At 47.5% G+C, this 57,671-nt stretch carries 47 protein-coding genes (2 of these 47 cut by a window edge); 28 read left to right on the forward strand and 19 right to left on the reverse strand.

Annotated features, from left to right (window positions below; genetic code table 11):
- The 10 genes from ABV409_RS14970 to ABV409_RS15015 form a co-directional block, all read left to right on the forward strand.
- Window positions 1-6,741, forward strand: the 3' portion of a protein-coding gene (locus ABV409_RS14970; protein WP_353878431.1) for a DUF6443 domain-containing protein. It extends 141 nt beyond the left edge of the window; 6,741 of the gene's 6,882 nt are visible here — the last part of the coding sequence; its start codon lies beyond the left edge, outside the window; the stop codon is at window positions 6,739-6,741.
- Window positions 6,742-6,756: 15 nt separating this feature from the next.
- Entirely contained in the window at window positions 6,757-7,401 is a 645-nt protein-coding gene (locus tag ABV409_RS14975; protein WP_353878432.1) for a hypothetical protein, read from the forward strand.
- A 313-nt stretch (window positions 7,402-7,714) separates the two neighbouring features.
- The gene (locus ABV409_RS14980) at window positions 7,715-11,185 is read left to right on the forward strand and encodes a T9SS type B sorting domain-containing protein (protein WP_353878433.1); all 3,471 of its coding nucleotides are present in this window, start codon (window positions 7,715-7,717) and stop codon (window positions 11,183-11,185) included.
- Window positions 11,186-11,261: 76 nt separating this feature from the next.
- Window positions 11,262-11,954 carry a hypothetical protein gene (locus ABV409_RS14985; protein WP_353878434.1) on the forward strand — a complete coding sequence of 231 codons (693 nt, stop codon included), beginning with the start codon at window positions 11,262-11,264 and terminating at the stop codon, window positions 11,952-11,954.
- A gap of 2 nt (window positions 11,955-11,956) precedes the next feature.
- On the forward strand, window positions 11,957-12,343 hold the full coding sequence (locus ABV409_RS14990; protein ID WP_353878435.1) for a hypothetical protein: 387 nt from the start codon (window positions 11,957-11,959) through the stop codon (window positions 12,341-12,343).
- Between the two features lie 6 nt (window positions 12,344-12,349).
- Window positions 12,350-12,814: a hypothetical protein gene (locus ABV409_RS14995; protein ID WP_353878436.1), complete on the forward strand. Its 465-nt coding sequence runs from the start codon at window positions 12,350-12,352 to the stop codon at window positions 12,812-12,814.
- Window positions 12,814-14,061: a hypothetical protein gene (locus ABV409_RS15000; RefSeq protein WP_353878437.1), complete on the forward strand. Its 1,248-nt coding sequence runs from the start codon at window positions 12,814-12,816 to the stop codon at window positions 14,059-14,061. The genes ABV409_RS14995 and ABV409_RS15000 overlap by 1 nt, the downstream gene beginning before the upstream one ends.
- Window positions 14,058-14,381, forward strand: coding sequence for a hypothetical protein (locus ABV409_RS15005; protein ID WP_353878438.1), 324 nt, complete (start codon window positions 14,058-14,060; stop codon window positions 14,379-14,381). The genes ABV409_RS15000 and ABV409_RS15005 overlap by 4 nt, the downstream gene beginning before the upstream one ends.
- Window positions 14,365-14,832 carry a hypothetical protein gene (locus ABV409_RS15010; RefSeq protein WP_353878439.1) on the forward strand — a complete coding sequence of 156 codons (468 nt, stop codon included), beginning with the start codon at window positions 14,365-14,367 and terminating at the stop codon, window positions 14,830-14,832. Before ABV409_RS15005 ends, ABV409_RS15010 begins: the two co-directional genes overlap by 17 nt.
- Before the next feature lie 5 nt (window positions 14,833-14,837).
- The gene (locus ABV409_RS15015) at window positions 14,838-15,974 is read left to right on the forward strand and encodes a type II secretion system F family protein (protein WP_353878440.1); all 1,137 of its coding nucleotides are present in this window, start codon (window positions 14,838-14,840) and stop codon (window positions 15,972-15,974) included.
- A 13-nt stretch (window positions 15,975-15,987) separates the two neighbouring features.
- On the opposite strand, the gene ABV409_RS15020 is transcribed toward ABV409_RS15015, so the two are convergent.
- The 14 genes from ABV409_RS15020 to ABV409_RS15085 form a co-directional block, all read right to left on the reverse strand.
- Window positions 15,988-16,338 (reverse strand): ribose-5-phosphate isomerase, encoded by a 351-nt coding sequence (locus ABV409_RS15020; protein ID WP_353878441.1) that lies wholly within the window; start codon window positions 16,336-16,338, stop codon window positions 15,988-15,990.
- Window positions 16,339-16,373: 35 nt separating this feature from the next.
- Entirely contained in the window at window positions 16,374-17,171 is a 798-nt protein-coding gene (locus tag ABV409_RS15025) for an SDR family NAD(P)-dependent oxidoreductase (RefSeq protein ID WP_353878442.1), read from the reverse strand.
- The gene (locus ABV409_RS15030) at window positions 17,168-17,716 is read right to left on the reverse strand and encodes an NADPH-dependent FMN reductase (protein ID WP_353878443.1); all 549 of its coding nucleotides are present in this window, start codon (window positions 17,714-17,716) and stop codon (window positions 17,168-17,170) included. Before ABV409_RS15030 ends, ABV409_RS15025 begins: the two co-directional genes overlap by 4 nt.
- An 80-nt stretch (window positions 17,717-17,796) precedes the next feature.
- Window positions 17,797-19,077 carry a DcaP family trimeric outer membrane transporter gene (locus tag ABV409_RS15035; protein WP_353878444.1) on the reverse strand — a complete coding sequence of 427 codons (1,281 nt, stop codon included), beginning with the start codon at window positions 19,075-19,077 and terminating at the stop codon, window positions 17,797-17,799.
- A 28-nt stretch (window positions 19,078-19,105) separates the two neighbouring features.
- Window positions 19,106-21,013: a carboxymuconolactone decarboxylase family protein gene (locus ABV409_RS15040; protein WP_353878445.1), complete on the reverse strand. Its 1,908-nt coding sequence runs from the start codon at window positions 21,011-21,013 to the stop codon at window positions 19,106-19,108.
- A gap of 28 nt (window positions 21,014-21,041) precedes the next feature.
- A complete protein-coding gene (locus ABV409_RS15045) occupies window positions 21,042-21,632 on the reverse strand; it encodes a nuclear transport factor 2 family protein (RefSeq protein ID WP_353878446.1) in 591 nt (196 codons plus the stop codon).
- A 324-nt stretch (window positions 21,633-21,956) separates the two neighbouring features.
- A complete protein-coding gene (locus tag ABV409_RS15050; RefSeq protein WP_353878447.1) occupies window positions 21,957-23,333 on the reverse strand; it encodes a carotenoid oxygenase family protein in 1,377 nt (458 codons plus the stop codon).
- 120 nt (window positions 23,334-23,453) lie between these two features.
- The gene (locus ABV409_RS15055; RefSeq protein ID WP_353878448.1) at window positions 23,454-27,116 is read right to left on the reverse strand and encodes a bifunctional metallophosphoesterase/BamA family protein; all 3,663 of its coding nucleotides are present in this window, start codon (window positions 27,114-27,116) and stop codon (window positions 23,454-23,456) included.
- A 2-nt stretch (window positions 27,117-27,118) separates the two neighbouring features.
- The gene (locus ABV409_RS15060) at window positions 27,119-27,724 is read right to left on the reverse strand and encodes a Pycsar system effector family protein (protein ID WP_353878449.1); all 606 of its coding nucleotides are present in this window, start codon (window positions 27,722-27,724) and stop codon (window positions 27,119-27,121) included.
- A 91-nt stretch (window positions 27,725-27,815) separates the two neighbouring features.
- Window positions 27,816-28,169, reverse strand: a complete 354-nt coding sequence (locus ABV409_RS15065) for a hypothetical protein (RefSeq protein ID WP_353878450.1) — start codon at window positions 28,167-28,169, stop codon at window positions 27,816-27,818.
- A 180-nt stretch (window positions 28,170-28,349) separates the two neighbouring features.
- Window positions 28,350-28,946, reverse strand: a complete 597-nt coding sequence (locus tag ABV409_RS15070; protein ID WP_353878451.1) for a Crp/Fnr family transcriptional regulator — start codon at window positions 28,944-28,946, stop codon at window positions 28,350-28,352.
- A gap of 9 nt (window positions 28,947-28,955) precedes the next feature.
- Window positions 28,956-29,546 carry a Crp/Fnr family transcriptional regulator gene (locus ABV409_RS15075; RefSeq protein WP_353878452.1) on the reverse strand — a complete coding sequence of 197 codons (591 nt, stop codon included), beginning with the start codon at window positions 29,544-29,546 and terminating at the stop codon, window positions 28,956-28,958.
- A 151-nt stretch (window positions 29,547-29,697) separates the two neighbouring features.
- A complete protein-coding gene (locus tag ABV409_RS15080) occupies window positions 29,698-30,297 on the reverse strand; it encodes a Crp/Fnr family transcriptional regulator (protein WP_353878453.1) in 600 nt (199 codons plus the stop codon).
- Between the two features lie 146 nt (window positions 30,298-30,443).
- Window positions 30,444-31,058, reverse strand: a complete 615-nt coding sequence (locus ABV409_RS15085; protein ID WP_353878454.1) for a GNAT family N-acetyltransferase — start codon at window positions 31,056-31,058, stop codon at window positions 30,444-30,446.
- A 96-nt stretch (window positions 31,059-31,154) separates the two neighbouring features.
- Here ABV409_RS15085 and ABV409_RS15090 point away from each other — a divergent pair, with 96 nt between their 5' ends.
- Complete coding sequence (locus tag ABV409_RS15090) at window positions 31,155-34,388, forward strand: FG-GAP-like repeat-containing protein (RefSeq protein ID WP_353878455.1); 3,234 nt, start codon at window positions 31,155-31,157, stop codon at window positions 34,386-34,388.
- Between the two features lie 7 nt (window positions 34,389-34,395).
- Here ABV409_RS15090 and ABV409_RS15095 read toward each other — a convergent pair whose 3' ends face one another.
- From ABV409_RS15095 to ABV409_RS15105, 3 genes are all read right to left on the reverse strand, one after another.
- Window positions 34,396-34,800, reverse strand: coding sequence for a DUF6326 family protein (locus ABV409_RS15095; RefSeq protein ID WP_353878456.1), 405 nt, complete (start codon window positions 34,798-34,800; stop codon window positions 34,396-34,398).
- 17 nt (window positions 34,801-34,817) lie between these two features.
- On the reverse strand, window positions 34,818-35,192 hold the full coding sequence (locus ABV409_RS15100; protein ID WP_353878457.1) for a hypothetical protein: 375 nt from the start codon (window positions 35,190-35,192) through the stop codon (window positions 34,818-34,820).
- An 82-nt stretch (window positions 35,193-35,274) separates the two neighbouring features.
- Window positions 35,275-35,856 (reverse strand): Crp/Fnr family transcriptional regulator, encoded by a 582-nt coding sequence (locus ABV409_RS15105; RefSeq protein WP_353878458.1) that lies wholly within the window; start codon window positions 35,854-35,856, stop codon window positions 35,275-35,277.
- Between the two features lie 517 nt (window positions 35,857-36,373).
- Here ABV409_RS15105 and ABV409_RS15110 point away from each other — a divergent pair.
- The 17 genes from ABV409_RS15110 to ABV409_RS15190 all read left to right on the forward strand — a co-directional run bounded on the left by ABV409_RS15110 (window position 36,374) and on the right by ABV409_RS15190 (window position 56,842).
- A complete protein-coding gene (locus ABV409_RS15110) occupies window positions 36,374-37,915 on the forward strand; it encodes a fibronectin type III domain-containing protein (RefSeq protein WP_353878459.1) in 1,542 nt (513 codons plus the stop codon).
- Between the two features lie 4 nt (window positions 37,916-37,919).
- Window positions 37,920-39,578: an Ig-like domain-containing protein gene (locus ABV409_RS15115; RefSeq protein WP_353878460.1), complete on the forward strand. Its 1,659-nt coding sequence runs from the start codon at window positions 37,920-37,922 to the stop codon at window positions 39,576-39,578.
- Window positions 39,579-39,580: 2 nt separating this feature from the next.
- Entirely contained in the window at window positions 39,581-41,239 is a 1,659-nt protein-coding gene (locus ABV409_RS15120; protein ID WP_353878461.1) for a fibronectin type III domain-containing protein, read from the forward strand.
- Window positions 41,240-41,262: 23 nt separating this feature from the next.
- Entirely contained in the window at window positions 41,263-44,940 is a 3,678-nt protein-coding gene (locus tag ABV409_RS15125) for an RHS repeat domain-containing protein (protein ID WP_353878462.1), read from the forward strand.
- Between the two features lie 9 nt (window positions 44,941-44,949).
- Window positions 44,950-49,008: a DUF6443 domain-containing protein gene (locus ABV409_RS15130; protein WP_353878463.1), complete on the forward strand. Its 4,059-nt coding sequence runs from the start codon at window positions 44,950-44,952 to the stop codon at window positions 49,006-49,008.
- Window positions 49,009-49,572 (forward strand): hypothetical protein, encoded by a 564-nt coding sequence (locus tag ABV409_RS15135; protein ID WP_353878464.1) that lies wholly within the window; start codon window positions 49,009-49,011, stop codon window positions 49,570-49,572.
- Window positions 49,573-49,777: 205 nt separating this feature from the next.
- A complete protein-coding gene (locus ABV409_RS15140; RefSeq protein WP_353878465.1) occupies window positions 49,778-50,428 on the forward strand; it encodes a hypothetical protein in 651 nt (216 codons plus the stop codon).
- A gap of 228 nt (window positions 50,429-50,656) precedes the next feature.
- Window positions 50,657-51,052 carry a DUF5071 domain-containing protein gene (locus tag ABV409_RS15145; protein WP_353878466.1) on the forward strand — a complete coding sequence of 132 codons (396 nt, stop codon included), beginning with the start codon at window positions 50,657-50,659 and terminating at the stop codon, window positions 51,050-51,052.
- Between the two features lie 341 nt (window positions 51,053-51,393).
- Window positions 51,394-51,921: a hypothetical protein gene (locus ABV409_RS15150; protein ID WP_353878467.1), complete on the forward strand. Its 528-nt coding sequence runs from the start codon at window positions 51,394-51,396 to the stop codon at window positions 51,919-51,921.
- Between the two features lie 202 nt (window positions 51,922-52,123).
- Complete coding sequence (locus ABV409_RS15155; protein WP_353878468.1) at window positions 52,124-52,603, forward strand: hypothetical protein; 480 nt, start codon at window positions 52,124-52,126, stop codon at window positions 52,601-52,603.
- Window positions 52,604-52,948: 345 nt separating this feature from the next.
- A complete protein-coding gene (locus ABV409_RS15160; RefSeq protein WP_353878469.1) occupies window positions 52,949-53,335 on the forward strand; it encodes a toxin-antitoxin system YwqK family antitoxin in 387 nt (128 codons plus the stop codon).
- Window positions 53,336-53,494: 159 nt separating this feature from the next.
- Complete coding sequence (locus ABV409_RS15165; protein WP_353878470.1) at window positions 53,495-54,058, forward strand: Crp/Fnr family transcriptional regulator; 564 nt, start codon at window positions 53,495-53,497, stop codon at window positions 54,056-54,058.
- Window positions 54,059-54,179: 121 nt separating this feature from the next.
- Entirely contained in the window at window positions 54,180-54,578 is a 399-nt protein-coding gene (locus tag ABV409_RS15170) for a DoxX family protein (protein ID WP_353878471.1), read from the forward strand.
- A 6-nt stretch (window positions 54,579-54,584) separates the two neighbouring features.
- Window positions 54,585-55,442 (forward strand): hypothetical protein, encoded by an 858-nt coding sequence (locus tag ABV409_RS15175; protein ID WP_353878472.1) that lies wholly within the window; start codon window positions 54,585-54,587, stop codon window positions 55,440-55,442.
- Window positions 55,443-55,519: 77 nt separating this feature from the next.
- Window positions 55,520-55,723: a tautomerase family protein gene (locus ABV409_RS15180; protein ID WP_353878473.1), complete on the forward strand. Its 204-nt coding sequence runs from the start codon at window positions 55,520-55,522 to the stop codon at window positions 55,721-55,723.
- Window positions 55,720-56,463, forward strand: a complete 744-nt coding sequence (locus tag ABV409_RS15185) for an SDR family NAD(P)-dependent oxidoreductase (RefSeq protein ID WP_353878474.1) — start codon at window positions 55,720-55,722, stop codon at window positions 56,461-56,463. Before ABV409_RS15180 ends, ABV409_RS15185 begins: the two co-directional genes overlap by 4 nt.
- A 10-nt stretch (window positions 56,464-56,473) precedes the next feature.
- A complete protein-coding gene (locus ABV409_RS15190) occupies window positions 56,474-56,842 on the forward strand; it encodes a nuclear transport factor 2 family protein (RefSeq protein WP_353878475.1) in 369 nt (122 codons plus the stop codon).
- 84 nt (window positions 56,843-56,926) lie between these two features.
- Here the strand turns inward: ABV409_RS15190 and ABV409_RS15195 are convergent, their stop codons facing one another.
- Window positions 56,927-57,565 (reverse strand): hypothetical protein, encoded by a 639-nt coding sequence (locus ABV409_RS15195; protein WP_353878476.1) that lies wholly within the window; start codon window positions 57,563-57,565, stop codon window positions 56,927-56,929.
- Between the two features lie 62 nt (window positions 57,566-57,627).
- On the reverse strand, window positions 57,628-57,671 hold the final stretch of the coding sequence (locus ABV409_RS15200; protein ID WP_353878477.1) for a Crp/Fnr family transcriptional regulator. Its footprint extends 589 nt past the window's final position; the window shows 44 of its 633 coding nt (coding positions 590-633); its start codon lies beyond the right edge, outside the window — the gene reads right to left on this strand; the stop codon is at window positions 57,628-57,630.

Genomic DNA, 57,671 nt, shown 5'->3' on the forward strand with positions numbered 1-57,671 from the left:
AATTCTTCAGGACTTTTGGGCAATACCTGGTCCGTGGCCGGAACGGGTATGACCTATACCATCGTCTCAGGGCAAGGTACGCCTAACGTGACCATTCGCTTTACTTCGGTCGGCAATGCCATCGTGAACTACAACGGTTTCAACCCGAGTACGAACAATGCCGTGATCATTTCGAAACCGGTGACGGTCAGCGGAACCGTGGTTGGGCCGGTAACCATTACCTCAGGGCCGACCGGGCGTTGCCAAGGTGGGGGTACGTCCGATTACAATGCCTCTGCCAGTAACGCGACCAGTTATACGTGGTCCCTATCGAACGCCGGAAGTTCTACTATCAATAGTTCGACGGGGCTGGTTACCTGGAGCAGCAGTTTTTCGGGGACCGCCCGCGTAAACGTGACCGCAAACGGCCCCAATAACAGCAGCAGTTCGACCTTTCGCAATGTGGTGGTCGAGCCTGCTATTTCTACGGGGTCTTTGGCCTTAAATTCAAGCCCTAACGGTACGACCACTATTTGTAGCGGCCTGCCAGTGACCTTATCTTTAGACTTTGGACAGTCTAACGTAACCTATGAGCTATTACGCAACAATGTGGTTGTTCAATCCGTCACCGGCAGCAATACGGCCGTTACCTTTAGTCCGGTTTCCTCTAGTGGAACGTATCGGGTACGGGCCTCTAAAAACTTAAGCCAATGTCCTGATGTACTGGGCCCGACCTTAACACTCAGTTCTTTGCCCGATGTGGGTAGCTTTTCGATTACGGGAGGCACTTCTAGTAGATGCCAAGGTAGTGGCACCAGTGATTTCAACGCCTCGGCTTCCAATGCGACCAGCTATTCTTGGTCCATCGCTAACGCGGGGGGATCGACCATTAACCAAAGTACCGGGGTCGTAACATGGAACAGCGGGTTTTCGGGTACGGCAACGATTTCGGTTACGGCCAGCAACAGCTGTGACTCCAGAACGGTGAATCGAAATGTGACCGTCAGTGCCCCACCGATTACGTCCTATACGCTTTCGGGTACCAACGCCCTTTGTTCGGGGACTTCGGGTAGCATCACCCTATCCGATTCACAAAGCGGGGTAGACTACGAATTACGACGTGGTGCCACCAGCATCGCGACCTTACCAGGAACAGGGGGAGCCCTGACTTGGACCAACTCAACGATCACCTCAGGCACCTATTCGGTGGTGGCTTCTAACGGGGTCTGTTCCGATGTGACCTTGACCAGCCAATGGACCATTGGCACTACCTCGGCCGGATCTATCGGAATCAGTGCCTCTACGGGCGCTTTCACGGATCTTTGTCCGGGCCAAATACAACTCTTTCCCCAGAATACGAATACCGTTCTCAGTTGGGAAGGGGTCGATTCTTGGAACCAGACCAATGCCTTGGTGACCATAGCGGCTGGACAAAGCATTACGGTCACCTTGAACGCCACCACGGCGAATTGCAATGTGTCCCAATCGGAATCGGTCACCTTAACGGCCAAAGCGGCACCAAGTGGAGCAACGATTACCTCGGGCTTGCAGGCCGTTTGCCAGGGCACGTCCAGCACCGATTACAATGCTTCAGCCTCCAATTTCGATACTGAAGAATGGACCTTGACCCCTGCAGGGGCCGGTAGCATCAATCAAAATGGTACCGTACAATGGAATGCCGGGTACACCGGCCAAGCTACGGTGACCTATCGGGCCATCAGCGACTGTAATGTCTCGGATACCGCTACCCGTACCGTAACGGTGAGTGCACCTCCGAATGCATCGTATACCCTTTCCGGAACCAATGCGCTTTGTTCGGGCAATTCCGGGAGCATCACCCTATCCGATTCACAAAGTGGGGTAGACTACGAATTACGACGTGGCGCCACCAGCATCGCGACCTTGCCAGGAACAGGGGGAGCACTGACCTGGACCAACTCAACGATCACTGCCGGCACCTATTCGGTCGTGGCTTCGAACGGTGTGTGCGCCGATGTGACCTTGACCAGCCAATGGACCATCGGTTCCCAATCATCGGATCCCATTGCGATCAGTTCATCTGCAGGCGGGTTTATGGATATTTGCCCTGGGCAGGTGCAGTTGTTTCCAGTGAATACCAACAGCGTTCAAAATTGGACCGGGGTCGATTCCTTTACCAGCACCAATGCCTTGGTCACCATCGCCGCCGGCCAATCGATAACCGTCACCCTTTTTGCAACCGACAATTGCAATGTTTCGCAGCAGACCAGTGTCACGCTGACCGGTTCGACCGGACCTAGTGCTACCTCCATCGATTCGGGCGACACCCAGATTTGTCAAGGTACCGCGAGTTCGACCTATACCGGATCGGCAACCAACGCCACGACCTTTAGTTGGGATCTCAGCCCAAGCGCGGCTGGAACCATCGATTCAAACGGCACGGTAAGCTGGAACAGCAGTTATGTGGGGCAGGCCACGGTGATTTACGAGGCCCGAAACAACTGTAACCAGACCGACACCGCCACCGTAACCGTGGATGTGACCAATACCCTGACCTATTATGAGGACAAAGACCGCGATGGGTTCTATATCAATACGGTACAGTCTTGCACCAACCCGGATACCGCGATATATGTCACCCAGGCCGAGGTGACCGCTTTTGGTGATTGCGACGATAACGATAACAGCGTAGGGGAACCTTTGACCTGGTATATCGATGCGGATGGGGACAATTACCCCTTGGCCGATTCTTTTGTGACCAGTTGTGTCAACCCGGGTATCGCCTTGGGCAATCCGGATGATTACGCCTTTGGCCCATATGTTTCGACCGACTGTGATGATACCGATCCCTTGGTGACCATCACCCGTTGGTACCGCGATGTGGATGAAGACGGACTTGGGGATCCCTTTGATACCAGCCTGTTGCAATGCGACCAGCCTACCTTAGACGGGCCATGGGTCGACAACAACAACGATTTCTGCCCCAACGATGATCAAAACACCTGCGGCAATGTGCCGGTCAGCACGGATTTTGGACCGAATTATATCTACAAGAGAACATATCAAACCGAACGATCGGGAAGTGCTACAAATTTTTTCACACAAGATGCAGAGCTTATTCAGAGCGTGACCTATTTCGATGACCTTGGGCGACCGGTACAACAAATTAATCTGGAACAAGCACCTGAAATCAATGGTAGTAAGCAAGATATCGTGACCCATATGGTCTATGATGGTTTTGGGCGTATGGCCCAAGAATGGTTGCCGGTACCCTTGGATGCCGGGGCAAGCTTTGGTGCGACCAAAGCTGGCGTAGAAAGCAGTATCAACAACCATTACAATACAGCAAAATATGAGAATACTACAAATCCTTATTCCTTAAAAGCCTTCGATAATTCACCTTTAGATAGGGTGGAGAAACAAGCCGCCGCTGGTAACGACTGGGCTATGGGATCGGACCATGAAATGGAGTTTGACTATGAAACTAACGAGACTACAGAAGTACGCTTTTTCGAAGTGGAGTTTCCAGGTGGGAATACAGAAAGCCCCGAACTTAATCTAAATCCAACAGAATATTATCCCGCCGGTCGTTTGTTCAAGACAATTACCTTTACTGAAGACCACGTTGGCCCCAGCAAAGACTATAGTACCGAAGAGTTTATTGATACTCAAGGACGAACAATTCTAAGGCGATCATATGAGGGAGGAGCTGCACATGAAACCTATTACGTCTATGATGATTTTGGCAACCTGACTTTTGTACTACCCCCCAAAATGGATGCCACTACCGCCACGCTAAACGACCTACAGTCGGGCATGGCGGATCTCGGATACCGCTATGTATACGACTACCGCAATCGAATGGTAGAAAAGCAACTGCCGGGGAAGAATAAAGAATATGTTGTGTACAATAAATTGGATCAACCGATTATGACCCAAGACGCCAACCAAAGGGCGATCGGGGAATGGTTGTTTACCAAGTACGATGCCTTTGGGCGGGTAGCCTATACCGGCAAGCATACGGATACTGCCGATCGTTCAACGGTCCAAGCCAATGCGGATGCCATAGCACAGCATTGGGTGAGCAGGGGAAGTTATTCGGTCGATGCCATGGAGGTGGGCTATACCAATGGGGCCTATCCAACTTCGAATATCGATGAAATCCTAATGATTAACTATTATGACGACTATACTTTTGATTTAGCGGGTACTACTAATGCCCATTTGGCTTTTGATGTAATGACTATTAGCGATGTAAACGGTCTCGCTACAGGTACTAAAGTCAAGGTATTGACTACAAACACTTGGATTACCACTGCAACGTTCTATGATGAAAAAGCACGGCCGATTTATACCTACAGCAGGAACGACTATTTAAATACCACTGATATAGTAGTTACCAAATTAGATTATGTGGGACGTCCCTTAAAGGTCCGTTCCGCCCATACCCGCGGCAGTACCAATGTGGTGACTTTAGACAATTTTACCTACGACCATGTGGGCCGATTGTTGAGCCAGACCCAGTGTATCGGTGACGATAGTTTGGGTGAAAGTTGTGACGGCGTTGTTGATGGAGGAGGTGCCGAAACCAATCCGATCATTGGCGACCCGGTCGTCGATACCGATCAGGTCGCCATTGAAAGCATTACCCTTAGGGCCGGCCCTGGGGAGGTGGTCATCCTCAGACCGTCGGTGGGAGGAAGTTCCGCTACCTTGCGTATCGACCCCAACGCCGCTCCAGGTGGGGGTGGAACGGGCAGCCCTGCCACCAGCGCCGAGGAGTTGATCGTTGCCAACAGCTACGATGCCTTGGGGCAATTACAAAGCAAACAGGTAGGGGGTGACCCTAACGGTAGTGGTCTGCAGACGGTGGATTACGAATACAACGTCCGCGGATGGTTGGAAGGGATCAATGACGCCAGCCCTTACGACAATGCTTTGACCTTGAATAGCGACGACCTTTGGGGATTCCGGATCAAGTACAATGACATTGCCGATACAAGTAAAAAATTGTTTAACGGCAACATCAGCGAGACCCTTTGGGCTTCGAAATCGGTAAATCCCGGTACCCCGGGCAATCCGGTAAGTTCCCGATACACCTATACCTATGATGCCTTGAATCGTATCAAGACGGCCATAGACGATACCGGGCACTACAACGTGAACAACATCAGCTATGATAAAAACGGCAACATTTTAAGCCTAACCAGGCAAGGACAGTTGTCGGAAAATCCGAGCAGTTCAGTCTTTGGGGTGATGGATGACTTGGCCTATAGCTATGATAATGGAAATCAGTTGTTGGCAGTCGATGACCAAAACGCCATAGGCGAAGATTATGGATTTGTGGATCGTGCAAACACAACTATCGAATTTGGTTATGATGTAAACGGAAATATTACTTCTGACTTAAATAGAGGAATTACAAATATAGAATACAACTATTTAAATCTTCCAATGGAGATCGTTGTTAGCAATGTAGACCATAATGGAACGATATCGTATATTTATGATGCAAATGGAACCAAAATAATGAAGAGTTCTGCTGGGAATACCACTTTGTATGCGGGAAGTTTTGTTTATTCTGGTCCTACAGGTAACGAACAGTTACAATTTTTTGGACACCCAGAAGGATACATAACGTCTGAGGCCTCGGTTTTTGATTATGTTTATCAGTTTAAGGACCAGTTGGGGAACATCAGACTTTCTTATCTTGACAATGATGGCGTACTTGAAATAGTAGAAGAAAAGAACTATTATCCATTCGGTTTAAACCATAGTGGTTATAATAATGGTGGCTCAAACTCTCTTGGTAATGATTTTGCAGAAAAGTGGAAATTCCAAGGACAAGAATTGACCGACGAATTGGGCTTAAGCATTTTTGAATTTAAATATAGAATGCATGATCCGTCAACAGGGCGGTTTTGGCAAGTTGATCCTTTATCGGAAAGTTATAGCTATCAATCGCCTTATAATTTTGCGGAGAATAGGGTAATAGATGGTTTTGAGCTGGAAGGTCTTGAATGGGTTGATACAGAAAATGGTTGGCAATATCAAGGATATGATTATGGACCTCAACAATTTGGACCTCAACCTCAAGGAGCGGTTGGAGTTGCACCTGCCGGATCTTCTCCCGTTGCTGCGTGGGTGACAAACGAACCAAGGGCAATACCTTTTACAGGTACCGTTGAAACACTTAATGTTGGAGGACCGGATGGAACGGTACAACAATTTCAGGCAAATGAGAACGGTGTAGTAGAGTTACCTAGCAGCGGAACAGAACAGACTGGCCCGAATACTTCTGGAACTTTTGAAATCGATGGATACACTGTCTATGGTTATTACAACAGGAATGATGTATCTGGAGCTGTTGAAGACCAATTTGGAACACCTAATAATGTAGCCAATATGATAAATAGTATTACTGAGTTCAATGAAACCTCTTTGATTGATAATTCTACAAATCCAGTTCAAATCGGAGATATGAGATCACCAACAAACGGCAGAACAAACATAAATTCAACTGCTACACATCATGGGAACAATGGTGCATTTGATCTAAGACTTGTAGGTGCAAATGGCGGTTTACCTGGCGGTACGACGGTTAATAATTCGAGTTACAGCGCGGAAAACACCCAATTGTTGGTCAATGCTTTAGGCAATAATGGATTTACAAGATTTTTGGTTGGACCAAATGCCGTAAATAATTTAAGTAACAGTGGTTCGATAACAATACGGAATGGTGGTACAGTTCATAACAATCACTATCACGTTGATGTCGACTAATTCAACACCGACAAAATGAAACGAATCTTTGTTTTAATATTTTCAGTTGCTATAATTTCATGTGGTGGTAATGGGAAAAATGAGAATTCTCAAAAAATTCGACCGGAGGCTAAAATAGATAGAACTGGCCAAGCTGAGGAAGGGGGAAGCCATTTAGAAGCTAAAGGTAATGGTAAGAAAAGAAGTTTTTTTAAAGATGATCAGATTATCAGAGTTTTTGATTTCGAGGCAGAACCTTTGGTAAGCGACTTGAAAAATTTATCAAATGAGAGCTTGGAAAATTACCGTATTGATGAACGTATAAGCCATTTAATACTGAAAAAAGATAATTATTATAAGTTAATAGCATATAGTCAAGTCTACAGTAACGACGTTTACGATTTAATCACCGTATTTGGAAATTACGATTATTATTCGAACATTATTTTGGTTTCAATAAACAAACAAAAAGATTCAATAGTTGATTTTAGGATAATCGCATCCAATCTAGGAGATGCTGATTTCAAAACGGAGATTCGATCCCTTTTTGTTGATGAGACTTTTTTTCAAATAGTTAAAACTGAAAAAAAATTACAAGAGAATGGTCAATTTACAATTATGAGTTCTGAAGAATCAAAATTGACAATTGGACCCAATGGGCATATAAGGGTAGAAAATTAATATTTATTATCAATTTTACGAATAAAGGAATTTGAACCGAGAGAACGTTGGAACTTAACAGTTTTACTGCATAAAAAACAAACATTAAATTAGTAATTAGGGTAGTAAATTAAAGTTCGGTTATAGTTCGAAAAGAGCAGGTAAATATTTTTCTTACAAATTGAAATAGTAAGGGCTACCCCACAACTTCCAAAGCGGGGTTGCCCTTCTTGCACCAACCACTACCTAAGAATCCTAGTAACAGGCCTTTCTCTTCGCCCTCGTTCGATTGGATAGGGGCTAGCATATTTTGAATCAACAAACACCGACCTTGATGCCCTTGAAGTTACGATTACCTTATATCGCGTGTTTACTGCTGGCTTTTGGTCAGGGGCATGCCCAATTGGAGGCATCGATTTGGTATTTCGGCAACAATGCCGGGCTCGATTTTCGATCAGGAACACCCGTACCCCTATTCGATGGGGAAGTGATCACCGTTGAAGGTTCCGCGACCATAGCCGACCCCTCGGGCAACCTGCTTTTTTATACGGATGGCAGCACGGTCTGGAACCGCAACCATGACGTCATGCCCAACGGGGAGGATCTCTTCGGTTGTGCTTCCGCCACCAATTCGGGCATTATCGTGCCGGCCCCGGGCCAGGTAGGGATCTTCTACGTTTTTTCCGCCGGTTGTATCGGTTTCAATCTGGGCACGCATTTTTCCGTGGTCGATCTGGGGTTGGACGGCGGTTTGGGTGACGTTACCACCAAGAACACGCCTCTCGTGATCCCGGCCACTGAAAAGCTCACCGCCGTACAACACGCCAATGGCATTGACTACTGGGTAGTTGCCCGCGATCTCCGACGTTCGTACTATGCCTACAGGGTCGGCCCGGGCGGGGTCGACACCACACCGGTCATCAGCACTTTGGGCTACGACCTCACCCCCTTCGATGACCTCAGTAATACCAGTGCCGGCACCTTCAAATTCTCCCCTGACGGCACCAAGGCGGCCATCTCCTATGTCGATGGTATTTTTGAATGGCTCGACTTCGACGCCAATACCGGGGTCTTTTCGAATGCGCGAAACGTATTTAGCACCAACACGGTCCCCAAACCCTATGGGGTCGAATTCTCCCCCTCGGGCCGCTTGCTATACCTTACCGATTTCGGGGACACGATTTACCAATTCGATACCGAAAATCCGACGGCAGATCCGATCTTACTTCTTGCCCAAGATCCCGATCAGCCGGAATTCGGGGCCATGCAATTGGGAATCGACGGCAAGATCTATATCGCTCACTTTTTCGGGGAATACCTCAGTGTCATCGATGACCCCGAAGCATTGGGTCCTGCTTGCGATCTACGCCACCAATCGCTTTTTTTAGGAGGGCGACTGAGCCAATTGGGGCTGCCGCCATTTATACAATCCTTTTTCTTTGTAGGTAGGATTGAAGCCGAAAACCTCTGTTTTGGGGAAACCACCCAATTTCGCATCGAGCTTTCCGATGCGGCAGCCACGATCAACTGGGATTTCGGGGATGGTACAACGGCCACGGGTGCAGATCCCATCCATGTTTATACCGCCCCGGGTACCTATACGGTTACCGTAGAGATCAGCACCCCGACCGAAACCACTACGGAAACCTCCCAAGTCACGATTTCGGAAGTACCGGTGGCCCAAACGGCATCTTCCGTTGAAGTGTGTTCCCATACCCCGGTATTTCCTTTGGATTTGGCTTCCAAAGATGTTGAGGTACTTGGGTCACAGGATCCTTCTCGGTTCCGGGTCGATTATTTCGGTTCCCAGGCCGATGCCGACGCTTTTACGAACCCTTTGGTGACCGATCAGCCCTTTGGTTATGGCACCACAACGATAGTCGCCCGAATCAGTTCGATAGCGAACAACCGCTGTTACGATACCTCCAGTTTTGAGGTGTTGATCAAAGAACTGCCCATACCAAGTGCCATACCCGACAGGCTGGTCGTCTGCGATGACAATAGTGTTGGCCGCTTTACCTTTGATTTGACTGAAATGCGCGAACTGCTTTTGGCCAATGAAATACCACGACGTTCCGAAGTGTCTTTCCACCCTTCGCAGGCCGATGCCGATGCCGATACCAATGCGTTGGGCGACTTCTACGAAAATGCCCTTTCGGTGGAGACACTCGTATTTCGCATGCAGAACCCTATGCATCCGGAATGTTATGAAACCGGGGAGCTGCGGCTGGAGGTCATCGATCAAGTTATCGCCCACCCACCGCCCGATATCGAACGATGTGATGTCGACAATGATGGTCAAGAAATGTTTGATTTGACCGAAGTCGAAGGCGAAATCCTCGGGGCTCAGGACCCCTCCCGGGTCATGGTAAGTTACCACCTTTCGATGAACGATGCCGAAAGGAACACCAATGCCATACCTAATGCGGAATATGTCGCTTCCAGCAGTGGGGAGACCATACATGTGCGGGTCACCAATAGCAACAATGCGGATTGCTTCGCAACGACCTTTTTCCAGGTCCGCGCCTTTAGCATTCCCGAATTGCCCGAATTGCCCGATTGGCAAGTTTGTGATGACGATAATGACGGCCGTTTCCTTTTCGACCTTTCGGAAAAGCGGCAAGACCTCTCGGGAGGACGAGGGGATGTCAGCATTTCCTTTTTCGAGAGCCAAGCCGATGCGGAATCCGACCAAAATGCCCTTCCCGATGACTACACCAACCAACAAGAACGACAGCCGATTTACGTGCGAATCGCCAATACGGCCCGTTCCGAATGTTTTGTATGGGGCACTTTCGAACTCCAAGTCTTCAATACGCCTGAGGCCTTTACACCCTCCGATATCGTTGTTTGCGATGAGGCGGGAACGGGAAGCTTTACCTTCGATCTATCTGAAAAAGATCCCGAACTGTTGCAGGGACAGCACCCGGCTAAGCTGTCGGTCAGCTACCATGCCACCGAATTGGATGCGCTAAACAATAGCGACCCCTTACCGAAATCCAGCTATCGGAACACGGCTGCCTCGGAGACGCTTTGGGCGCGGGTGACACAGAAGGAGGCCGATTTTTGCTATGCGGTCGTTCCTTTTGCGCTTTTCATCAACCCCTTGCCAAAGCCTGCTTTGGAAACGACCTATGTCATCTGTCCGGATGCTCCTGAATTGGAGATCGATCCGGGGGTTTTTGAGACCTATGAATGGCGTGATGCCGATGGTGTTATCATCAGTTCCGATCATGTAGTTTCCATAACGACCATCGGAACGTACACCTTGACCGTAAGTGAATCCACAAATGGTTTAAGTTGTAGCTATACCGAAGGGTTTGAAGTGCTTTCGTCCGGAGCGCCCGAACGTTTTACGGTAAGCACGGGCGGTTTGTCCGATGAGGTGATCCTGACCGTGAACGCGGTCGGAATCGGGGATTTTGAATATTCGATCGATGGGTCGACCTACCAATTGGACAATGTGTTCGCGGTTTTCCCCGGCGAATACACGGTTTATGTACGGGATCCCTTAGGTTGTCGCATTTTGGTACAAGATGTCGTCGCCATGGGCTATCCGAGGTTTTTCACACCCAACAATGATGGCAACAATGATTTTTGGAATATCATCGGAGCCGAAGGATCGTCTGCGGCCCGTTTATTCATCTACGATCGCTATGGCAAACTATTACGCCAATTGGATGTTGAAGGTGCAGGCTGGGACGGCAATTACGCCGGTAGGCAGATGCCGGCCTCAGACTATTGGTTTCGCTATGAATACGATAATGGAAAGGTGTTTTCAGGCCATTTTGCCCTAAAACGGTGATCGATAGGTTGCCATTCGTCGAAAATAGGACAACACTTGTTGAAAATCCACGTTAATAAAAATCCGTTAACTGACTATGAATTACCGTTACAGCATATTCCTCTTGACCTTGGTTTTGGTCTCGTGTACCCCATTACGCCAACTGAAGACCATTGATTCGGACCTTCCCCAGTTAGGGGCGGTAGGTTACTTTGAAAATGGCATGTTCAGCAAGGGGTTCCGATCGGTCGGAAAACCCCGGCTACAGCACCCGATAAGGCTTTCATTGAAATACCGTGCGTTTACGACAGCAACCTATCAGGCCTATACGAAAGTTATGGATACCACTGCTAACCAAGGTGAGGTACCCATCGGATATTATCACTTGGAAATCGAGGATGTGATCGGGTTGCGCGAAACCTTGAATACCCCATCAAATGCCTCTTTGTTGGCCTATTTGCGGGATGCGCCGGAAATACGGATGTTAACCGCAATGGACTTTGTACCCTCATCGGAATCAAGCACGCAGTTCGCGCAGGCCGAATACGTACAATTGATGGAAATAGACGGCGGATTGGTATTGGGGATACCATCCGATGAAGGCCTATTGGCCGTTTCCATCCGACAGCTTCAACCCTTTGATTATGGGACTTCCGGATTTTGCTGGAAGGACAACGGTAAAGGCCGTACGGCCATCGCCTTACTTCGACCCAATGGCCATGGTTGTCCGAAGGGCACCGTAAAAAAGGCCTATAAGCTTGAGGAAAGACGGAATTCTTTAAAATTTTGATCATGTTACGAAAAGCACTGACCGGTTTGTTTTTTCTTGCGACCCTAACGGCTTGTGAGGAAATTTTTGAGGTAACCGATATATCCGAAGAACAGGTGACCCTTTTGGCGCCGACCAATGAAAGTACCTTGACGACCAGCTCCGTCAGTTTCAATTGGGACGGCGTAGCCGAAGCCGATGCCTATTTGGTGCAGATCGCGACCCCAAATTTTGAAAATGCCACGCAATTCGTACTCGATACGATCGTCGTCGTCGATTCGACCTTTGTCGGTAACCGGTTGATCCGCAACTTAACGGACAATACCTACCAATGGCGGGTACAGGCCCAGAACAGTGACTTCGCGACCGGCTTTTCAACAGCCTCCTTCACCGTAGCGACCGGCAATTGATAGAGGATGAAAAAGCATGGAAAAACATACCTATTGTTGGCCCTTGTCATTGCGATTTGGGGATTACTCGGATATAAGGTCGTCAATGGTCTCGGACCAAAGGAACCCAACCTGCCCCTTAACACTGAAAGGCCTATATTGACCGAAGCGACCAAGACCAAGCGGGAACCCCTCGTCATTGCGACCGATTACCGCGATCCTTTTTTGGGTACCCTATCGAAAGCAACCCCTGCGAAGTCCACCCAGGTTTCTAAAAAACAAGCTGATTGGCCCAAGAAAAGGATTATCTATTCCGGTTCGGTTGCTGCCACTGAACAATCGAACCGTATGTTTTTCGTCAGCATTGAAGGAAAACAGCATCTCATGCAACGCCATCAGACCATTGATGGGGTCAAGCTACTCCGCGGTGACCAAAACGCGATCCATGTACGATACCCTGGACATCATGAGACGATCAAACTAAGCCAATAGTGGGAATTCGTAAGGTTAAAGCAGGTTCGTTGCAGTTGGTCCTATTCGTTGGGGCCGTAATTGCGGTATTGCTTTTTGCCTTTCTATTGATCGCGCATGCCCATCGCATATTCAATACCCAAACCGATATCACCGTTTCGATGATCCAAAGCTGCGATCGCAACATGCAGCAATCACTCTCGAAACCCTTCGTGCCCGGCCGACAAACCCATACCCTCGGGCCTGAAGAAGGAGGGATGGAGATCAGTCAAGAGACTTCTTACTGGGGGCTATTGCCTTTGATCAAGGTTTCCGCCCGTAAAGGAAAGATGGACTTCGTCAAAGTGGCGTTCGCGGGGCGTAAAGACAAAGCACGCCCTGCGCTGTACCTTCAAGAGCGCCAACGTCCGTTAGTGGTGGTGGGTGATGCCCAAATCGTCGGCAATGCCTTATTGCCCCAACGTGGGGTGAAACCCGGAAATATCGCCGGTAAGGGGTACCGTGGCAGGCAATTGGTATACGGAACCATTTCGCCCAGTGCAACACGTTTACCGAAAACCGAACGGTTGGACCAAGTTTGGGGCGACTTGGCTTCCCTACCATTTGAAAAAGGAACGCTGAAACTACGACAAGGACTCCAAGTCATACGAAGTTTTTCAGCACCACCGCAATTGATAGAAGGGGGAAGCTTGGTCCTGGATGACGTACAGCTATCGGGCCATATCGTCATCAAGGCCGATCGTGAAATTCGGGTCCGTGCCAGTGCGAAATTGAATGACCTCATTTTGATCGCACCGAAGATCGTTATCGATCCAGGCACCGTAGGTAACTTCCAAGCGTTCGCATCAAGGTCTATCGTGGTGGGTGAAAAAGTCCGTTTGCAATATCCGACCGTCTTACAAGTGACCCATCGGAACAAGGGGCCTGAGAACACCATGGCTCCTGACATCGAACTGAAGACGGGGGCCGATGTGCGCGGTATGGTCCTGTTTGAAGGTTTTGGTGATACCCCATCCTATAAGGCCAATATAAAAATTCACGAAAACACCCTGGTACAGGGAGAGATCTATTGCACCCACCGCTTGGAATTAAAGGGAACCGTTTGGGGCAGCGTCACGACCTCGGGCTTCATCGCTATGGAAAACGGCAATAGTTATCAAAACCATTTATTCAACGGCATCATCGACAGCAGCCGTCTTCCGGAAGCGTACGGTGGATTGGATGTCGGTGCCCCACAACCCAATACCGTAGTGAAATGGTTGTATTGAAGAAAATAAAAGCGTCCTCTCTCATGGAAACCTTGGCGGCAACGGTACTTTTGGTACTGCTGTTCATGATGGCCAGTATGGTTATGAATTCAGTGTTCTTGAACAGCATTTCACAGCATGACCGGGCCATACGCGAGACTTTACACCAATTGCAATATCGTCATGCCCAAGGACAATTGCCTTTACCATATGTCGAAACCGTTGGGGCGTGGCAAGTGGAAGTGAGGCAAGGTCAGGCCGGAGAGACGGTCTATCAGGCTTCCCATGAAAACGGTGCGGCACAAATCCTTTTAACTTCCTTTGATGCGACGAACTACTAAAATACAGGCTTTTACGCTAGGTGAAATGCTAGTGGTCCTTTTGCTGACCACTTTGGTCGTGGGGGCCTGTTTTACGGTATTGCAATTGGTGCGACAGCATATGTTCGCCATCACCGATAACTATGAAGTGCGTACGGAGTGTAATCTCTTGCGCCGAAGTCTGTGGATCGACTTCAATCAAAGCGATTTGGTCCGTTACGATGCCAAGACCGGCATCCTACATTTTGAAGGAGGGAAAGACCCTCATGCATATCGGTTTGAAAATGCGCTGATCATCAAGGATACCGACACCTTCGATTTACAGATCGAGGAAACGACCTACTTCTTCAATGGAAACAAGGTGGGATCCGGTGAGATCGATGCTTTTGAATTTAAAACGGCCAAGGCATTCGGTTCACAGCGGGTTTTCGTTTATAAACGGAACGCGGCCACCAGTTTTATGAATGATTGAACAATATGGGATTCAAACTTGAACAAACCGTTGTTGATAAGAAGGAAGGACTCGCCTTCAACCAGCGCATGGAAATCCTTTTGCAAAAGGAAGTCACGCTTTTCGGAGGGTGGTTGAATGCCCGAAGAAAAGAGGATTTCTACACCCAGATGGGGGTGCTCCTAAAGGCCGGGGTGCATTTAAGGGAATCCTTGGCGATTTTTACCCAGAATCAAAAAGAGGGTAAACGGCAATCCTATTTCGAAGCCATGCTCCAAGAACTCGATAAAGGCCGTAGCCTTTCTGAAATCGTAGCCGACAGAAAGGAATTCTCGGAATACGAACGCTATTCGATACACATTGGGGAACAAAGCGGGACCCTAGCCAAGGTGGTCGAGCAATTGGCCCTGTTTTACAAGCGGAAAAACGATCAAGGACGCAATGTTCGCAACGCGCTTACCTATCCGGTGATCATTTTGTGTACCGCAATTTTGGTGGTGGTTTTCATGCTGCGTATGGTCGTTCCCATGTTCGAGGATATTTTTCGGCAGAACGGGGTCGAGCTACCGGCGATCACCAAAGGGATCATTGCCGCTTCGAATTTCGTTAAAGACTACGGAACTGCGCTGTTGTTCGCCATGTTCGCCTTATGGATCTTGAAACGCTTCGTTTTAAACGGAAAAGAGTTTGAACGAAGAAAACAAAAACTATATCTAAAATTACCCATACTGGGCCCCTTTTTGAAAACCTTCTATCTGGCGCAATTCACCCAGGCGGTCGCCTTGTTGACCGCATCCAAGGTACCGATCGTTGAAAGCATCCGAATGGCGCGTAGGATGATCGCTTTCTATCCGCTTCAAAATTCACTTGAACGAATGGAAGATCGGATTTTGAAAGGGGTTAGTTTAAGTGATAGTTTTAAGGGGGATACCCTTTTCGATAGCAAAATGGCCTCTCTGATCAAAGTGGCCGAAGAAACGAACCAGACCGAATTCATTTTCGAGCGGTTGAATGGGCAATACGCGACCGAACTCGAGCAAAAATCAAAGATGATCGCCACCTTATTGGAACCCTTCATTATCGTTGCTATCGGTTTCTTTGTCGGCGTGATCTTAGTGGCCATGTACCTGCCCATGTTCAAATTGAGCAGTGTATTGGGCTAGGGGCTACCACAATTCAATTGAACCAAACCGCATAGCGTTTCCGTCGCAATTCTTTTGCCAAGATCTCTTCCATTTTCAAGGCTTCGGCGCGCGTGGCCATGGGGGCGATATGGTTGTATAAGCTGGGCCGGAGGTACAGCCCGTACTTTTGCACGAGATTGGAAGCGAGTTTATGTCCTTTAGCATTGCGATACCCGGTTTTGTGTTGTAAGAACCGTTCTTTAGGGGTTTTGCTGGTCATGCCTACGTATAGGCATTGCAGCACGCCATTGAACTGCGGATTCGCATTCCTAAAGCGGTGGTTCTCGGTAAAGACCTTTTTCGACAATTCCACTACGTATACGCGATATTGGGTTTTGGGCATGGTTCCGATTGAACCTTGAAATTACCAAATCCCACTTATTCCAGCAATCGTTCGATGTCGGTTTCCTTTAGACGCAAGGTCATGACCATAGCTTTGCCTTTGCTTCGATACGAACCGGAGTTGGAATCCCGTTTCGAAAATGCGGCTTCATAGAGTTTCCGTGCCCCTTCTTTTGGACTTCTAAAAAAAAGCTTGCGAATGGGCTTCAACCAAAAAGGCATGCCTTTGCTAGCGGTCATTTTGGTTTTGATCGCCCCTGGATCGGCACTGATGATATTGACATCGGGCCATAAGCGGTCAAGATAATCCATGAGCAAGACCATCATTAATTTCGAGTCCATATAAGAACCGGTCAGTTTGCTGAATTTTTTTGGATTTTTGAATCCTTCGATGTCAAATGCGATTTTCTTTTGAAGACCCGTGGTAGCCGTATTCACTACAGTAGGGGAGTTCGATTTTGAAAGTAAGGGATACAGGGCTTCGGTCAGCAAGTAAGGACTAATGGCATTGACTTCCAATTGAAGTTCATTACCGCGTTTCGAACGGTAAAGTTTGTCGGTCAAAACCCCGGCGTTGTTGAATAGTACATCGATTTTAGGCCAGGCATTGGTGATTTCCCGGCTCACCTTCGCTAAGGCATCCCGATCTCCTAGATCCGCAAAAAAATAATGGATATTCGTGCTGTTGCCCAATAGCGCCATGGTTTCAAGTTTTCGTTTTTCGTTGCGTAACAGCAAACCGATGGTATGCCCCTGCTTCAAAAGCATTTTGGTGAGTTCGAGCCCCATTCCGGAGTGTCCGCCGGTCAATACGATGTGTTTATGTTCTTTCATGGTGTTGTATCTAAATGATCTTGGAATTTTTGCAAGGCCTCCTTAAACTGTTGATGGGCCAATGGATCGATGATTTCCCCTTGATCAAAGTAATGGTTGAAGGAGGGCAAGTGATAGCTCGCGATGATTTGGGCCCCGAACAATGGAAAAAGATATTCGGAAACCTTCATCACATAAGACCCTTTTCTTCGGCTAGGACTGGTGCCGATCAGGAACATCGGTTTATTGTGCCAAACATTCGGTGTTGCTATTCTTGACATCCAATCCCATAAATTTTTGAAGGCGCTGGTATATAGCCCGTTGTATTCGGCCAATGAGATTACGATACCATCACTAGCTTTGATCGATTCAGCGAACAGCACTGCACTGGAAGGGACTCCATTCACTTTTTCATCGTCAACAGCATAAACCGGTAATTCAAAATCACACAGATCCATAACCTGGACGGAAACACCCCGAAGCTGACTTGCGGCGTATTGGGCGAATTTTTTGTTGATGGATGATCGGCTGTTGGAAGCCCCGAAAGCAAGGATTTTCCTTCTCATCTATAAATTTTGTGTTTCATGTTCTCATTTAAGGTCGTTTTCGAAACCTTTAGGTGCATTGGTAATCAAGGTGAATTCGATTAAAAATCAAAACGGCTTACGATTTCAAGCCGTATGCCTTCCCCTTGTAATCCATTGAAGGTCTCAATGGTGTCGTAGTTCAGTTCGGCCCCGATGGTAAAATCCCGAATCGGGGTCATGACCAGATTGCCCGAAAGCCGGTATCCCTTGGCATAGGCCAGCGGATTGAAACCATCTGGATGGTCGAGATCGAGAAAACTGGCATTAACGGTAGAGCGCGTGGTTTTCGACCACCAATGTTGATAGGCCAAGAACCCGCCTAGAACCGCTGAGGTCTCGATTTCACCATCGGCCCTAATAATGCCATCAAGGTCTAGCACGAAACTGGAATAATAATGGGCGAAACCTTCACCGGCCTGAAAACCATAGGCGATATTGTCGTGTGGTTTAATGAACGGAAGGTTAAATCTTCCGGAGAGATGTACCGCCCCGGTGACCAAATCATCTTCCGTCGATCGATGTTGTAAGGTCATCGCTGCCAATCGGGTATACCCCCATTTTCCACTGAGCTTATAAAAACCGACGAAGCTAGGTAAGGATTCGGAACGTTGCAGGTCGGTCTCCCCACTTAAATCGGTGGTGGGGTTTTCCAATCCCAAACCCCAAGCATTGGTTTTACGTTCACCGCGCACATAGTATATCCCTGGATTTCTTTTGCTGGGCAATCCAAGAGGTCCACCGGGATCTGCCGTTTCAGGTTGTGAGAACACATCCATAAAGCCCGACCAAAATTGGCCGAATTTCCAGTTGCCCAACTCGGCGACCGCATGCCGCAGACGCAAACCGTAGTCGTTGACGAATTCTCCGTTCTGCGCAGGATTGAAAAAATCGAACTCCAAAAATACCCTGAACTCCCCTAATTTGGTTGGACTCCGGTAATCAAAATTCACTTTGGAAAACCGCACATGGGTACGAAATTGCTGTTCTTCATCATCGACCGAACCGTCTAGGGGAATGGTCGGTTGGAAACTGATGTCTTGAAAGCCAAGGTTATCAAAATCATAGTTGGTGTTGACGATCACATTGCCACCCACCCTGAAGGCCCCTTGGGTACCCGGTACTTGGATCGAACGGTCAAAAGTACCACGGGTGACCACGGCGTCATCAGGAAAGCGGCCCAGCGGTTGCCGTGATTTTTCACGAATACTATCGTTGGCTTGTTGTTGGTCTTGACCGTAAAAACACTGAACTGTCGAAACCAACATGAGCAGTGCGGCTAACATGCCTTTTCGGATAGGGATAAACCGCTTTTTCATGCCATGAATAATGCGTTTTTTCATTGGAATAGGGATTGATGTTGTGGATAGTTCAAAAGTCGCTGGGGTCGATGGGATCCGTTCCGTTTTTCAACTCTTCAGCGTCGTCGATGCCATCGCCGTCGGAGTCGGCTTTGTAGGGAAAGGTGCCTTTACTCAATTCTTCCGTATTCGAAAGACCATCACCATCGATGTCGTCATCATTTGAATCTTCGATGCCATCACGATCCGTATCGGCCCATCGTTGGGGATCTTTCGGATATCCATCATAAGCATCGGGTACCCCATCGGCATCGGAGTCTACCGCCAACGGGATGTCGACGCCCACCCAATCGGAAGCCACATCGGGGACTTCGCCTGATGCGATCTGGGCAAAGGCAGCCGCAAAAAGTTCACTCATGTGATAGGGGCGTTGCTCATTCGGTCTTCCGAGATGCATGCCCGGATTCCACCCTTTGGGTGAAAGGTGCCGCAATGCCCATGACATGCTTTTTCGATCGGTGACCGCCACCTGTGATTGTATGGTGGTGGCCAGCCATCCGGTCAAGACACAGACGGATATGATCTCTTGTATTTCACGGTCGTTGTAGTGGCGGCGTAGTTCCTCGATATGGGCCGCCGTAGTTCTCCCCGGAATCGGTCCGGCATCCCTGGCTAATCGAAACGCGGCCTTTTCGGCCTCTGAAAATCGTGATACATTTTCAAAATCCATGAGGTCATGGATATAGGCAATGACTTCCGGCAAGGCTGCTTCCGGGATCTCATTGTGGACAAAATCCTTCTCGAATTCTTGGTACACCCCGAAGGCACCATGCACCTGGCAATGTACACAACCACTTGCCATTTGGTATATAAAGAACAGCGACCATTTGGTTTTTAAAGAAAGCGCCCGGTCTTTGGTCAGGGTGTAGGCATCCATCATTAGTGTTCCCAATGATGATCCCCTGGTGAATTCCAAATCCAATAGCTGCCGATCACTGAACGGATAGGTCGTTTTCTTGACCTTGGCGGGATTGAAATAGCGCCATTCGTGTTCGTTGATCAAAAAGGGCGGGGTATCCGTTTTGGGCAGGTTCGCTTTGTTCATCTCAGGCTCTTTCCACCTGAGATAGTCTACGGGATGGGCATCAAAGGGATCTTCGATACCATCCAAATCCCCATCGAAAGTAACGGGTGACACCCCATAGCCCGTAAGGTAATTGATCCAATCGGTTTCGAATTCAGGGTCTTTGGCCGAGAGGTCGGCCCGGTTCCACCCGGTATTGATTTCTTGATATGCCTTTTCCAAGCTTTGACCGACAAAGCCGTGTTGTCGTCGTTCTGCCGGAGTTGAAGCATTCAAGCCTGCCGACCAACCCACATCGGTCAAATGCGTTTCGGCCCACTGCAAGGTCTTTTGATCTGTAGGAATGGGTAAAATTTGATCATGCACCACGTTGGCCGCATTGATTGCGGTCAGTTCCGTCAATTCACAGATTTGTCGATCGATAAAATGGGTACGTAGTAAAGCGTGGGTATCGGCATTCACCGATGTGGGCACCGTTGAAGCCGCTTCGAGATAGGCATAGGCAGCCCGCATGCGGGGGTCCTTGATATTGACGACATAGTCGGGAGACCAAAGGGATCGGATTTCTTCAGCGGGTACGCCCAAAAGTGAAAGTTGATAGGCGCTTCGGGCGATATGATGGTTGCTTTGGGCCCTGATCATTTGGAATAGGGTGAATTTCCATTTGGTGGTGGTATCGAAAAATCCGTTCGCATGTATCATGACATCGGCAATCAGGATTCCGTCGTAATAATCCCTTAGATTACTGATATCGATTTTATGCCGGTCATAATACGTCCCATACTTCCCGATGTTTCGGTCATCCGTTTCGGTGGGTGCTTGGGATCCTTTATTTGTTTTGGAGCAACTGGCGACGAGCAGTGCCAAAACGATGATAGTTCGCAAAGTCTTCATGTCGTTGTTTTTGGTAGGTGGCAAAGTGTTAGTTGTTTCGTACTTGTAAGAACATCCCATTCGGGTTTACGGAATAGGTAGGCACCCCTTGAACGGCGTCCCAGTGTTCCGATAGGCGACCATCAGGACCGAAGGTGTAGATGTCGACCCCTGCATTGCCCAAGTCATTGGGATCTTCGGTATCCAGGTTTCTGAAATTGACATGGGCCATAGCCCAATTGCCCACGACCATGACCCGGTACACATCGATTTTGACCGGGTATTGGGCATTCAATCCGTGAAAGAACATGGCCAGGCCTTGGGGCCCATCGGGCAGCATCGGACTGTGCTGCACATAATCTTCCCGCACATAGCGAAGCACTTTTTCAATTGTGGGTCGGTCAGAAAGCACTTTATAAAGTGCGATGATATGTTGTGCTTTTTGTCGTTCGGCAGAAGTCTTGGCAATGATTTGTGTCGTAAACCGCTTTGGCAAGGTATTCCGTTGGCTCATTTCTTGATCCGCCGAGGTCATCGGTGGGGGTCGGTCGCCCTCATTTGCCTGGGCATGGCTATGTTCGGTGTGGAGGAGCAAAAAACACAAGCACATCCCGATAGTGAAGATGGAAGTTCCTTTCATAATCTGCTTATTTAATGGTTATACTCTGGTTGTTGTATGGCGAAATCCGCCATAATGCTTCTTATGCAAATTAGAGCAGGGTCGGCAGCAGTAGCTTGAATTAATTCAATAAAGCCGGAAATCCATCACAAGACAATGGATATGGCAGCTATCCTATTAATTTCAGCATCGGTATCGGGATTCGGACAACCAAGTCCATGCTTTTGTAATGGGGAGGCATGTACCAAAAAAGACAGCCCCCTTCAGGGCTGCCTTTCTCCAAACTTGAATTGAAACTAAAAAATACAGGAACTGCTTTTTCTTATAATTGTTCGTAAACCACGATCATAATCCACCCATATTCGGGAACCATCCACCATGGGTGCCGATCGGAATATGGGTTTCGGGTATCCAGATACTCGCCACGGGATCTCCGGAAAAATCCTTTCCGTTCAATATGACCATTCGCGAACGATGTACTTCGGGTTGGTAGACAAAGCCGACAAGCCAGCCGTCATCCTCTTCGATGGCTCCGGGTCGTGGTATAAAAGTCAACTCACCGGCCTTACCACCACCAAAGTGCTGATGTTCCACTTTGCCGGTTAGGTGGTCGACCTTGACCGCTCCTTCGAACATGGGTTCTAAAGTAGCGATGATCGCATAACCATATCGGTAGTGACGACCCTCGACAAATGGATTGATTTTAGGGAAGTCAAGCGGGAGGTCCACTTTCCGTTCTTCTTTGCCTTGAGACGTATTACCATTTAAGGAAAAGGTCCAACGATCGATGGTAGGTGCGGTATCGCCCAAGGGGCCGAATAGGTCTCTATCTGCAGCACGTTCGTAGCGACTGACATCGATTATGATCTCTTCGTTTTCGGTTTCATAAGCGTTCATCGGATGATACACATAACAGGATGCTACTTCGAACCATTGTATATCGTCAGCGGTTCCCTGCTTGGGTAGGATGCCTACGCGCCCAGGTTTGTCGGCCTTCCATTTAATCGGTAAGGTGGTCATACCCATTAGACTAGGATCGAAGACCACGTTTAGGTCATAGATGACCACATAGTTTTTGGTAATCGACATGTCGTGGATCTGGGTCGCTCCGGTCAAGGGTACCTTGACTTGGTTTAAAAGCTCACCGTCTTCGGTTAACCTTAAGTATAGGGCATGGCCCCGAAGCGCCTGATTGTAAATGACCGCATGCACATCACCCTCATCGGGATCGATCTTATGGTGTCCGGTATACCCATATTGTAAGATTCCGTTCAAGTCACTTCTGGCAATGGTTTCCAAATGGGGCCCTAATTCGACAAGGTTAGGACCTGCTTCTATGGAAGCGTACAGTTTATTCGCGAAGAGCACTACGTTGGTATTCGGTGAAGCATCAATCTCGTGGGCAATCGGCCCTCCGGGATCTTGCTCCCCGAGCACTTCGGCAACATTACCCGCCCTAATGATACGGTTGCGGTACCACAGGGCCTTGCCTTCTTTTAAACGAACGCCGTGTACCATACCATGGCCACTGAAATAATGGTGGTGGGGGGTTACTTCCCCAATATGGTTGGGTCCGTTACGTACATACAACCCGTTCAGCGATTCAGGAATCTGCCCTTCGACCCGTAACTCAAGGTGGGTCGATTCGGTTTGTATGGGCATCAACGGAACCCGTTGGTAGCGTTCGTTATTCGGATAGCCTTCATGGATAATATTTTTCATAGTATTTGATTTTGTTAGGATTCAAAGTGGATCCTTTCGGATTACCACTTAAAACTAGGGGCTACACTTTTCCTGGAAATCGAACTAATTCAAGAAATACCTGCTAACACCATTGCGATGCTAAAGGCCGATGGAAAATCCAAAATTGACCCGGTTGCCATCTTCGCCATTGAACAAACCTGCCTGCAGGGTGATGATACCGATACCATTGATGAAAATTCCACCGCCGAAGGAATCGTTCCAAGCATCGGAATCTTCCCCACTTACCCAAACCCTTCCGTAGTCGTAGCCACCATAGATGCCGAAATAGAGTGGGACCAGACCTGTTCGAATGCGATGGGTTACGATTTTCAGATCGGAGGATTGATAGAACGACCGTTTTCCGGTGAAGCGTTGGAATCGATATGCTCGTAAACCATTTTGTGCCCCTAAGGTCGCTCCTTGGTAGAATTGGAAATCATCCCCAAAATTCACCTGCCCACCCAGACGGGACGATAGGACCACCGCACCTGAAGCAACAATAGGGTAGTGGAACTGCAATTCGGGGACCACATAGCCGTACGCATCATCCCCGTTGGTGATGTTCCAGGTATATCCTCCGGCTAGGTTGAAGGTGAGCCCCAAGGTGGGGAATGCCTTGTTGTTGAGGTTTTCATAGCCATATTCGGTTCGGATGCCCAAAAAGGCATTCTCGTTTTCAATATCCGGATTGGCTTCATAGAAGTTTTCGATGAAACGGTCTTCGGTGGCTTCGACCTTATAGTTTTTCAGAAAGCCACCGATACTGAATTCACTACCGTGCCGCCCATACCATACCAAGGAGGGTTCGAAACCGATGGATTCGATCTTAACGCGGTTGAAATCGAGCTCCAAATCGTCATCGAAGTTTTCCGATTCGTTACCGAATCCGAAGAAATTGGTCGTGAAGTTCGGGCCGGTGATCTCGGCCTTGATACGTAAGCCTGCCTTGCCCCAAAAACGGACGAAATCACCTTGGTACGACAAGTCATACCCACTGGTCGCAAAATAAAATCCTGCCGATATGCGGTGCTTGCTGGTAAAGGGGTCTTTGATGAATCCGTTATGGGTGAAGGTGTTCGTTGCCAACAGTCGTAGCCCGTCATCTGGATTGAATCCGACGAAGGGCAAAAAGAAGTTTTGATTTTCCTTGACTTGATACGGGTTATAGGTGTTCGTATCGTAATGGTCCGTCAGTCGTTTTTTGCCATGAGGGGTGTCAAAGGTGTTCTTTTGGGACTTGTAGTCGTAGACAAACACCTGACCGCGCTTGGCCAGTTGATAGGTGTCGTTGTTCAATCCGCCGACAAGCCGGATCTTTGGCCCTCTTTTGCCTTTGCCGGTGAGTTCGAACACGTCCTTGTCGTCCAAGCCGTAGATCCAGATTTCCTTAGTGGTGTTTCGATCATAGGTTTTGTTGAAAAAACGGGTGCCTATCTTTCCTTTGATGATGCGATACCCGGAGACTTCGGTCCTACCTTCACCTAGGTCCTCGATACGGAAATGATCGTCTTTGTCGGTGCCGATAACAACCGAGATCTTATTGATGATATTGTAATACGCCTTGGCCGTTTCATGCAACCCCTGTTTTCTCGCCAGGAGGACTTCCTTGATCCATTTGGTTTTGGAATCGTTTCGTATTTCTTTCGGAAACGCTTCGAATGCAGCGTCGATCGCCACTTCATCGATACCATCTTGGATCGCTTTGGCTTGGGTAAGCCATTGCGCTTCGGTAGTCTCAGGTAGGAGCAACATATCCAAAGCAAAGGTTTTGGGTGACGAATTAAACCCTTCGACACTTCGTATTTCTTTTTGAAACCCCTCCATGAGCCGTAATCCCGGGACTGCCCGCGTGGCGACCCCCATCAAAAACCCATCCCCCATGATAGAGAATACCTGATCACGATCCCGTGGAATCGGCCGGTAGATCACCTTGTCCTTTTCCTTGAATTCGGCCCAACGCCACTGGTCGTCATGGCGGTCCCAATCCCCTAACAGCATGTCAAACAGCCTCGCACGCACATAGCGTTCCTGGTCGACTTCATATTTTTCATCCGAAGCCATCCGGGCGATGAGATCGTCGGTACCGATGATCGTATCGGCGAATCCGAAACTGGCCTGGTTTCCATGGCCGCTCGTTACCCGCTCTTCGATCATGAACAACTTGTCACCGAATTCTTCGTTGAACCTGCCCAAACGGGGTTGTTTTGGGATGTAGCAGAGCAGGGGGTTGGTATGGTAGATATCCAAAACATCGGCAAGTGCTCCGACCACGAAAGGAGCATACGGATGCGATCCGGTATAGAAGTCTTTCAACACCCGTTCTGGAGCCGTACCCTTCACCTTGCCTATAATGAACTCCTCTTTAGCCACCATGGCCTGCAGATAGGCCTCTGCGCTTTTTTCGAGGGCCCTCATCACGAATTGGCGGCCATCCTTGCTTTTAAGGCGTAAGGAGATCGATTGGTGGCCACCGCCTTTGCGAAGCACGGTCATGCCCCCCATGAGGGTATCAAGATCGATGACCGGAACGGATACGGCCTGGCTGTAGTATTCACGATACCGATCGCCCCAAAACCAGGTATGGAACCCTGATTTCTCGGTATCCTGGTCCGAGTAGATTTGGGCGGTGGTTTCAAGAGGTAGCTTCTTTTTAGCAAGGGGCCGTACTTCCTTTTCAATAGCTTCGATGACCGTATGTTGATAAAGGGACTGACCTTGCTCGTCAAAGAAGGATAGGTGGACTGTTCCATCATCGTAAAAATCAAGACTGGCAAATCCTTTCGAACCGCTTGCGAATTGGCCGTTATCGGCCAGACGAGTCGGCTTCGATCGGATCGCGGAACCGCTGATGATTTGGTGGGTGCCATCGTCATGGATGTATTGCAGGTTTTTTTCATGTGCCGCGACGAATAAAACCCTTGGGTTGTATTTCGATAGGGTCATCAGTTGTTTTCGAAAAGAACGGTAGGTTTCATTTTGCAGATGGTCAGCGCTGAATCCTCCCATTTTTTGCACTGCCGTTTTCACGGAACCTACCACGGGTAGTGGGGTTAAGCTTTGTCCAAAGCTATAGTGCCCACCGTAGTTGCCGTTACTCAATACCGGATGGTGCATGGCCACGATCAAGGTCTTGTCCGTATTCTTTTTGACCAGGCTTTCGAATTCGGCCAAGAATTTTGCACGATCCTTGATTTCACATTGGTCGTTCATTTTCGGAAAGTCGTCCCAATCGTTTAGGTACCATTGGCTATCGATAGTGATCAAGACCGCGGTCTCCCCGAGCTTTCTACTCGCTATGGGGCAGCCATTTTTGGGTAAAAAGGACTTCTTGCCAAAGGTGTCTGCCAGGCCATTGTCTAAGGTTTCGATCCAATCGACGCCTTGTTCCCATTCCGTTTTTCCAGGGATGAAGATTACTTGTCCTGTCGATGATGCCAAGAGGTCATCATAATTCGATACTTGTTCGCGTAAGGTCTTTTTCGAATGGTGGGTTTGCCCTTCCATTCGTCCGAAAGCGTTTCCGAGAAACAACACAGTCGAAGAATCCCCTGATCGGGTTTGGATCCCTGTTTTTAGGGTTAAGATCTCGCCCAGGTCGAACCCACCTTTGCCTTCGAGATTGCCGAGCAACAATACCCGATGTGACGGTGGTTTGTTCTGCGGTTCTTTCGTACTTATCGAATCGTTTTTTATCTGGGTTTGATAGCTGGCACAGCCTAAACAAAGGCAGATAAATAGTGAGGTAAGGCTTACTTTTTTCATGTTCAGGTCAATTGGTTGAAAAGGAAAATGATAACGGCGATGACGAATCCTACTAGAAAGGAATTGTATGAGAACTCCAACAACTTAAAACCCTTTCTCAATTCACTTTCAAAGACGAAATGGGTCCTGATTTGATTTCCGATCTGCAATTCCTGACTCTTCACCAGGGCATCATAGGATCGCTCATAGTGTTCCAGGTCAAGGTCTGAGGTGATACCGACCATAAAGATGTTTTTTTCGGCTTCAGGGTAGGATGCCCCTATTTTTTTCCTGAAATCCCTTGAGAATTTGGAAATGGGGGGTCGTGCCGCGAATATGGAGGAAACCAATGAGATAAAGGAAAAGAACACAATGATCACACCGATGATCTTACCTCCTTGGATTTGGGATAAATGTTCGAAAAAGACCACGATACCCGACACCAAGGTGGAGTTGATACGGATCATCATGGCCGCCTTGCGGTCCATCATGTTCAACATATTGACCATGAGTTTGTTCTGGTTTCTGAAAAAGGTAGCGAGCGACTTTCGGGGCTCCTTTTTAGTCCAAAACAATTCTTGGTTTTCCAAGGTTTCCGAGGGCGCTTCTATGGGTTGGGTATCATTCATAGGGATAATTTTAGGTTGTTTTTAAATCGCACGAACATGACTCGGAATACCGTTAAGATCAATTCCAAGGATCTTTATCCTGTATCGCGGCTCAACCGAAAGCAGCAACTGCGTTTTTCAACTCCATTAACCACAGGGATTTGTTACCCATTTTTTTCAATCGCACTATTTGCAACTGTCCGTTCATGACAAAAACCAATTCAACGATATCCTCCCTGTCGAAAGCGATATCACGAAGTCGTTGCCAGGCGTTCCATTCAAATGGTTGGGTAGCCTGCCCGAACAGGATAAAACCCACCGCTGACTTTCGGAGGATTTTGAATCCGATTTCCGAAAGCAGGGTTTCAAAATGGACCTTCACATCCTGATGTTTGATATGAAAAGCCACATAGCAAAGGGGCGTCCGTACCGACTCCCCGGCACATCCATACATAGGTTCGAACATGGGCTACTTGCTGTAATCACTGATCCAAAGGCTTGCGAAGCTGTTGGGTCGTAATCGGTATTCGGTTGTTCGGATAAAACTAGAAACTCCTACAGCCGAAATCATTGAATTAATTCAACAAGCGAAAAAAGAGCAATGAATTGTTGGGGTACTGTTGGGTCAAGGGAGTGGCAGTTACCGTTAAGCTTGCCCTTTGGCAAGCATACGGTTCATTTTACTCAGCCATTCGGGTGTAATGCCCATGAAGTCGGCCAAATACTTTGAAGGGACTTTTGCAATGAATTCCGGTTGGGCTTCCCGAAGGTATTCCAAAAACTCAACCGGGGTATGCGATATCATATAGTTCCTTATCTCAACCGAAAGGATAAACGATTTGATGCAGTCTTCCCGATAGAACCGATTAAAGGTCGGAAAGCGGTCGGCCCAATCTTCGATTTTACTTCTGCTGATTTGACAAACCACCGAACTTTCGAGGGCGCTTATTTCGTATTTAGTGTATTCGTCCAAGAAATAGCTATCGAAACAGATGGCCACGTTCGACACATGTTCGAAAAAGAACCAGGTCGCGCTCTTTTCCCCATTTGAATCGATGATCGATTGTTTCAATGAGCCCTGTAGGATCAAATATGCCGCCTTTTTCTTGCTGCTATAGGGCACAAGGACCTCGTCTTTTCTGAGATGGATGATTTTGGCGCAATCGACCAGTTCATCCCAAAACCCAGCGGGGATATCGAATTGGTCTTTTAACCGTTCGTAAAAGGTGTCAAGTAGTCTCAAAAAAAGGGCCTAAGACTTCAAGATAGCTAATTTTTTCTTGAGTTTGGAGCACCATTCCGGAGTGATGCCCATAAAATCGGCCAGGGCATGTGATGGGGTTCTGGCGATGATAATGGGGAAGGTGTCGAAAAGGTATTTGAGAAAGTCCTGCTTCGAATAGCACAATAAATGGGTCCGGATTTCTTCGCCCATGATAAAATCATTGATCATATCGACCCGGAAGAATTCATTGAATTCCGGATACTTTTGGAGCCAGGAATTCACGGCGTTCATATCAATTTCCAAGACGACGGAGTCCTCAAGAGCCTGTATTTCGAATTTTGTGGGTTTGCCGGATAGAAAGCTGTCCCGTATCGGGATGATACTGAATAGGCGGTCAAAGTAGAACCAGGTGGTCTTTAGATGACCTTCGGGGGTCAATAAGGAAGACTTAAAGCTGCCTTCGACAATAAAAAATGCCTTCCAGTAAACTCCGCCATGCCGAACCAAAATCTCATTTTTTCGAACTTCGATCGGTTTACAGACTTCCGCCAATTCGGTCTGCAGCCCAAGACTGGGTTTGACATAATGTTCGATTTTTTGAATGAATGATGCTACCATGATCTTACAATAAATTAGAACATCGGTAAAGGTTGCGGATCGAAAGTAGTTCAGATCGAAAACTTGGAAATTGAATAAATTCAATCTTTCCGAAAAATAAATGATCAATAGGGTAGCGCGGATGACCAAAAAATACCCTTTCGTTTTGCCCTTATTGCGAACGTTTCTTTTTGAGTTTGCTCAACCATTCAGGGGTGATGCCCATGAATCGGGCCAGCTTTTGGGAGGAAATGCGGTGTTGGAGTTCCGGGTAATGGGATTCCAAATACCCCAGAAATTCAACAGGGGGTAACGCGTGGAGGTGGTTGCGAATTTCAAAATAATCATGGAGCCAATGGATCAACTGCTTCTGGTTAAATTCCCGAAGGGCAGGATAACGCGGTTTGGAACCCTGCATTTTCCAAAATTCGAATTTGAAAACAATAGATGGTTCGATTGCGATGACATGATATTTGGTATTGGTTTGCACCAATTGGTTACCCAAACCGACGATCACATCAAAGCCGCGATCAAAATAGAACCAAATCGGCTTGTTTTTGCCGGTGTTCGAAGTTATTATGCATTCGAAAGCGCCTTTAACGACCACGAACATGCTGTCGTTGGTGTATAGATGATCGATCAACAATTCGCCTTTCGCGATATGGAGTTCCTGTTTGCACTGTGAGACTTCGATCCATAATCCGGGATTTGGTTTTGAGGCTTTCAAAACCTTGGATTTAAGCTGGTGGTATAACGATACCTCTGCATGCATGCATTGCCGGGTTGTACCACAAACCTAGCAGGAATTCCTTGACTTTTAGATGAACTTATTCAAGAAAGCGATGGAATCATAGTATGAAATCGGTAAGGTTTATCGAAATTGTAACAACTTCCACCCTGAACTATGGGAAGCAAAATTCATAACGTTTTTGCCATCGCACTGAAATCAAACCCTTGCGAACCGATTTGAAAATCATGCTCCCCGATCGGTTCAAAACCGTTCTTATGATAGAAGCGAATGGCGCGTTCGTTGCTTTTCAAAACGGAGAGCCAAACGTTTTCAAAACCAAGTGCCTTAGCTTTTTGTAAGAGCCGATCTTGAAGGGCCGTTCCGATTTTTAGGGCCAAGAAATCCCGCAACACATAGATTTTTTGCAACTGACAACTGTTGACCGCTGCTTGAAACGGTGCCTGGGAGTGGAGTTTCAATTTGGCGAACCCCACTGGCAACCGATCGACATGGGCCAACCAAAAGACGTTATGCGTTTTTTCAAGACTCGATTCGATCTTTGCGACCGCAAACGTACGTTCAAGGTAATCGGCAAGGTCTTTTGGTTTTTCAAAGAGGTGCCCGAAGGTTTCCGTAAAGGTAATGCGTCCCAACAGGGCTATCGTCGGGGCATCTTCTTGGGTGGCTAAGCGGATGGTGGTAGCTGACATAAAGGTGGAATCAGCCCTTAAGGTAGTCTTTTTTCGGATGTCGAATTCGGTAAAATAGTGCTGTTTAATGCCCTTGTATTCTTTGATTTGCAATCACTTATGTTCATTTCACAACATTTTATTGCCCTGTAAACGGCTTACGGCTACTTTGCTCCGGTGAATCTTGTATTCATAGACCAAAAACAAACTATGGGGTGGCAGAAGTATCTTATCGGTACCTTCTTTCTTGTGATGGCTACGGCCCTTCAAGCACAAACGACCTTTACCGAAAATGCAGCGGCCTTTGGCCTTGATCTCAACCAGAACAAGGATGGGGGCCATGCCTGGGCCGATTTCGATAATGATGGGGATTTGGATGTCTTGGTATTGGAGAGCAACAATTCGGCCCGAAGCTTTTTGATGCGTAATGATGGTGGCACTTTCACCAACGTACAAGCCACCTTGGTGCCGGGCATGCTATCAGATCGTGCCGAGCGGCAAGCCGTGTGGGGTGATTTGAACAACGATGGCCGCCCCGATTTCATGATCAACAGTTCAGGGACCAACAGTTCTGTAGTCGCGTTACAGATATATCTTCAGAATACGGACGGAACCTTCGGTGATGGAGCAGGAGGTTTTGCACCCATTACCATTGGGGAGAATGCCAGTCATACCATCACCATTGCAGCGATCAATTCAGAAGGCGCGGGATTCTTTGATTTTGAAGGGGATGGTGATCTCGATATCTTTTTCGACAGCCACAACTATGGTATCGAATTGTTGCGAAACAATTACATTGATCATTTGACCCATACCGTGGTCGCCCCGGCGGCTGCTTCTTTGTTTACCCACATTACTCCTGGCAGCGGATCGGGAGTCGTCGAATTCGGTTTGAACCAGTTTGCAACGGATGGTGACTACGGTTCAGCAGCTGATGTGAACGATGATGGATGGGTCGACATTTTCATGCGGAAGCGCAATGAAAACGATTTCTTTTTGAACCAAGGAGGAACCTTTACCAATGGTTCCGATTTGGCACAAGCAGCCAATGGCAATAAGGGCGGAAATGGGCTTTGGGATTTGGACAATGACGGTGATCTCGATGCCGTCTGGACCGAAAACGGTCTGACCCAGATATTCAGGAACGATGGTCCTGGAACTTGGACCGCCTTAGGAGCTTCTGTCTTCCCAGGGTTACCGCAACCATCCAATACGGATAGTGGAAGCTCTTCAAACGATATCGATGCCCTTGCAGGGGGTGATATCGACAATGATGGTGACATTGATATCCTCTTGGTAGGCGATAGCCGAAGTTACCTGTACATTAACCAATTGAATAGCCCAACGCCGGCACCTGGAGTTATCGGTAGCGGTACGGCCATGACCTTCGCCCTTGATGCGGAAACTTTCAATACGCGAAATGGGGAAGGGACGACCATGATCGACATTGATGATGATGGGGACCTTGATATTTATATGAACATCAGTCATAGTTCGGGCAACCAGCTTTGGATCAATAACCTACCGGCGGCGAACCGAAATAACCACTTGATCATTGATGTGACCGAAGATCGTAGTGCCGATGGTACTACCGGAGGGTTTTCAGGTCGTGTTGCCGTAGGTACCAACGTGATCATCAAAGATTGTGAAGGCAATATCATTAGCGGTTTGCGACAGGTAAACGGAGTATACGGACATGGCACACAAAGTCCGGAACAAGTCCATTTCGGCTTGCCCTTAGGGGAGAACGAAACCTACATCATCGAAGTGCGCTATCCGAATTTTTACGACCCCGTTGACGGTTTTACCCGATTGATCGCGACCGTGGTCGCCACACCGAGCACGATATCGGGAACCAACCATTACGATATGACGACCACCGATGCCGAAATCGTAGAAAATATCAATCCGCCCGACGCGGTCGATGATTTCGTTGAAGTGCCTCCAACGACGACGGTCTCGGTTCAAATCAATTTGTTTACGAACGATTCGGAACCCGACGGCGAAGATTTCTTTATTGAAAGTGTGGTACAGCCTGCCATAGGAAGCGTGGTGATCGATGATGCCGATTTAGGCTTGGTCACCTATACGTATAGTGGGGGTACGGCTTTTCCAGGAACGACTTTTGATTATACCATTACCGATTCCACAGTATCCATTTGCCCCGCTTTGGGCAAAAGCGATACCGCTACGGTGACGGTTGATCCCCAAGAGGATACCGATGGGGATGGAGTGGCCGATATCGTTGACCTGGACGATGATAACGACGGAATCCTTGATAGCTTGGAGTGCCCCAATGGGGACCGTATCTTATGGGTTACCCAAGACGCCCCTGAGACCGAAGAGCAAAATACGATAGACAAATTAACTGCTTTGGGCTACACTGTTACTGTAGTCGATGATAATGTCGGCGGCAATGCCAACGACTATGCCGCGGTTTTCATTTATGAAGACTCATTTAGTAGTACGGCTTTTGCAAATGTCAGTAATCTGACTACCACGGAGAATGGTGTGGTCACCAGTGAGAATGCATTACACGATGAAATTTTGGGGGCCTCGACAGGTGGGTCTAGCGCAACAGGCTTGATCAATATCATTGATAACGGTCATCCTATAACTGCGGGACTTTCCTTAGGGAATTACGATATCGCCGATGCCGCGTTCCATGGCAATGGGATTACCTCAGGTACGGTATTAGGGCAGCATCCCAACGGTGAAGTTTCCTTAGCGGTATGGGATGTTGGTGATGCCATGGAGGTCGGTAACGCGCCTGGACGAAGGGTCATCGTACCCCATACCAATGGTTCCGGTGGGTATAATGCGGCCGGGGAAGATTTGCTGATCAATGCCATTGTTTGGGCGGCCACCAAGGATACGGACAACGATGGCATTCCAAATTGTTTGGATACCGATAGCGATAATGATGGTTGCGGCGATGCCGACGAAGCTTATGGTGATGCAAGCACCGACGCTGACGATAACGGCCAGTTCGGTAATGGGATTCCACCAATCGAAACCGATGGTACCGTAAGCGCGGCTTCCTATGCCACACCGGCCGATGCCGACACCTCTGGCACTCAAGATCATCTTGAATCGGGCATGGCAGCTACCATAACGGTGCAACCATCCAATAGTACGGTCTGTTTAGGCTGTACGGCCACTTTCACCGTGGTTGTTGGCAATGGAGATCAGTTGCAATGGCAACGGTTCAATGGCAGCACCTGGGACAATCTAAGCGAAGCGGCCCCTTATTCTGGTACCCAAACCAACAACTTGACCATCACCGGGGCCGAGACCGCGCTCAATGGCGCCCAATTCCGGTTGGTGGCGAATGAAACCGGTTATAGTTGCGGGGAGGTATTGTCGAACACCGCCCAGTTGACCATCGAAGTGACTTCGGTCATTACGAACCGTCGTATCACCTATCGGGTCGAAAAATCCTAAATACCCTTTATGCGTCAGTTGCAGCTGCCTTATTCGAATTGGTAGGGAGCTTCCAGGCGATGACCATAATGCCTACCAAAGCGATGCTACCCATCATTCCGAAAAACAGGTCATCGAGATCCGCATTGAAGAGCGAACTCAAAATACCCAAAAGCATGATGAACGCTACGACAACGTTTACCCAACGGTTCGCCGTATCACCTAACAGTTTGGGTAGTATGACCATAAGGATCGGCAGTTCCAAAATGACGCCGTAAAGGAGCATCGTAGGTTCGGCGATGTGCAGGGTCTTCAAACTTTCCAAGAACCCATCGTTCAAGAATTCGTGTAGATCGCGAAAGATCATATTGAACAAGACGAAAGTCCAAAGGGTGGATAGTAAGCCTTGTGGTGTGGTATTTCTTGTATGCATCTTTTATTCTTTTTGGATTAAGGATGGATGGCATGGGCCTGCATGAAGCGGGCCAATTCAGTTTGAATGAACCGCCTGAGTACGCCGACTTCCGTTTGATAGCGATCGAGTGCTTCCCGTTCATCTTCGGATACATCGGGGGAGGGTCCGGCCATCATGCTGTGTATGGTGCTGTTCAGATAGGCCATTCGTTCCATTTTCGAATGGATGAGACCTAATTCAGGAAAAGAGTCCATGGTTTGTTGGTGTGTAACATAACCGTTGGTTTCCATAAGTTGCGCGACGGTTCTATCGAAGTGTCGGTCTTCCGGTTTTTTCGTGCAAAGGGCGAGAAGGAGAAGGCCGCTCATGAGGGTACCCCCAACTGCCAATACTAAAGTTCGTGTTTTCATGCCTTGTTTTTTGATGGATTTTTAAAGGCACAAAATTGCGGAGGAGAAACACCAAAGTCATTGACTTCGGTTAAGAAATGGGTTACTGCTGTGACCACATCCGCTTTCGGATGCGGCTTAAGGATTCCGGTTGGATGCCCAAGTAACTGGCGATCATGTATTGGGGTACACGCTCGATGAGGTCGGGTCGGGCCTCCATCAATTGTTGGTAGCGCGCTTCGGGCGAGAGGTTTTTCAAGTCGTCTAAAAACAGCTGCTTTTTGGCGGACAACTGATCACCGATTTTCACGAAAATGGGAATAAACCGGGGAAACTCCTGAAGGAACCGTTGGGTCCGTTCCTCGTTTCCTGTAGAAACAATGCAGGCTTCAAGGCATTCGAGATAGTATTTTGAAGGGGTTTTATCGACATAGCTTACCGGGGTGATCGGATCGTTTTCGGTAAAGAACTCCACGATTTTCTCCTCCCCATCCTCGATATAATAGCGTTTCACACAGCCGCTCAGTACCAGAAAACAAACTTGGGCATACTCACCGGCCTTGAGGAGAAAGTCGTTTTTGGCGTAGTCACGTACGATATCCTCCTTTTTGATCAGCTCGATTTCCTCGGCACTTAAGTCCATGTACTGCGAAAAATAGGAAACCAACAAGGCGTTTTTATCCATAAGGCTTTAAAATGGGGAAGCGAAAGAGTGCATCGCGATCCAAGTGTAAAGTACGGAAAATTTCAAAGGGATTCGGGGCCCGGTTCGATTAGGGTATTCCTGAAACCGGAAGCTACGATACCGACCTGACAAGGAACGGTCGAACAACCTAAGTAAGCGGTCTTTTCTTTCCCTAAAATAGACATACCGAAGCGATGGACTTGGGTCTGTGATCCCCGATTTTGATCGATCTCCCAGCAAAACCTTTTGTTAATAACTTGTAAGAATAATCTGAGAAACTGGGGTTTTGCTACAAGCTGACTAGGGGTTTGGTCCAAGAATCTAAAATTTAACAAAACTGGCATACTAAGGACCGATACTTCCGTTTAGGTCATTCGGGAACATTAGTGAATTCGGTCGGCCTGCCCTTGCGGCACCGACCCGATACGAGTTACTATGAAGACACCCCAAATCCTACAAAGAAAATTGCGAGTCCCCAATCCTAAATTCACCAAATCTTATTCCTACATCCACTTTTATGAAAACCTACATTTCAAAAAAGCTATTCGGCCTCTTTTTGGCACTTTTTTCAATACCCCTGATCGCCATTTCCCAATCGGATACTTTCGGTCCGATACATGATGCGTATTTGCAAAATGGCACCCTTTACAACAACAACTTACTACGTATCGAAGCAGGCAACCGACTTCGTGAAGGTTTTTTAATGTTCGATATCGCCGCCATAAACGGCACCGTAACCTCCATTGATCTGCAATTGACCGTAGTCACCGATGCCGGTGACGGACCGTTATCAGTGTACCTCAGCAATACTACCAGCTGGAGCGAGACCACGCTTTCCAATGCCAACAAACCGGGTCAAGATATTGCCTTGGGTTCGATATCCGGGCCTTTTGGTATCGGCAATGTGAAAAATATAACCATAGCCCCTAATTTGGTGACGGGCGATCGATTTTCGATCATTATCGTGCACAATGGGGCCAATGCTGACGATCTTGCCTTCGGTTCTTCCACGACCACCTCAGTTGCATCCCGGCCTATACTGACCGTAGGCTATACGGAGAACAATTCAGGGGGGTCGGACAACCAAGCGCCTTCGGCACCAACCGGTCTGGCATCGACCGGGCAGACGAATAGCACTGTCGGTCTTACATGGAGCAGTGCCACGGATAATGTGGGGGTCACCGGATACAAGGTTTACCAAAACGGTGCGAACGTCGCTACCATCGGCAATACCACCAGCTATCAGGTCACCGGACTCAGTTCAGCTACGGCCTATACCTTCAGTGTCACAGCTTTGGATGCGGCCGGCAATGAAAGTGCGAGCAGCACGACCATCAATGTAACGACTGACAGCGGTTCTTCTGGCGGTGGAGGGTCTAGCGGAAGCACGGTTTGGGCGGAGTCCGGCAGCAATGCCATTTATTACAGCAGCGGTAATGTGGGTATTGGAACCTCGAACCCGATTCGAAAACTCGAAGTATTCGACAACAACGCCACTTTGGCCCGTTTCTCTGGAGGGCATAGCGGCATTCAAGGCATCCAGGTCGAACGGCAATCAGGTGATCATATCCGTTTGGTAACCAGCTATACCGGTTTTGGGGGCGGATTGGAATCGAGCTCCAAACTACGGTTCGCCGTATCCGGAAACACCATCAATTCCCCCTCAATGGTCCTTGATCAGTCGGGCAACCTGGGTATCGGTACCCAGAACATCGAAGGTTGGAAACTCGCAGTAGGCGGAAGCATCCGTGCCGAAGAGATCAAGGTCGAGACCGGCTGGGCCGATTACGTGTTCGAGGCCGATTACGAACTACGCACCTTGGCCGAACTCGCGGCCTATATCGAAACCCATGGGCATTTGCCCAACATCCCCTCGGCCGATGAAGTCGCTGCCAATGGGATCAAACTGGGTGATATGAACCGCCTTTTATTGGAAAAAATCGAGGAGCTGACCCTCTATATGTTGCAACAGCAAGCGCTTTTGACGCAACAACAGGCCCAATTGGAAGCGCTTCAGCAAACCATAAATCAAATTGATGTTAAACAATCCAAACACTAAAATCATGGTAAAACGGACCATTTCCCAATTTCTGCTCTTGGTGCTCATCGCCCTAGGGCTTCCTCAACTCGCACATGCCCAGAACCTGATCGCCAATATAGGCGACGAGGTCGTTTGGTCGACCGGATCGGGATCCGCATCGCCCTACAGCCAATATGCGAGCAATGGACAAAATTCAAGGGTCAACACCACCGGACCGTACGGAACCTCGGTCGTAGCTTGGCAAATCGTCACGGCCAACGTGACGGGGGCCAATGGGGGGTGGACCCGCGATGCCATCAGCCTGTCAACCAATAAGACGTATCGTTTTACCGTTTGGGTTCGTTCTGAAAGTGCCCTGAACTGCTCAAAACGCGTTGGGTATTTAGGAAATGCCACCAATGGGGCTTCGGTAAATTTCTCCCCGGCAGCAAGCGGCAGTGCTACCTCACAACCGCAACCGCTGAATGCGAACATCCAAGACGATACCTGGTACCTCTATGTAGGCTACATCGGCCCGAATGGCTATAGCGGCAGTGCCGACAGCGGAATGTACGCCATTGACAATGCCAACCCGAACGTGATGCCAGCTTCCAGCTATGCGATTTCCGATTGGGCTTTTCCAAGCGGGCATTCGACGATTGAAGTCAAGTTCAGGAGCTTGATCTACAATTGTGGGGCTGGTGATGTAATGTATACCTATGCCCCGAGGATCGAAGAAGTCAACGGAAGCACCAAACCGCTGCTTGACATTTTGTATCCGAACAATTCGAACCCGACCCCGGTAAGCTCGGTGGCCATCACCTCGTCTAACGTTAGCGTGGCTTCAGGGCAGACCGTGCAATTGAACGGTACCGTATTGCCATCGAATGCCAACCAAACACTGCTATGGACCAGTTCGAACACCAATGTCGCTACGGTCAACAGCAGTGGTGTCGTCACAGGAGTGGCGAACGGAACGGCAACCATCACGGCTACATCCCAAGAAAACACCGGCCTTTTCGATGTCGAAACGGTCACCGTGACCGCAGCATCGAGTGGTGGTGGGTCGAGCGGAAGCTCGGTTTGGACCGAGACGGGCAGTAGTGATGCCATTTATTATAGCAGCGGTAATGTGGGTATCGGCAACACGAACCCCATTCGAAAACTCGAAGTATTCGACAACAATGCTACTTTGGCCCGTTTCTCTGGAGGGCATAGCGGCATACAAGGCATCCAGGTCGAGCGGCAAGATGGCGACCACATCCGTTTGGTGACCAACTATACCGGTTTTGGAGCCGGATTGGAATCGAGCTCCAAACTACGCTTCGCCGTAGACGGCAATACCATCAATACGCCTGCCATGGTCCTTGACGAATCTGGAAACCTTGGGATCGGTACCCAAAACATCGGCACTTGGAAACTTGCAGTGGCCGGAAGCATCCGTGCCGAAGAGATCAAAGTCGAGACCGGCTGGGCCGATTATGTGTTCGAAGCCGATTACGAACTACGCACCTTGGCCGAACTCGCGGCCTATATCGAAACCCATGGGCATTTGCCCAACATCCCCTCGGCCGATGAAGTCGCCGCCAACGGGGTGAAGTTGGGTGATATGAACCGCCTTTTATTGGAAAAAATCGAGGAGCTGACCCTCTACATCCTGCAACAGCAAAAAGAAATCGAATTACTAAAAGAAAAACGATAAGCATGAACAATCGCATAACCATACTATTGACCGCGGCTTGTGTACTGACCATGTATACCACAAGCGCACAAAACCTTGTTGATTCCAGTGATTGGGTTTCGGGTACGACCGGATCGACCACCAATTGGAGCATGTTGGGAAACACCTCCCAAAATTCGCGCATTACGATGACGGGCCCCTTGGGGAACCAAGTAACCGTCTGGGAAGCGGCCGCCAATGGCGCTTCGGGTATGAACGGAGGGCTTTGGTACAATTCGTTGATAGTCGATACTTCCAAATCCTATCGGGTATCTTTTTGGATACGATCTGAAGGCCCGACCAATTGTGACAATCGAACGGGTTTTGTACCCTATTACACCACGGGAGGGTTGGTGCAACCCTTTGAACACGAAAATGGGAGCAATGTTTCTTGGCCGACCTTTACCTCAGTTGACCAACCCAACAACAAATGGTATCTAATGGTCGCCTATGTCAGGCCCGGAGCGGCATCAGACCTTGGTGATTCCGGCTTGTACGACCCCTCACTGGGTAGTGCTTCGAATGTGCCGGCGGCAAGTTATTCGGCATCCGACTTTATTTTTCCATCCAGTGTCGGTCAAATCGATTTGCGCATACGTGCCTTTTTGTGGGCCTGTGCCTCGGGTGAAAAAATGTACATCTATGATCCACGGGTCGAAGAAGTGCCCAATTCGACCCCCTTGGCCACCCTGCTTTATGGTACCGGTTCAGGAGATACCCAAGCGCCTACGGTTCCTACTGGTCTGGCATCGACCGGGCAAACACAAAACACGATCAATCTAACTTGGAATAGTGCTAGCGACAATACCGCTGTAACCGGTTATCGGGTTTTTCAAAACGGCAGCAGCATTGCAACTATCGGCAATACGACCAGCTATCAGGTGACCGGACTCAGTTCAGCTACCACCTATACCTTCAGCGTCAAGGCTTTGGATGCGGCCGGCAATGAGAGTGCGAACAGCACGACCATCAACGTAACGACTGACAGCGGCTCTTCGGGCGGTGGGGGCTCGAGTGGGAGCTCGCTTTGGACCGAGGCCAGCAACGACATTTATTACAGCAGTGGCAATGTGGGGGTCGGCACCTCGAACCCTGCAAGTAAACTCGAAGTATTCGACAACAACGCCACTTTGGCCCGTTTCTCTGGGGGACATAGCGGCATACAGGGCATCCAGGTCGAACGGCAATCGGGTGACCACATCCGTTTGGTAACCAGCTATACCGGTTTTGGGGGCGGATTGGAATCGAGCTCGAAACTACGGTTCGCCGTATCCGGCAATACCCTTAATTCCCCGTCTATGGTCCTCGATCAATCGGGCAACCTAGGTATCGGCACCCAGAACATCGACGGTTGGAAACTCGCAGTGGGCGGAAGCATCCGCGCTGAAGAGATCAAGGTCGAGACCGGCTGGGCCGATTACGTCTTCGAGGCCGATTACGAATTACGCACTTTGGCCGAACTCTCGGCCTATATCGATACCTATGGGCACTTGCCCAACATCCCTTCCGCCGATGAAGTCGCAGCCAACGGGGTGAAACTGGGTGATATGAACCGGCTCTTACTGGAAAAAATCGAGGAGCTGACCCTCTACATCCTACAGCAAGAAGCGCGGATCGAAAAATTGGAATCGGAAAAGGAATAAGCCTACTCAAAAAACAGTAAACCATGCAATTCAAACATATCATAAGCCTGATCGCCCTGGTCCTGACCAGTGGCCAGGTCGTCTCGCAAAGCAATCCGGGCAACGTTGGCCCATCATCATATGAGGTACAGTTGGTACCTCCGAACCCTGAGGTGGCCGATTTAGGGAAGTTCGGTGCCATTCCGGTGAACAAATACAACGGTACGGCGAACATCAACATCCCCATACATACCGTTTCACTCGACGGTCTTAGCATACCCTTAAACCTCAGTTACAATACCGGGGGCATCCGCGTGAACCAAGAAGCCTCTTGGGTCGGACTCGGATGGAACCTCGCTACCGGCATCGTCATTACACGGCAAGTGAACGGTTTTGAAGATATTTTGGACGGTTTGAGTTCCGACCATATCGGATTCCTGTTTACGGAAGATCAATACTTTCCCGAACAAGGAATGAACGGTTTCAACGGTAATTTTGAGCTGGACCCCGATGAGTTGCTCGACTTGTCGAATAAAAGTGTCACGGTCCCCGATGATCTGTTGCCCGACCTGTTCACGGTAAACCTGCCGACAGGTTCGTATAAGTTCTATCTGCCCAAGGAGTCGGGCAACGGCCCTGATTTGGAAGCTTTGGTGATCGGCGAGCAAAATATCAAGGTGGACTTCAACATGACCACCCATAATTTCGTCGTGACCGATTCCAAAGGTTTTGAATACCATTTCGATGTGCAAGAGTTGTCGACCTCGTTTCCTACCGAAGAAAGCTCGCAGGCTACGAACGATGACAATGCGCTGCTCAACCATTCAGGTGTGGCCGGCCTAAGTCGTACCGACATGATCTCTTCTTGGAAAGTGTCACAGATACGATCCCCCCATAGTGTGGGCCAGAGCAACGGCCGCATTTTGAATTTCACCTATGCCGATCAAAAGCAGCTGGGTTTTCCTAGTTTTTCAGAAACCTATTCCTTTCAATTCAATGAGCCGTCTCTGGAGCGTACCATCGGTCTTCCGTCGCGTACTTATGCTACCCTGACCGGCTTTAATTCAAAGCAATTGGCTACGATCAGCGGTGATTTCGGAAACATTCAATTCATTGCCGCCGCCCGTGAGGACCTTTATGAGACCGCTGATTACCAACAAGACTACAACTCGGCCCTGTTCAACGCGTTTTCAAATACCAATTCGGATAGCCGCTTGGCCCGGATCGAAATCCGCGATTTCAACGGGGGGCTCAAAAAGGAGGTCGATCTAAACCACTCCTATTTCAATTCGAACAAATTGGGCCAATCGGACGATTCCTATTATTTGCGATTGAAACTCGATGGGGTGACCATCGACGGTAGAACCTATGCCTTCGAGTACATCAACCCGAATCAGCTTCCGGCAAAAGATTCGAAAGCGATCGATTTTTGGGGTTTTTATAACGGTTTGGATGGCAATACCCATCGCATCCCCTCCATGAACCGCTTTTTCGTTGAGTTCGATCTAGCGCAAGACCAGGCCTTTGAGCGTTTTGGCAAGTTCACCGGGGTGTCTCGAAAAAGTGATTTCAATTATGGCAAGAACGGGCTGTTGTCGCGCGTGGTCTACCCGACCAAAGGCGCCACCGAATTCGAATATGAGGCGAATACGGTCCATTTAAAGAACCGGACCTACACGCCGATATTCGATGGTTCGGGCAATATGTTGTCTTCGGGGATCACTTCTTCACAGGGGTATGACTTTTGCTACCAAATGCTCAAGTTGGCGAACGACCCCAACTATAGTTTTGATGACAATGCCTTTGCCACCTGTCAAGACGTGAGTACGAACTACACGGTCAGCGGCAGCCAGTTTACGGTAGGCCCGAATACACTGTGTAGCGGGCAATCGTATAATGTGAAGATCCAAGCGACCTTGACCCATGGTTCTTCTTTTGATGAAAGTATTCTCCCATCAGGAAGGGCAGTCTGGATAAAAAACCTTCAAACGGGTCAGGAAATCCCGGTTTTTGATTATGATAATCAATTTAACGTCAATCAATTAAGTGTTTCATTGAGTAAAGAGTTTACCGACCTTCCTGTCGGTAATTATGAGTTCTACCATCAACCATGGTCATATTCTTCTCAATCTGTAAATGCATTCGCTTATGTGACATCGCCTTCCGTAATGACCTTTGAAAGCCTACAGCTCAACCCACCTCCCATTGTATATGAAGAATTCCAGGTCGGCGGGGCCCGGGTTTCCAAAATGATCAATAAAGGCAATAACAATGAGGTGATCACCACCAAATCGTTCGTCTACGAACAGCAAGAGGAGGGGCAGACCCTGTCGAGCGGCAAGCTGATGGATGACCTTGTATTCTGGTCGACTACGGGCAGCCAATTCGAGTACTCGCCCGATATACCTGCGACGGGCGCCTATAGTTTTTACCTCAGTTCTGACAATAAGCTGCGTACCATGAATTCGGCAGCGGGCAGCCACATCGGTTATTCGAAGGTCACCGAAACCAGCGAATCGACGAACGGAACCGCCAACGGCAAGATCGTAACCGAATATGTGAACAAACCCAACGCTTATTTCAAGCGCAATGTCGGACTTTCACAAATAAATTATGGAACCATCTCCTGTGGTAGTTGGTCGAATGTCTATGCCATACCTGATATCAGCTGTCTTCAGCATATCGATGTTAGTTACGGTGAGACCTATATGCTCGAGGTATTGCCGAACACCTTTGACTACATCAATGGCAATATCGTTGAGGAGCACATCTACGATTCGGGTAACGACTTGCTCGTACATACCCAGAATTCGTTCTCTGAACGGAATATCGGGTTTATGCCCCTTCCGCATTACCCCCTGTTGATCAAAGTGGGCCAAGGCTTGATCGTTACCGAGCCCTATGTAGACTATGCCGATTCGGACAACGGTTTTAAAAACGTCATGCGTCAAGACAGTAGCCTGACCACCCAATATTTCAATGGAGAAGCTTTGAGTACCAAGACCGAAGCCACCTTCGAAATGGATCTGGGCTACCTCACCAGAACGAATACCGTGACCTCAAGTGACGGCAAGGTGATGACGACCAAGTACCACTATGCCGAAGATTTGAACATCACGCCCTTGATCAACGCGAACCGCTTGACCGAGGTGGTGAAAACGGAACAGTTCGAAGGAACGCTGACCGACATCGAGCAAACACTTTTGGCCAGTAATGAAACGGTTTTTTCGAATGAATCGAACTTTTCGAACCTCACCCTGCCCAAACAGGTCAAATCAAAAAAAGGGGCCAACGGCCCTGAAGAGGTACGTCTGGTCTATGATCAATACGACAATAAAGGAAACGTGCTGCAATACCATCAAGAAGATGGGGCCTATACCAGCTATATCTGGGGGTACAACCAACAGTACCCTGTGGCCAAGATAGCGAATGCCACCCGAGCACAGGTCGAGTCGGCCCTACAGGTCGGATCGAACTACAATACCAACGTCGGGGGCCTCACCACAGATCAGGTGAACGTCCTTCGTGCGATACCAGGGGCCTTGGTCACCACCTATACCTACGACCCCTTGATCGGTATGACCAGCATGACCGATGCCAGAGGGTATACCACCTTCTATGAATACGACGCCTTGAACCGCATCGAGTTCATCAAGGATGCCCAGGGGCACTTGTTGCAAGAATACCAATACGGATATAAAAACCAATCGAACCCTAACTAAGCCGCCAAGATGAAAAAAATCGCAATATATATCGCCCTTTTTACCATCGGCTGGGGCCTCAACGCCCAAGTCGACCTACCTACCGGCACCTATACCGGTAACCAAGTCTATGAAGATGGCCAGAGCATCAGCATCAAACCGGTTACCCATATCGTACCGACATCGGGCAACAGCTTTGACATTCGTATCGTGCAAAGTGGGCCTTTTGCCGATACCAGACCAATCGCCGCCCCCTATACCGGTGTGGTATTGAGTAATGAGAACTATGTGTTCACCAGGGTATTCCAAACGCAAATGGACAGTTTTAACGAGAATGCGGCCCGTGAAAACGATGTGATCGAAAGCATCACCTATTTCGACGGTTTGGGCAGACCTGTGCAAACCATTGGGGTCAAAGCCAGTGGCAATGGCAATGACCTCCTGACCCATTTGGGATATGATGCCTATGGCCGCCAACAAAAAGAATGGTTGCCCATCGAAATGACCAGCGGTGGCCACGCTGCCTATCGCGGCGATCAAGAAAACGCCACGGCAAGTTTTTACGGCGCGTTCTCCATGTTTACGAACGATTTTACAGCTACGGCCAACGCGTATGCTGAAAAAGAATTCGAGGCCTCCCCTTTGAACCGGGTCTTGAAACAGGCGGCCCCGGGTACCGAATGGGCCTTGGGCAGCGGGCATGAGATCGAATTCGGGTATGCGACCAACGGTACTTCCGAAGTTCGGTATTTCGATGTGAGTACCTCGTTCGCGAACAATACTTTTACCCCAAGCTTGGTACAGAACGGCAGCTATTATTTGGTCGGCGAGCTGAGCAAAACCGTCACCAAAGATGAAAACCACGATGGGTCTAACACCAAACTGCACACCACCGAGAGCTTTGTCGATAAGCAGGGGCGCACCGTCCTGAAGCGAACTTACGCCTTGGTCGGTGGTAACGAAGAAGCGCATGATACCTACTATGTGTATGATGATTTCGGCAACCTGACCTATGTGATCCCCCCCAAGGTGACGGCGGCCAATGTGTCGAATACGGAGTTGGACGCTCTTTGTTACCAGTACAAATACGACCATCGCAACCGCTTGGTCGAAAAGAAAGTACCGGGTAAGGATTGGGAGTATATCGTGTACAACAAACTCGACCAACCGATCATGACCCAAGATGCCAACCAACGCGCGGCCAGCCCGAAAGAATGGTTGTTCACCAAATACGATGCCTTCGGCAGGGTAGCTTACACCGGTAAGACGTTCACCAATGACGGTCGGGTGGAGCTTCAGGGTTTTGCCGACGCCCATAGCGCCCAATTCGAAACCCAAGGAACGACGGCCTACGGTAATGCTGCCTATCCGACGAACAGCAACAATGAGGTATTGACCATCAATTACTATGGCGCGTATATCGATACCGACGGCATCTCGGTACCAGGGAGTACCTATGGTCAAAATATCACCAGTGACGTTAACGGGCTGCCCACGGTAAGCAAAGTCAAGGTTTTGGGCAGCACCGATTGGATCACCACCCTGACCGCCTACGACGATAAGGGTCGGGCGGTGTATACGCATTCAAAAAATGAGTATCTTAACACTGAAGATATCATCGCATCCAAACTCGATTTCGCAGGCAAAGTATTGGAAACCCAGAGCACACATAAAAAAACAGGCAAGGCGGATGTAGCCATCCATGACGTGTTCTATTATGATGATCAGGCCCGTTTGGTCAAACAGCAGCAAAGTGTCAACAATGCGGCCTATACGACCTTGCTACGCAACCACTATGATAGCTTGGGCCAATTGGTCAAGAAGCAGGTGGGTGACAACACCCAAGAACTCGATTATACCTACAATGTCAGGGGCTGGTTGCGTTCGATCAATGATGCCGATGCCAGCAATTCGGGGGTAACCTTAGGTGCTAGCGACCTTTGGGGTTTCAATATCAAATATACCGACCCCAACTTGGCCAACCAAGCCGAACCGCTCTACAACGGCAATATTTCAGAGGTAGCCTGGAAATCGGACCATGGGGTCAATAGTGAGTTCTTCTACCATTACATTTACGATGCCCTGAACCGGATCGTCGATGCCAAATTCGCCGGTAACGGCTGGTGGGACAGGTATCGCGTCTCGGGGATTACCTATGATAAAAACGGGAATATCGAAACCCTAGACCGTCGTGGCGCTACCAATGCGAGTGCTACCAGTTTCGATTGGATCGATCAACTGGATTATGTTTATGATTCAGGCAACCGATTGACCAAGGTTGACGATAATGCAGGCAGTTATGGGTTCAACGATCGGGTCACCCAATCGGTAGAATATACCTATGATGCCAACGGCAATATGAAGACCGATGCGAACAAACTGATCACCGACATCGACTACAACCATTTGAATTTGCCGACCCGGGTGGCTATCGATGGGGGTACCATCGACTATGTCTATGATGCCTTGGGCACCAAGTTGAAAAAAACCGTGAGTACGGGTGAGGTTACCGAATATGCAGGTGCTTACGTCTATGCCGGCAATGGCGCATCGACCGACTTGCAGTTTTTTAGCCAGCCCGAAGGCTATGTTCACCATGAAAATGGCAGTTTTCATTACGTATACCAGTATAAAGACCATTTGGGCAATGAGCGGCTGAGTTATGTCGATACTTCGAATACTAGTATCGACGACGATTATGAGACCGGAACCGATAATTGGGGCAACCCCAGTTCGGGCCATATCAACAATAATGACCAGCGTTTGAACCTGGCGGTGATCCATAGGTACGGTAGTACCGCCAAAACCATCGATATCACCCCCGGTGAACCGCTACGAATCGAATTCGATTTTGAGAACGGCGATATGGAAGTGCCGGTTTTTTATGTGCGGGAGTTCATCAATGGGGTCTTGGAAGACCTTGAGGATCGTGACCGTATCGTTGACATCAGTGATGGGCATCATGTGTTGGACCTCGCCTTGACCGGTGAAAAGGTACAATTGTATTTTGAAAAAGGTACGGGCATAGACGACGGCACCCTATCGCACTGTTATATCGATAATTTTAGGGTGACCAGCCCGGGCACCGAAATCGTCGAAGAAAACAACTACTACCCCTTTGGCTTAAAACACCGTGGCTACAACAACAGCGGGGCGACCTCCTTGGGTAACGATGTGGCACAGAAGTGGAAGTATAATGGAAAGGAATATAATGAGAGTTTGGGGTTGGAAATGTATGATTACGGATTTAGAAGGTATGACCCCGCTATTGCAAGATGGGTTAGCATGGATCCTCTGGCTGAGAAATATGAGACATTAAGTCCATATAATTATGTATCCAACAATCCTGTGAATGCCATTGATCCAGATGGAAGACTTATCGTTTTTGTGAATGGGTTAATCTTTGGAAAAGCAGCAGGTAGAAAGTTTGCATATAGAAATAATGCTTACAGATACCCGCCACCTAGAACAATATGGACCTCAGGTGAACCATACATGTTTGGTGAACAACTTGATTATTGGAAAGAGATTGACGATCAAATAATTGATTACTATAGGGATGATAATATTGCCTATATTAATGCTACCGATGACTTCACGTCACAAGCGTCGGATAGGTTTGCTCAAGGTCAGGTAAGCGGCCTAGAATTGATTGAAAAGCTTAAAAATGGGACTATACAATTAGAAAATGAAGAAACAATTAAAATTGTCGGGCATAGCCAAGGGGGTGCTTTTGCTGCAGGGATGTTATCAGAATTGGCAAATAGTGAGTTTTCTGACAGGTTAGAAATTGGTATATACCTAGCCCCACACCAACCTACAGAATTCTCTCACCCTGAAGGTGTATTTGGCGCTCAGTTTTCTACTGAAAGTGATCAGGTTTCTTCAAACGGAAAAAGAAGTGGCATAAAAGGAACCTTACTCCAATTATTCAATGGAGGATCGAAGTTGGGGGGAATTGAAGGTGTCGAACTTTTACACATAAGAAAGGAGCATAATGAAGGGTATAAAGGTCATTCAGTGCATACATGGACCTTAGAAAATATCATGAAAATTATAGATGATTATTTAAATGATAAAGAAAATTAAATGAACAATAAAAAATTAATGATTCTAATTAGTTGTATTACAATTATGATTTCATGTGCTGAGAAGGTAAAATTGACATCAGAAGAGCTCTTATGGATAGATGTCTATGTTGAAGGTGATGTATTGATTTTTCAAAATATTGATAACCTAAAAAAAGATACAGTTACAATAGTGAAAAAAGAGGTTTACCATCCAAAATATGACTGGATTCAAAATGATAAGTATCAACCTCAAGTAGCTCGTATTTGGAGTAAAGATGAAAATAATCAACTATCAGAGTTATTAGAAATTTGGAAAACAAATCCTGATGACAAAGCTTTTCCTTCTATAAAATACAAGAACTCCACCTTTATTACTAGATTTTCAGATTTTGAAATGAGCCACATCCAATCAATTGGCAATAAGTCCTTTGAAAGTGTTTATGTGTTCAATAAGGAGCTTAACCGGCATTTTAATATGGAAAAACATAGAAATCGGCCTCAATCGCTGTATTGGGATAAAGAGTACGGTATAATTAAATACGTTACCTTTAATGGTGAAATTTGGGAAAGGATAAATTGGTAATGTCCCAGCTGGCGCCTACCTCCAACGGGTGCAAAAACAAACCAAAGCCAACCCCTAGCGGTTGGCTTTTTTTATTCTAGGGGTATGCAGCAATCGGTTTTGAAAACGGGCCATTTCTGGTTTTGAGAATAGGTTGTTTTATCTTAGTCAATGCAGGAGTTGGAAACAAGCGCTTGAGGAGGAAAAGGTCATTATCATAAATAATATGAGCGGTAATTTAGATGATTTGATAAACAATATCGATTTTTTAGATAGCGAAGAATCGAAAATAAATGAAATTGAGCGAATTCTAAAGATTCTTGATTCATCTAAAATTGACAAGTATCAATTATTTTATCTCAAAGGTTTTTTATGGAATTTAATGCCTGTTGAAAGTGATGAAAGAGATTTTGAAGTTGAGAATAACCTTAAAAAATCGATTACCCTAAATGGTGACAACATTTATTCAAAAACGGAGTTAAGTTTTTTCTATTTTGACAAGAAAAAATATGAGAAAGTCGTTGAACTTTTGAAGGAATTAGATTTATCTTTTTTTGAACGAAATAATCAGTTATGGAAGAGTTTAAAGCTCCAAGAAATTCTAGCGGTTTCCGAATTATATATTTTAAAGTCATTTGATAAAGAGATTTCAGATAGGTTTCTTGAACTAATTTCATCCTATTCTTTTTTGCCAGAGGAAGAACTTGCTGTTCCAAGAGAATTAGTTTTTGGGATTTATGAAAATCGAGAAAAAAGTGGTGTAAAGTCAATTTTCAATAATGTTTATTCAATGATTACCAATACTGGCCAGCGTGAATTTTTCAGTGATGATATTAGGAAAAAGTTCATGATATTGATTTCCGAAGGTTATAGTTGACCTTCAACTGACGTCCGCTTTCGACGGGTGCCAAAACCAACCAAAGCCAACCCTAAGCGGTTGGCTTTTTTGATACAGTAATGTAATTAGCGGTTTTGATAAAGAGCGATAACTCATTTTGCAAAAGGGTTGTGGTATCTTGGTCAAAGCAGGCGTTGGAAACGAGCGCTAGCGGGGGAGAGCTGGACGGGTGCGGGCAGCAACAATTGAATAAAAAAATTGTGATCAATGAAAATTAAAAACATAGTTCCAAAAGATAAAGCGGATGTAGAGTTCATAAATGGGCTCTGCAAATATGGTATCGATGAAGTAAGAGAGGTTGTTCCAACGCTGCTAGCATCACTTCAAGACGGTAATTGGCCATGCGCCGGGCCAGTGGCGGATTATTTGGCAAAACATACAAATGAAATCTATAAAGAAATCCTTAACGTTCTGAGAGGAAATGATGAAACATGGAAATATTGGGTCGTGAAATTTTTAGTTCTACATTCTGAAGTAATTCCAAACTCTAAAATAATGCAGGTGGTGGAAAGAATTGCTTACTCACCAACAAAGCCTGAAAAAATTGAAGAAGTTGATGAGATAGCCTTGGAGGTAATCGATAAATATAAACCTGTTGATTAGTTCAGCTGGCACTCAACTCAGATGGGTGCCAAAACAAACCAAAGCCAACCCCTAGCGGTTGGCTTTTATTGCCTCGGAGAAAATAACGGTTTCGAAAATGAATAATAGCTCAATTTGAAATAGGGTTGTGGTATCTTGGTCAAAGCACTCGTTGGAAACGGGCGCTAACGGTGGGATATTAGTAATTCTGAAGGAAACAATATTACTAGAATTGTTTTAGGAGCCGGTAAGGCTGAGCATGGTGGTCAGAAAGTTTATTTTTATAAAAATGGTAAAGAAATCGTTTCATTCCCGTTGAGTAAATTCTTAACTATACCTGACTCTGAATAAAAAAAGAAACTATGAAAAGAAGAAGTTTGACCATTGTAATCTTGTTCGCAACGATATTAAATTCATTTTCACAAGAATATCCTGATGCAATACCTTTTAATGAAGTTTATCCAAACTCATTAAATAAATTCATTACGAAGCTTAATCTTCAGAAGGATGCCTTAGAATTAGACGGAAATAAAAAGGACTTTCGGCTTTCGGCGCAAATTGAAAAAATGTTGAAAAGGACGAAATATGTTCTTAATCAAGGCGAATTTGACCATAGCGTTATCGATCAAATTCCTTTTGGGCTAAAATTGATTGACAAGTTTGAATTAAGTAAAAAATTACGTTCTAATGATGATAACAGTATTATGGTATATAGAATAGGTACGATTAAGTTAACAAATGGACATATTTTAGTTCCAATAAGTATTGTCAACCCTAGTCTCGACAGTAATACTGGTTTGTTGATGTTTGAATCGAATGGAAATATTATCATAAACTATAAGTATGATTGTACAAAAGATGTTTTTTACTTTAACAAATTCGGTGATTAGATCCAAAGTATTCATCCATTTCAAGTTGAATCCATGACAAACCATAGCCAACCCTTAGCGGTTGGTTTTTTTTATGTAGTAATAGTAATAGCAGTTTTGAAAGAGGTGATACCTCATTTTGAAAAGCGGTTATGCTATCTTAGTCCGAGCACTCGTTGGAAATGTCTGCTAGTGGGGGGGTAATAATTAAAAGAAAGAACTAATGAAAAAAATATGTTTATTTCTATGTGGCTTTTCGGTTCTGATTTGTTTTTCACAGAATGAATATGAGTTGAGAGAAAGTCAATTAAGAAGATTAAAAACTGGACTAGACTACATTGAAAGATATGCAGACTCGTTAAACAAATTTGCATGTAATGGATGTAAAGTACTGCCTGAATTTTTTTATCAGTATGACTTTGATAAAAAAAATGGCCATTTAATACCTTCAGGATTACATTCATCTGTTTCATTGAGGAAACTCATAATTGATAAAATAGAAAACGAGTCATTGTTGAATGCAGTAGTAAAGAATAGAAATAAGAACCTTCGCAAGCGTACTAAATTACCCAAAAACAATTACCTTGGATATGTTCCAATACCCTTCCAAGAGTATAGTATGAAAGATTTAGTTAAGTTTCGTTTGCAGGAATTGATGAATGAGGAAAATATGGGAAAAAAGGCAACTAACTATCCTGATTAATTCGATATCCGCTCAGCGGTAGTTGTACTGCAAGCAGATTTAATGCAAAAGCCAGCACCTAGCTGGCGCCCGCATCTGACGGGTGCCAGAACAAACCAAAACCAACCGAATGGGTTGGCTTTTTTTTGAGATGCGCATATTTTGATTTTGAATACGAGCGATAGCTCGTTTTGCCAAGAGGTTGTTTTTCTTGGTCAAAGCAGGCGTCGGAAACGAGCGCTTGCGGGGGAACCTAATGCTAAAATAATAGTTGCTTTATAAATGGAAACGCTAATTCAACATTGTAGGCTGACATTCATTTTTTTTATACTGGGCGTGCTTACTGGCTCAAGTCAAAAACCAAGTATGATGGTCGAGTTTGACTCCCTTACCGGAGTTAAACGACAATTTGAGAATCAAGAGCTGATTATTACCAAAACCATGAAGGAAGGGAATGAGGATGGGTTGGTCGTTAGAATTGAAAATGGTAGACTAAAGTATCTGTTTGATTCCAAAAGTGGAAGACCTGAAGGATTTCTTATGAATTTTTATCCAAATGGTATGATAAAGAACCTAAGGGAAAATGATATTGATTCAGAAGGTCAATATATCGAATTCTATGACACTGGTCTTGTTAAAGAAATTGGGTACAGAAAACTTGGAAAAATGACCGGTTGGATATTTCGATATGATGAGAATGGTGATTTGGTTTCAAAAACCCGGTATCAATACGGTGAGAGAATCCAAGATTAAATCCCTACCAGCTGGCACCCACCCCCAACGGTTGCCTAAACCACCAAACCCTATATCCTTAACCCTTCTCCTTATCCCCATCACCTTTCACCCAACTCCCTTCACCCATTTCCCTTCTCCCAAATAAGCCCTATCTTTCCTTTAGAAAACAAACCCCTTTTGGATCATCCCTTACGCGCCCATATCGAAGCCCTGGTACCCCTTACCGATGAGGAGTTCGCCTTTATTCTAGGGCATTTCGAAACCGTGACCAGACGCAAACACCAGTACATCGTGCAAGAAGGGGAGGTGGTCAACAAAGAGTATTGGATCCTATCCGGTTGCGTCAAAAGCTATGTGCTCGATGAAAAAGGGAAGGAGCACATCCTCCGTTTTGCCATGGAGCATTGGTGGATCACCGATTACGAATCCTTCGTTAAACGAACCCCATCCAAGATCTATATCGATTGTATCGAAGATTGTGAGTTTTTGACCATTTCTTTTGAAAATCGGGACAAATTGACCGCAGAATTGCATAAAATGGAGCGTTTTTGGGCAAAAAAGAGCAAATACGGTCGTATTGCGTTACAGAATCGCATCCTATCCTTATTGAAACATAACGCCAAAGAACGCTATGAGCTGTTGCTAGAGCAATACCCCAAGCTTTTCCAACGCGTTCCCAAAAAGCTCATCGCCTCTTATTTAGGGGTGTCCCGAGAGACCTTGAGCCGCCTCGACGCCTAGTCCATTCCCTCTTTTCGACAACTCAAGTGTGACATAGGTCACACGAAAACAGTGCGTTAACTCCTTAGCTAGGCGAGTTCTACCCAGCATCTTTGTGGTATTGATTTTAAAACCATTACAGATGAAAACAATTGAAACAAAAACGGACCTCGGCCTCTTGGCCTTGAGGGTATTGGTTGCCGGACTGCTCATTTTCCATGGGATCGGTAATTTGTTGAACGGCTATGCTTTTATCAAAAGCATGATGGCCCAATCCGGGCTGCCTGAATTTATGGCCTACGGGGCTTTCCTTGGTGAAATCGTCGCCCCGGTATTCATGATTTTGGGGTACAAGGTACGCCTAGCCAGTCTTTTGGTCGCAGGTACCATGTTGGTGGCCATTTTCACCACCCATTTGGGCGATGTGTTCAGCCTGAACCAATTCGGGGGTTGGGCCATCGAATTGCAGGCTTTTTACCTCTTCGGGGCCCTAGTGGTCTTTTTGGTCGGGGCAGGAAACTATGCCATCCTAGCAAAATAGCCGCGGGTGGGGTTCACTAGATACCAAAGTGTGTTAAGGGGCGGTCTGTTCTGGTTGCTGGGTATACTGGCTGCGCAAGCACAGCTCGAAGCCCTTCCCTTAGGGGATGGGGTCACCATCGACCGCCTTTATGCCGGACTGCATGCCCAAACCGCGTTTTGGGAATCCACAGCCGATCGACAGTCTCCAAGCTCATTTCGGGCCGGGGCTTTGGTCAGCCTATGGGTAGTACCCGAACAATTGAAATTCCGGTCGTTTGGGGTGGTCGACCTCAGGTCGGGAAGGGCGATCAACACTTTTGAAAGTTTCGAACTCCAATGGGTCCTGCATCCGAAGTGGACGCTGAAAGTAGGCCGTATGGCCACCCCGACTACCGAACTGCGGCCGAATCCGACTACCTGGCAAAGTCAGGTCGAAACCGAGACCGAAGCGCAACTCATCGGGGGGCGAAGAGGTGCGAAGTTGCACCATCAATGGGGTCCACAGGCCAGTGTAACCTACGGTTTCTATGACCATGGTGGCGGATTGTTCCACCACCTCCAATTCAAAAAAGGGGCGATCGCCTTGACCGGGTATACGGATGGAAAGAGCTGGTTGACCGCTGCCCGTTGGGATGGACCTTTAGGGCACTATGTGGGAGTCCTTAGCCCGGAAACCCTGGCTTTTTCGGCGATCGTTCCTGTACGCACCCATTATCAGCTGGTAGTGGATATGGGCTATGGACTAGCGGAAAATCAATTGGACTTCGGGCATTGGGGACTGAGACGGTCGTTTCGTTCTGAACAACTTGGGCGTGGCTTTTTCAGCCTCATGTTCGATCGGAACACGGAGACCCTACAAGGCGGCTTCTTCTTACACCTTTAACTGACGAAGAGGCTTGCACATTAAATGAAATCGGGAATCCAAGAGGGATTCCAACTTTAATCTTTAATACGAATCGCATGCCATTTATCAACATCAAGGTTACCGATGAAGGCGTAACCAAAACGCAAAAGCGCTTATTGATCGAAGGGGCGACCCAATTGGTCGTCGAGGTGCTCCAAAAGCATCCTGAAACCACCCATGTGGTCATTGACGACGTCCCGATCGACAATTGGGGCGTGAACGCAAAGCAATATTCAAATTCATCAAAATTCAAAAAATGAGAAACAAAACAGTCATCGTGACCGGTGCATCTACCGGTTTAGGAAAGGCCATCGCGGCTTATTTTATCGAACGCGGCAGTAAGGTCGTCATGAACTCGGCCAACGAAGGCCGTCTACAAACCGCCTATCGCGATTTGGGGTCACCGGACAATGCCATCTATTTGGCGGGTGATATCAGCAAAAAGGAAACCGGAAAACAATTGGTCGCCATGGCCCTGGCCACCTTTGGCAGTGTCGACGTCTTGATCAACAATGCCGGGGTTTTTGCCCCCAAACCCTTTTTGGAGGTGACCGAAGCGGAATTGGACCATTTTCATGGCATCAACCTCAAAGGCACCTTTTTTACCACCCAAGCGGCCGTTGCCGAAATGATCCAACAGGAAAGCGGGGTGGTCATCAATGTCGGTACGGTCTTGGTCGACCATGCCATAGGGGGCTTTCCGGCTACGGCCCCGATCAGTAGTAAAGGCGGCATACATGCCTTGACCCGACAATTGGCCGCAGAATTCGGAAAACACAACATCCGGTTCAATACCATATCCCCTGGGGTTATCCGTAGTCCGTTGCAAGCCAAGATCGGGGTAGCGGATGCCGATAGTTTGGCCGGACTACACCTGCTGAACCGTATCGGGGAAGCCGAAGAGATCGCCGAAACCGCTTATTATTTGGCCGCTGCCGATTTTGTAACTGGAGAAACCCTTAACGTCGCGGGTGGCCATACGGTCGGCCACGCCCTTTAAATCCACCACCATGTTCGAAAATGATGCACAACCTATAACAAAGCTCATCCAGGCGTATTTTCAGGGCATTTATGCCGGTGATATCGCCCTATTGCGGAGCTGTTTTCATGAAAACGCCTTTCTCTATGGCGATATCAATGGTGCTCCGTATGAAAAAGGGCAGGAAAGTTACCTCGATGGGGTGGCCCAACGGGAAAGCCCATCAGCATTGGGTGAAGATTTTGAAATGCGGATCCTCAGTATCGAGGTATTGGGTAAGATGGCTTTGGTCAGGGCCCAAGTACCGATATATGGGTTCAATTATTACGACTTTCTTTCGCTATCGGAAATCGATGGGCAATGGAAGATCGTCAACAAGCTCTTTACCCATCGCGAGTAATGGGATCATAGCACGGGTCGAAGACACGCGCTATTCTTAGAAATGGAAAAAAGCCAACCCGTCATTGGGTTGGCTTTGGTTTGTTTAGCTCTGGTGGAAGCGGTAGACCATGAAACCGGAGACCAAGATCCATATCGAGAAGCTAAAGACGAACAATCGAAAACCGAAAAGGCTGGTAAAGGCAAAGCCCAAAACCAGACCGATCACGGATACCCCGACAATACCCAGGGCCAAATAGCCCGTCCATTTCCCTACAAATGGGGAACGTAATAGGGCCAAGGCATAAAAACACATGGCGACGCAAAGGGCGATGATGAAGACATAGTCCAAGGCTTTGTTCACTGCAAAACCATAGCTGACAATAAGCTTCATTTGTGCGATTTCGACCGGATCAACGGGGTCGTGCCCTGCTAAGAAACTCGGCAAGACCAAGCCATTGAACAGGGCCGCCAAAAACGCGGCAAAAAGACCGAATGCAGCCACGATTAGGGCCAAAGTGGCGAGATGCCGTTTTTCGCCCAGCAAGCGGGTTAGGCCATAAAATCCGAAGAGCATAAAAGGCAGGCATGAAATGGCCAGGGCATGGGTAAAGATGAGGGGTTTGGCGATGGCACGAATGTGATCGAAATCGCCGCCTACGGGGTGCAGGGCCATGGTCACCATGGCCAATACCGACCCTACGATCAGCGAAAGGCCGGTGCTTTTGTAAAAATGTGGGTTCATTTGCTTTGTTTTTTGTAGGCACAAAGATCAATGCAACCCAAGACATTCACACTTGATTTGGATCAAGGATCCCGCAATAGTTTCTTTCGGGCACGGCTTAAGGTTT

Origin of the sequence: Flagellimonas algarum, assembly GCF_040513375.1 — a bacterium.
Lineage (GTDB): Bacteria > Bacteroidota > Bacteroidia > Flavobacteriales > Flavobacteriaceae > Flagellimonas_B > Flagellimonas_B algarum.

Bases quoted from the DNA above. Each gene is read 5' to 3' on its own strand.
- ABV409_RS14975 (WP_353878432.1), top strand. From the start codon at position 6,757: ATGAAACGAATCTTTGTTTTAATATTTTCAGTTGCTATAATTTCATGT.
- ABV409_RS14980 (WP_353878433.1), top strand. From the start codon at position 7,715: ATGCCCTTGAAGTTACGATTACCTTATATCGCGTGTTTACTGCTGGCT.
- ABV409_RS14985 (WP_353878434.1), top strand. From the start codon at position 11,262: ATGAATTACCGTTACAGCATATTCCTCTTGACCTTGGTTTTGGTCTCG.
- ABV409_RS14990 (WP_353878435.1), top strand. From the start codon at position 11,957: ATGTTACGAAAAGCACTGACCGGTTTGTTTTTTCTTGCGACCCTAACG.
- ABV409_RS14995 (WP_353878436.1), top strand. From the start codon at position 12,350: ATGAAAAAGCATGGAAAAACATACCTATTGTTGGCCCTTGTCATTGCG.
- ABV409_RS15010 (WP_353878439.1), top strand. From the start codon at position 14,365: ATGCGACGAACTACTAAAATACAGGCTTTTACGCTAGGTGAAATGCTA.
- ABV409_RS15015 (WP_353878440.1), top strand. From the start codon at position 14,838: ATGGGATTCAAACTTGAACAAACCGTTGTTGATAAGAAGGAAGGACTC.
- ABV409_RS15020 (WP_353878441.1), bottom strand. From the start codon at position 16,338: ATGCCCAAAACCCAATATCGCGTATACGTAGTGGAATTGTCGAAAAAG.
- ABV409_RS15025 (WP_353878442.1), bottom strand. From the start codon at position 17,171: ATGAAAGAACATAAACACATCGTATTGACCGGCGGACACTCCGGAATG.
- ABV409_RS15030 (WP_353878443.1), bottom strand. From the start codon at position 17,716: ATGAGAAGGAAAATCCTTGCTTTCGGGGCTTCCAACAGCCGATCATCC.
- ABV409_RS15035 (WP_353878444.1), bottom strand. From the start codon at position 19,077: ATGAAAAAACGCATTATTCATGGCATGAAAAAGCGGTTTATCCCTATC.
- ABV409_RS15040 (WP_353878445.1), bottom strand. From the start codon at position 21,013: ATGAAGACTTTGCGAACTATCATCGTTTTGGCACTGCTCGTCGCCAGT.
- ABV409_RS15045 (WP_353878446.1), bottom strand. From the start codon at position 21,632: ATGAAAGGAACTTCCATCTTCACTATCGGGATGTGCTTGTGTTTTTTG.
- ABV409_RS15050 (WP_353878447.1), bottom strand. From the start codon at position 23,333: ATGAAAAATATTATCCATGAAGGCTATCCGAATAACGAACGCTACCAA.
- ABV409_RS15055 (WP_353878448.1), bottom strand. From the start codon at position 27,116: ATGAAAAAAGTAAGCCTTACCTCACTATTTATCTGCCTTTGTTTAGGC.
- ABV409_RS15060 (WP_353878449.1), bottom strand. From the start codon at position 27,724: ATGAATGATACCCAACCCATAGAAGCGCCCTCGGAAACCTTGGAAAAC.
- ABV409_RS15065 (WP_353878450.1), bottom strand. From the start codon at position 28,169: ATGTTCGAACCTATGTATGGATGTGCCGGGGAGTCGGTACGGACGCCC.
- ABV409_RS15075 (WP_353878452.1), bottom strand. From the start codon at position 29,546: ATGGTAGCATCATTCATTCAAAAAATCGAACATTATGTCAAACCCAGT.
- ABV409_RS15080 (WP_353878453.1), bottom strand. From the start codon at position 30,297: ATGCATGCAGAGGTATCGTTATACCACCAGCTTAAATCCAAGGTTTTG.
- ABV409_RS15090 (WP_353878455.1), top strand. From the start codon at position 31,155: ATGGGGTGGCAGAAGTATCTTATCGGTACCTTCTTTCTTGTGATGGCT.
- ABV409_RS15095 (WP_353878456.1), bottom strand. From the start codon at position 34,800: ATGCATACAAGAAATACCACACCACAAGGCTTACTATCCACCCTTTGG.
- ABV409_RS15100 (WP_353878457.1), bottom strand. From the start codon at position 35,192: ATGAAAACACGAACTTTAGTATTGGCAGTTGGGGGTACCCTCATGAGC.
- ABV409_RS15105 (WP_353878458.1), bottom strand. From the start codon at position 35,856: ATGGATAAAAACGCCTTGTTGGTTTCCTATTTTTCGCAGTACATGGAC.
- ABV409_RS15110 (WP_353878459.1), top strand. From the start codon at position 36,374: ATGAAAACCTACATTTCAAAAAAGCTATTCGGCCTCTTTTTGGCACTT.
- ABV409_RS15115 (WP_353878460.1), top strand. From the start codon at position 37,920: ATGGTAAAACGGACCATTTCCCAATTTCTGCTCTTGGTGCTCATCGCC.
- ABV409_RS15120 (WP_353878461.1), top strand. From the start codon at position 39,581: ATGAACAATCGCATAACCATACTATTGACCGCGGCTTGTGTACTGACC.
- ABV409_RS15125 (WP_353878462.1), top strand. From the start codon at position 41,263: ATGCAATTCAAACATATCATAAGCCTGATCGCCCTGGTCCTGACCAGT.
- ABV409_RS15130 (WP_353878463.1), top strand. From the start codon at position 44,950: ATGAAAAAAATCGCAATATATATCGCCCTTTTTACCATCGGCTGGGGC.
- ABV409_RS15135 (WP_353878464.1), top strand. From the start codon at position 49,009: ATGAACAATAAAAAATTAATGATTCTAATTAGTTGTATTACAATTATG.
- ABV409_RS15140 (WP_353878465.1), top strand. From the start codon at position 49,778: ATGAGCGGTAATTTAGATGATTTGATAAACAATATCGATTTTTTAGAT.
- ABV409_RS15145 (WP_353878466.1), top strand. From the start codon at position 50,657: ATGAAAATTAAAAACATAGTTCCAAAAGATAAAGCGGATGTAGAGTTC.
- ABV409_RS15150 (WP_353878467.1), top strand. From the start codon at position 51,394: ATGAAAAGAAGAAGTTTGACCATTGTAATCTTGTTCGCAACGATATTA.
- ABV409_RS15155 (WP_353878468.1), top strand. From the start codon at position 52,124: ATGAAAAAAATATGTTTATTTCTATGTGGCTTTTCGGTTCTGATTTGT.
- ABV409_RS15160 (WP_353878469.1), top strand. From the start codon at position 52,949: ATGATGGTCGAGTTTGACTCCCTTACCGGAGTTAAACGACAATTTGAG.
- ABV409_RS15170 (WP_353878471.1), top strand. From the start codon at position 54,180: ATGAAAACAATTGAAACAAAAACGGACCTCGGCCTCTTGGCCTTGAGG.
- ABV409_RS15180 (WP_353878473.1), top strand. From the start codon at position 55,520: ATGCCATTTATCAACATCAAGGTTACCGATGAAGGCGTAACCAAAACG.
- ABV409_RS15185 (WP_353878474.1), top strand. From the start codon at position 55,720: ATGAGAAACAAAACAGTCATCGTGACCGGTGCATCTACCGGTTTAGGA.
- ABV409_RS15190 (WP_353878475.1), top strand. From the start codon at position 56,474: ATGTTCGAAAATGATGCACAACCTATAACAAAGCTCATCCAGGCGTAT.
- ABV409_RS15195 (WP_353878476.1), bottom strand. From the start codon at position 57,565: ATGAACCCACATTTTTACAAAAGCACCGGCCTTTCGCTGATCGTAGGG.